The 57,671-nt window shown below is 67.1% G+C and carries 46 protein-coding genes (1 of these 46 running past the window's edge); 15 read left to right on the forward strand and 31 right to left on the reverse strand.

Translation table 11 applies throughout. The features are described from left to right. On the forward strand, nucleotides 1-624 hold a 624-nt coding region (locus D5S08_RS11480; RefSeq protein ID WP_145963208.1), incomplete at its 5' end, for a UTP--glucose-1-phosphate uridylyltransferase. 39 nt (nucleotides 625-663) lie between these two features. Here D5S08_RS11480 and D5S08_RS11485 read toward each other — a convergent pair. From D5S08_RS11485 to D5S08_RS11495, 3 genes are read right to left on the reverse strand one after another with little or no spacing between them, the layout of a single operon-like run. Continuing rightward, nucleotides 664-1,185: a GNAT family N-acetyltransferase gene (locus D5S08_RS11485; protein WP_241557368.1), complete on the reverse strand. Its 522-nt coding sequence runs from the start codon at nucleotides 1,183-1,185 to the stop codon at nucleotides 664-666. Between the two features lie 9 nt (nucleotides 1,186-1,194). Continuing rightward, on the reverse strand, nucleotides 1,195-1,833 hold the full coding sequence (locus D5S08_RS11490; RefSeq protein WP_121118677.1) for a CoA transferase subunit B: 639 nt from the start codon (nucleotides 1,831-1,833) through the stop codon (nucleotides 1,195-1,197). Then, nucleotides 1,833-2,540 (reverse strand): CoA transferase subunit A, encoded by a 708-nt coding sequence (locus D5S08_RS11495; protein ID WP_121119004.1) that lies wholly within the window; start codon nucleotides 2,538-2,540, stop codon nucleotides 1,833-1,835. Before D5S08_RS11495 ends, D5S08_RS11490 begins: the two co-directional genes overlap by 1 nt. A 410-nt stretch (nucleotides 2,541-2,950) precedes the next feature. On the opposite strand from D5S08_RS11495, the gene D5S08_RS11500 reads away from it, so the two are divergent. Next, the gene (locus D5S08_RS11500; protein WP_121118679.1) at nucleotides 2,951-5,257 is read left to right on the forward strand and encodes a CDC48 family AAA ATPase; all 2,307 of its coding nucleotides are present in this window, start codon (nucleotides 2,951-2,953) and stop codon (nucleotides 5,255-5,257) included. Between the two features lie 9 nt (nucleotides 5,258-5,266). Here the strand turns inward: D5S08_RS11500 and D5S08_RS11505 are convergent, their stop codons facing one another. Genes D5S08_RS11505 through D5S08_RS16460 form a run of 4 tightly spaced genes read right to left on the reverse strand, consistent with a single transcriptional unit; the run spans nucleotide 5,267 to nucleotide 9,910 of the window. Continuing rightward, nucleotides 5,267-6,781: a tryptophan halogenase family protein gene (locus D5S08_RS11505; RefSeq protein ID WP_338322977.1), complete on the reverse strand. Its 1,515-nt coding sequence runs from the start codon at nucleotides 6,779-6,781 to the stop codon at nucleotides 5,267-5,269. Then, nucleotides 6,778-8,028 (reverse strand): tryptophan 7-halogenase, encoded by a 1,251-nt coding sequence (locus D5S08_RS11510; protein WP_121118681.1) that lies wholly within the window; start codon nucleotides 8,026-8,028, stop codon nucleotides 6,778-6,780. The genes D5S08_RS11505 and D5S08_RS11510 overlap by 4 nt, the downstream gene beginning before the upstream one ends. Beyond that, nucleotides 8,018-9,532 carry a tryptophan halogenase family protein gene (locus tag D5S08_RS11515; RefSeq protein WP_121118683.1) on the reverse strand — a complete coding sequence of 505 codons (1,515 nt, stop codon included), beginning with the start codon at nucleotides 9,530-9,532 and terminating at the stop codon, nucleotides 8,018-8,020. Before D5S08_RS11515 ends, D5S08_RS11510 begins: the two co-directional genes overlap by 11 nt. Before the next feature lie 39 nt (nucleotides 9,533-9,571). Then, the gene (locus D5S08_RS16460) at nucleotides 9,572-9,910 is read right to left on the reverse strand and encodes a hypothetical protein (RefSeq protein ID WP_126665545.1); all 339 of its coding nucleotides are present in this window, start codon (nucleotides 9,908-9,910) and stop codon (nucleotides 9,572-9,574) included. On the opposite strand from D5S08_RS16460, the gene D5S08_RS11520 reads away from it, so the two are divergent. Further along, the gene (locus tag D5S08_RS11520; protein WP_121118685.1) at nucleotides 9,910-10,851 is read left to right on the forward strand and encodes a GDSL-type esterase/lipase family protein; all 942 of its coding nucleotides are present in this window, start codon (nucleotides 9,910-9,912) and stop codon (nucleotides 10,849-10,851) included. The genes D5S08_RS16460 and D5S08_RS11520 overlap by 1 nt on opposite strands. A gap of 21 nt (nucleotides 10,852-10,872) precedes the next feature. Further along, on the forward strand, nucleotides 10,873-12,216 hold the full coding sequence (locus D5S08_RS11525) for a glycoside hydrolase 5 family protein (protein ID WP_121118687.1): 1,344 nt from the start codon (nucleotides 10,873-10,875) through the stop codon (nucleotides 12,214-12,216). Nucleotides 12,217-12,219: 3 nt separating this feature from the next. On the opposite strand, the gene D5S08_RS17355 is transcribed toward D5S08_RS11525, so the two are convergent. From D5S08_RS17355 to polA, 6 genes are all read right to left on the reverse strand, one after another. Next, nucleotides 12,220-12,354 (reverse strand): hypothetical protein, encoded by a 135-nt coding sequence (locus tag D5S08_RS17355; RefSeq protein ID WP_277750416.1) that lies wholly within the window; start codon nucleotides 12,352-12,354, stop codon nucleotides 12,220-12,222. A 52-nt stretch (nucleotides 12,355-12,406) separates the two neighbouring features. Further along, nucleotides 12,407-13,360, reverse strand: a complete 954-nt coding sequence (locus tag D5S08_RS11530; RefSeq protein WP_121118689.1) for an ROK family protein — start codon at nucleotides 13,358-13,360, stop codon at nucleotides 12,407-12,409. A gap of 77 nt (nucleotides 13,361-13,437) precedes the next feature. After that, nucleotides 13,438-14,688, reverse strand: coding sequence for an ROK family transcriptional regulator (locus D5S08_RS11535; protein WP_241557369.1), 1,251 nt, complete (start codon nucleotides 14,686-14,688; stop codon nucleotides 13,438-13,440). A 20-nt stretch (nucleotides 14,689-14,708) separates the two neighbouring features. Next, a complete protein-coding gene (locus D5S08_RS11540; RefSeq protein WP_241557370.1) occupies nucleotides 14,709-15,395 on the reverse strand; it encodes a GDSL-type esterase/lipase family protein in 687 nt (228 codons plus the stop codon). Nucleotides 15,396-15,688: 293 nt separating this feature from the next. Beyond that, nucleotides 15,689-16,051, reverse strand: a complete 363-nt coding sequence (locus D5S08_RS11545; protein WP_121118695.1) for a TFIIB-type zinc ribbon-containing protein — start codon at nucleotides 16,049-16,051, stop codon at nucleotides 15,689-15,691. Between the two features lie 66 nt (nucleotides 16,052-16,117). After that, nucleotides 16,118-18,979 carry a DNA polymerase I gene (polA, locus tag D5S08_RS11550; protein ID WP_121118697.1) on the reverse strand — a complete coding sequence of 954 codons (2,862 nt, stop codon included), beginning with the start codon at nucleotides 18,977-18,979 and terminating at the stop codon, nucleotides 16,118-16,120. A 205-nt stretch (nucleotides 18,980-19,184) separates the two neighbouring features. On the opposite strand from polA, the gene D5S08_RS11555 reads away from it, so the two are divergent. Further along, nucleotides 19,185-19,469: a hypothetical protein gene (locus D5S08_RS11555; RefSeq protein WP_121119008.1), complete on the forward strand. Its 285-nt coding sequence runs from the start codon at nucleotides 19,185-19,187 to the stop codon at nucleotides 19,467-19,469. Nucleotides 19,470-19,544: 75 nt separating this feature from the next. Here D5S08_RS11555 and D5S08_RS11560 read toward each other — a convergent pair whose 3' ends face one another. From D5S08_RS11560 to D5S08_RS11620, 13 genes are all read right to left on the reverse strand, one after another. After that, entirely contained in the window at nucleotides 19,545-20,582 is a 1,038-nt protein-coding gene (locus D5S08_RS11560) for a serine hydrolase (RefSeq protein ID WP_121118699.1), read from the reverse strand. A gap of 129 nt (nucleotides 20,583-20,711) precedes the next feature. Continuing rightward, nucleotides 20,712-21,119 carry a baeRF12 domain-containing protein gene (locus tag D5S08_RS11565; RefSeq protein WP_121118701.1) on the reverse strand — a complete coding sequence of 136 codons (408 nt, stop codon included), beginning with the start codon at nucleotides 21,117-21,119 and terminating at the stop codon, nucleotides 20,712-20,714. Between the two features lie 73 nt (nucleotides 21,120-21,192). Further along, nucleotides 21,193-21,642: a YetF domain-containing protein gene (locus D5S08_RS11570; RefSeq protein WP_121118703.1), complete on the reverse strand. Its 450-nt coding sequence runs from the start codon at nucleotides 21,640-21,642 to the stop codon at nucleotides 21,193-21,195. A 10-nt stretch (nucleotides 21,643-21,652) separates the two neighbouring features. Further along, nucleotides 21,653-22,168, reverse strand: a complete 516-nt coding sequence (locus D5S08_RS11575; protein ID WP_162301968.1) for a hypothetical protein — start codon at nucleotides 22,166-22,168, stop codon at nucleotides 21,653-21,655. Between the two features lie 109 nt (nucleotides 22,169-22,277). After that, nucleotides 22,278-22,787, reverse strand: coding sequence for an outer membrane protein (locus D5S08_RS11580; RefSeq protein WP_121118707.1), 510 nt, complete (start codon nucleotides 22,785-22,787; stop codon nucleotides 22,278-22,280). Nucleotides 22,788-23,128: 341 nt separating this feature from the next. Continuing rightward, nucleotides 23,129-24,769: a chaperonin GroEL gene (gene groL, locus D5S08_RS11585; protein ID WP_121118709.1), complete on the reverse strand. Its 1,641-nt coding sequence runs from the start codon at nucleotides 24,767-24,769 to the stop codon at nucleotides 23,129-23,131. A 56-nt stretch (nucleotides 24,770-24,825) separates the two neighbouring features. After that, nucleotides 24,826-25,113, reverse strand: coding sequence for a co-chaperone GroES (gene groES / locus D5S08_RS11590; protein WP_039097319.1), 288 nt, complete (start codon nucleotides 25,111-25,113; stop codon nucleotides 24,826-24,828). Between the two features lie 140 nt (nucleotides 25,114-25,253). Then, complete coding sequence (locus D5S08_RS11595; protein ID WP_121118711.1) at nucleotides 25,254-26,624, reverse strand: MATE family efflux transporter; 1,371 nt, start codon at nucleotides 26,622-26,624, stop codon at nucleotides 25,254-25,256. A gap of 177 nt (nucleotides 26,625-26,801) precedes the next feature. Then, nucleotides 26,802-27,173 carry a 50S ribosomal protein L7/L12 gene (gene rplL, locus D5S08_RS11600; protein ID WP_121118713.1) on the reverse strand — a complete coding sequence of 124 codons (372 nt, stop codon included), beginning with the start codon at nucleotides 27,171-27,173 and terminating at the stop codon, nucleotides 26,802-26,804. 80 nt (nucleotides 27,174-27,253) lie between these two features. Beyond that, complete coding sequence (rplJ, locus tag D5S08_RS11605; protein ID WP_121118715.1) at nucleotides 27,254-27,769, reverse strand: 50S ribosomal protein L10; 516 nt, start codon at nucleotides 27,767-27,769, stop codon at nucleotides 27,254-27,256. A gap of 328 nt (nucleotides 27,770-28,097) precedes the next feature. Continuing rightward, nucleotides 28,098-28,394 (reverse strand): hypothetical protein, encoded by a 297-nt coding sequence (locus tag D5S08_RS11610; RefSeq protein WP_121118717.1) that lies wholly within the window; start codon nucleotides 28,392-28,394, stop codon nucleotides 28,098-28,100. 58 nt (nucleotides 28,395-28,452) lie between these two features. After that, entirely contained in the window at nucleotides 28,453-28,689 is a 237-nt protein-coding gene (locus D5S08_RS11615; protein WP_121118719.1) for a helix-turn-helix domain-containing protein, read from the reverse strand. Next, nucleotides 28,689-29,228 carry a DUF2975 domain-containing protein gene (locus D5S08_RS11620; protein ID WP_121118721.1) on the reverse strand — a complete coding sequence of 180 codons (540 nt, stop codon included), beginning with the start codon at nucleotides 29,226-29,228 and terminating at the stop codon, nucleotides 28,689-28,691. Before D5S08_RS11620 ends, D5S08_RS11615 begins: the two co-directional genes overlap by 1 nt. A gap of 496 nt (nucleotides 29,229-29,724) precedes the next feature. Between D5S08_RS11620 and rpoB the strand changes: the two genes are divergently transcribed. The 3 genes from rpoB (at nucleotide 29,725) to D5S08_RS11635 (ending at nucleotide 39,583) form a co-directional block, all read left to right on the forward strand. Continuing rightward, on the forward strand, nucleotides 29,725-33,906 hold the full coding sequence (gene rpoB, locus D5S08_RS11625) for a DNA-directed RNA polymerase subunit beta (protein ID WP_121118722.1): 4,182 nt from the start codon (nucleotides 29,725-29,727) through the stop codon (nucleotides 33,904-33,906). Between the two features lie 78 nt (nucleotides 33,907-33,984). Beyond that, on the forward strand, nucleotides 33,985-38,331 hold the full coding sequence (gene rpoC / locus D5S08_RS11630; protein WP_121118724.1) for a DNA-directed RNA polymerase subunit beta': 4,347 nt from the start codon (nucleotides 33,985-33,987) through the stop codon (nucleotides 38,329-38,331). Nucleotides 38,332-38,470: 139 nt separating this feature from the next. Further along, on the forward strand, nucleotides 38,471-39,583 hold the full coding sequence (locus D5S08_RS11635) for an NADH:flavin oxidoreductase (protein ID WP_121118726.1): 1,113 nt from the start codon (nucleotides 38,471-38,473) through the stop codon (nucleotides 39,581-39,583). Between the two features lie 27 nt (nucleotides 39,584-39,610). On the opposite strand, the gene D5S08_RS16710 is transcribed toward D5S08_RS11635, so the two are convergent. Further along, nucleotides 39,611-39,757, reverse strand: a complete 147-nt coding sequence (locus D5S08_RS16710; RefSeq protein ID WP_155522973.1) for a hypothetical protein — start codon at nucleotides 39,755-39,757, stop codon at nucleotides 39,611-39,613. An 84-nt stretch (nucleotides 39,758-39,841) separates the two neighbouring features. Here D5S08_RS16710 and D5S08_RS11640 point away from each other — a divergent pair, with 84 nt between their 5' ends. The 3 genes from D5S08_RS11640 to D5S08_RS11650 all read left to right on the forward strand — a co-directional run bounded on the left by D5S08_RS11640 (nucleotide 39,842) and on the right by D5S08_RS11650 (nucleotide 43,873). Further along, a complete protein-coding gene (locus D5S08_RS11640; RefSeq protein WP_126665547.1) occupies nucleotides 39,842-40,255 on the forward strand; it encodes an META domain-containing protein in 414 nt (137 codons plus the stop codon). Between the two features lie 57 nt (nucleotides 40,256-40,312). Then, complete coding sequence (locus tag D5S08_RS11645) at nucleotides 40,313-41,644, forward strand: glutamate--tRNA ligase (protein ID WP_121118730.1); 1,332 nt, start codon at nucleotides 40,313-40,315, stop codon at nucleotides 41,642-41,644. 69 nt (nucleotides 41,645-41,713) lie between these two features. After that, nucleotides 41,714-43,873 (forward strand): TonB-dependent receptor, encoded by a 2,160-nt coding sequence (locus D5S08_RS11650; protein ID WP_121118732.1) that lies wholly within the window; start codon nucleotides 41,714-41,716, stop codon nucleotides 43,871-43,873. 55 nt (nucleotides 43,874-43,928) lie between these two features. Here D5S08_RS11650 and D5S08_RS11655 read toward each other — a convergent pair whose 3' ends face one another. The 4 genes from D5S08_RS11655 to trxB form a co-directional block, all read right to left on the reverse strand. Beyond that, on the reverse strand, nucleotides 43,929-44,519 hold the full coding sequence (locus D5S08_RS11655; RefSeq protein ID WP_121118734.1) for a DoxX family protein: 591 nt from the start codon (nucleotides 44,517-44,519) through the stop codon (nucleotides 43,929-43,931). Between the two features lie 64 nt (nucleotides 44,520-44,583). Further along, nucleotides 44,584-45,138 (reverse strand): dCTP deaminase, encoded by a 555-nt coding sequence (gene dcd, locus D5S08_RS11660; protein WP_121118736.1) that lies wholly within the window; start codon nucleotides 45,136-45,138, stop codon nucleotides 44,584-44,586. A gap of 62 nt (nucleotides 45,139-45,200) precedes the next feature. Next, a complete protein-coding gene (gene putA / locus D5S08_RS11665) occupies nucleotides 45,201-48,323 on the reverse strand; it encodes a bifunctional proline dehydrogenase/L-glutamate gamma-semialdehyde dehydrogenase PutA (RefSeq protein ID WP_121118738.1) in 3,123 nt (1,040 codons plus the stop codon). A gap of 166 nt (nucleotides 48,324-48,489) precedes the next feature. Next, complete coding sequence (trxB, locus tag D5S08_RS11670) at nucleotides 48,490-49,488, reverse strand: thioredoxin-disulfide reductase (RefSeq protein WP_121118740.1); 999 nt, start codon at nucleotides 49,486-49,488, stop codon at nucleotides 48,490-48,492. Between the two features lie 208 nt (nucleotides 49,489-49,696). On the opposite strand from trxB, the gene D5S08_RS11675 reads away from it, so the two are divergent. The 4 genes from D5S08_RS11675 to glgB all read left to right on the forward strand — a co-directional run. Further along, a complete protein-coding gene (locus D5S08_RS11675; RefSeq protein WP_162301969.1) occupies nucleotides 49,697-50,218 on the forward strand; it encodes a MarR family winged helix-turn-helix transcriptional regulator in 522 nt (173 codons plus the stop codon). Nucleotides 50,219-50,325: 107 nt separating this feature from the next. After that, on the forward strand, nucleotides 50,326-53,337 hold the full coding sequence (locus D5S08_RS16990) for a maltotransferase domain-containing protein (protein WP_206610329.1): 3,012 nt from the start codon (nucleotides 50,326-50,328) through the stop codon (nucleotides 53,335-53,337). Further along, nucleotides 53,334-56,588, forward strand: coding sequence for a maltose alpha-D-glucosyltransferase (treS, locus tag D5S08_RS11685; protein WP_206610330.1), 3,255 nt, complete (start codon nucleotides 53,334-53,336; stop codon nucleotides 56,586-56,588). The genes D5S08_RS16990 and treS overlap by 4 nt, the downstream gene beginning before the upstream one ends. Before the next feature lie 5 nt (nucleotides 56,589-56,593). Then, nucleotides 56,594-57,671: the start of a 1,4-alpha-glucan branching protein GlgB gene (gene glgB / locus D5S08_RS11690; RefSeq protein ID WP_206610335.1), read on the forward strand. Its footprint extends 1,088 nt past the window's final position; 1,078 of the gene's 2,166 nt are visible here — the first part of the coding sequence; it begins with the start codon at nucleotides 56,594-56,596; the stop codon falls past the right edge of the window.

Raw genomic sequence — 57,671 nt, forward strand, 5'->3', positions numbered from 1 at the left:
GGCAAGGACCTGTCCGTGCTGGAGCCGACGCGGTTCACCCCCGGCAACCTCATCACCGTGCGCCAGCAGGAGCCGATGGGCCTGGGTCATGCCATCTGGTGCGCCCGCGCGATCGTGGGGGACGAACCCTTCGCCATCCTGCTGCCGGACGAACTGATGGTGGGCGAGCCCGGCTGCATCAAGCAGATGGTCGAAGCCTATAACGAGGTCGGCGGCAATCTCGTCTCCGTGCTGGAAGTCCCGCAGGAGGAAGTCTCCTCCTACGGCGTTATCGCGCCCGGCGCGGTGAACGGCGCGCTGACCGAGGTGAAGGGCCTGGTCGAGAAGCCCAAGGTGGCCGATGCGCCGTCCAACAAGATCGTCTCGGGCCGCTACATCCTGCAGCCCGAAGTGATGCGTATCCTGGAAACGCAGGGCAAGGGCGCCGGCGGCGAGATCCAGCTGACCGATGCCATGGCGCAGATGATCGGCCAGCAGCCGTTCCACGCTGTCACTTTCGCCGGCCGTCGCTTCGATTGCGGCAGCAAGACCGGCTTCGTGGAAGCGACGCTGGCCCTGGCGCTGGAACGCCCCGACATGGGTGCCGAAGTGCGCCAGATTGCGGAGCGCCTGTTGGGGCAGTGATGCGACACTGCCCGCGCCCGTCCAGGGTGCGGGCAGGCGTCAGCCTTGGGGCGGTATCGGGGCTGTCATGAAGCGGGCCTGCGAGCCGTAGGTCATGATCCTGGCTTTCAGATCGTCCGCAACGGCCCGTTCTGCAAAGCCGAGCCTGCGCCAGTAATCCGCCGCTCCCTCCACCGCGATCAGTTCGGCGCTGCGCAGGCCATCCTGCGCCGCCATGGCAAAGGCGCGGGTGACGAGCTGTCGGCCGATCCGCAGATCCCGGCCGGCGGCCGCGACCGCCAGGTCATGGAGGTACAGCACCTCGCCCGGCGTGCCATCCTTCAGAACTGCTCCCACGGCCGGCGGTGACTGGCGCTTCCAGCCATGAGCCAGCAGATAGCCGAGCATCTCCCCACCTCGCCACGCGGCCAGGCAGTATGATGCGGCCAAAGTGATGCGGCTGAGGAAGGCCGGTGCATCCTCAACCATGAAGGCCGGGTAGGCCCCGGCCTGGATCTCGAGCGCGGCAGGCAGGTCCTGCGGGCCGAGCGCCTTCAGCCGGATGGCAGGGTCGCTCGGCACCAAGAAAGCTCAATCCGCCAGATAATGCGCGGTCGTCTTTGCCGCGATTTCCTCCGCACTGACGCCGGGGGCCAGCTCCACCAGCCGGAAGGGGCTGGCGTGATCGGGCCGGGCGAACACCGCCAGGTCGGTCACGATCATGTCGACCACGTCGCGGCCGGTCAGCGGCAGGGTGCATCGGGGGATGAACTTGGGCGTGCCGTCCTTGGCCGCATGGTCCATCACCACGATGATCTTCTTGACCCCGGCCACCAGGTCCATGGCGCCGCCCATGCCCTTGATCATCTTGCCCGGAATCATCCAGTTCGCGATGTCGCCTGCCTCGCTCACCTCCATCGCGCCCAACACCGCCACGTCGACATGGCCCCCGCGGATCATGGCGAAGCTGGTCGCACTGTCGAAATAGGCGGAGTGCGGCAGCTGGCTGATCGTCTGCTTGCCGGCATTGATCAGGTCGGCATCGACCTCGTCAGGGTAAGGGAACGGGCCGATGCCCAGCATCCCGTTTTCCGATTGCAGCGTCACCTCCACGCCCGCCGGGATGTGATTGGCCACCAGCGTGGGAATGCCGATGCCGAGATTGACGTAGAAGCCGTCCTCCAGCTCCTGCGCGGCGCGGGCGGCCATCTGGTCGCGCGTCCAGGCCATCAGACACTCTCCCTTTCACGTGTCGTCGTGAACTCGATCTTCTTGTCATAAGGCGCACCCAGGATCAGGCGCTGCACATAGATGCCGGGCAGATGGATCTGGTCGGGGTCGAGCGTGCCGACCGGCACCAGTTCCTCGACCTCCACCACGCACACCTTGCCGCAGGTAGCGGCCGGGGCGTTGAAGTTGCGGGCGGTCTTGCGGAACACGCAATTGCCGGCCTCGTCCGCGCGCCACGCCTTCACGATCGCCAGGTCGGCGAAGATGCCGCGTTCCAGGATGTAATCCTGCCCGTCGAAGCTCTTCACCTCCTTGCCCTCGGCCACCTGCGTGCCGACGCCCGTTTTGGTATAGAAGCCGGGAATGCCCGCGCCGCCAGCGCGCATCCGTTCGGCCAGCGTGCCTTGCGGGCAGAACTCCACCTCCAGCTCGCCGGACAGGAATTGCCGCTCGAACTCCTTGTTCTCGCCGACATAGCTGGCGATCATCTTGCGCACCTGCTTGGTGCGCAGCAGCTTGCCGATTCCTTCATTGTCGATCCCGGCATTGTTGCTGGCGAAGGTCAGCCCGGTGACGCCGCTGTCGAGAATCGCATCCAGCAGCCGTTCGGGCAGGCCGCACAGGCCGAAGCCGCCGGACGCAATCAGCATCCCGTCCCGCAGCACGCCGTCCAGCGCAGCGCCCGCATCTGGATAGAGTTTGCGCATCGTCATGCCCCTTCGTGCCAGTGCAATTTATAGGCAGGTGCTACGCAATCGGGCAGCACCTGTCACGCGGTGTCGTGCGGTGCCGCTTTCCTTGCTGCGCCGCACAACAATAAAGCGCCAATCAGTGAATTTATTGCGCAAGCGCCTTACCGCCGGTGTTTGTATTTCAACAACTTACGCCTCCTCTGTTGCGATATATGCAAGCTTCCATGCAGCTTTCGCACTTGCGAGCACCGGGTCCGGCGAGCATAAGGAACGGGCCTTTCAGGCATCCTCTCCCAAACTTTCAAGCCCGGCTGGCAACGGCCGGGCTTTTCTTTTTGGTACGTCTCCCACACGCCCCGGCCCCTTTCCATCGCCTCGCGCGCTTCCTAGCTGAACTGCAGGATTTGAGCTGGAGGACAGGACGGATGGCGGACGGGGAAGCGACAAGCGTGGCGGATCAGATTGTGCGCCTGCAAGTGGCAGCGGCCCGGCAGGAAGAAAGCGGCCGCGGCATCGCCCGCATGCCCCGCTCTGCGTTCCAGGCGCTCGGCATTACCGAAGGCGACGCGATCGAGATCGAGGGCAAGCGGGTCACCGCCGCGCTGGCTTTTCCGGCATATGACGAGGACCAGTCGCTTTCCGTCGTGCGGCTGGACGGGTTGCAGCGCGCCAATGCGGAAACTGCGGGCGGTGAACATGTGCAGGTCCGCCGTGCCGAGACTCGCGTGGCCAGCCGGGTGGTGTTCGCCCCCGCGCAACGGCAGATGCGGCTGCAGGGCCCTCCGGAGGCGCTGAAGCGCGTCTTTGCGGGCAAGCCGCTGGTGCAGGGCGACCTGGTGGCGACGCACGGCCAGCAGCCGGTGCAGAACGTGCCGGCCGAAGTACGCCGCATGTTCAACACGCCGGCCTATGCGTTGACGCAGATCCGCCTGCAGGTGATCTCCACCGTGCCCCGCGGCATTGTCACCATCGGTCCGGAAACCGAAGTGGAGCTGCGCGCCGAATTCGCCGAACCGCGCGACGGGCGCGGCACCGTCAATTATGACGATGTCGGCGGGATGGGCGAGACCATCAAGCAGCTGCGCGAGATGGTGGAGCTGCCGCTGCGTTATCCTGAACTGTTCACCCGGCTGGGGGTCGACCCGCCCAAGGGCGTGCTGCTGCACGGGCCGCCAGGCACCGGCAAGACCCGGCTGGCGCAGGCGGTGGCGAACGAGAGCGAGGCCGAGTTCTTCATCATCAACGGCCCGGAGATCATGGGCAGCGCCTATGGCGAGTCGGAAAAGCGCCTCCGCGAAGTGTTCGAGCAGGCGGAGCGGGCGCAGCCGTCCATCGTCTTCATCGACGAGATCGATTCCATCGCCCCCAAGCGCCAGAACGTGCAGGGCGAGGCGGAGAAGCGGCTGGTCGCCCAGCTGCTGACCCTGATGGACGGCTTGCAGTCGCGCGCCAACCTCGTGGTGATCGCCGCCACCAATCGCCCCGACGCGATCGACGAGGCGCTGCGCCGTCCCGGCCGGTTCGACCGGGAGATCATCGTCGGCGTACCGGACGAGCAGGGCCGGCGCGAGATCCTGGGCATCCACACCCGCGGCATGCCGCTGGGCGAGGGCGTGGACCTGCGCGAACTCAGCCGCTCGACCCACGGCTTCGTGGGCGCCGATCTTGCCGCACTGGCGCGGGAGGCCGCGATCGAGGCGGTGCGCCGGATCATGCCCAAGCTCGACCTGGATGCGCGCACCGTACCGCCGGAGGTGCTGGAGACCCTGCAGGTCGAGAAGAACGACTTCCGCGAGGCGTTGAAGCGCGTGCAGCCGAGCGCCATGCGCGAGGTGATGGTGCAGGCGCCGACTGTCGGCTGGTCCGACATCGGCGGCCTCGGCACCGCGCAGGAGAAGCTGCGCGAAGGCGTGGAGCTGCCGCTGCGCAACCCGCAGGCGTTCGACCGACTGGGCATCCGCCCGGCCAAGGGCTTCTTGCTCTATGGTCCTCCGGGCACCGGCAAGACGTTGCTGGCGAAGGCCGTGGCAAAAGAGGCGGAGGCGAACTTCATCTCCATGAAGTCGTCTGACCTTCTCTCCAAATGGTATGGCGAGAGCGAGCAGCAGATCAGCAAGCTGTTCGCCCGCGCCCGCCAGGTGGCGCCCTGCGTGGTGTTCATCGACGAGATCGACAGCCTGGTGCCCGCACGTGGCAGCGGGGCGGGCGAGCCGCAGGTGACCGCGCGCGTGGTCAACACCATTCTGGCCGAAATGGACGGGATGGAGGAGCTGAACTCCATCGTGGTGATCGGCGCGACCAACCGGCCCACGCTGGTCGATCCGGCGCTGCTGCGGCCCGGCCGGTTCGATGAACTGGTCTATGTCGGCACGCCGGACGAGGCGGGACGCGCGCATATCCTGTCGATCCACACCCGCAACATGCCGTTGGCGGATGATGTGGACCTCGGCCCCGTCGCCGCGCAAACCGACCGCTATACCGGCGCCGATCTGGAGGACGTGGTGCGCCGTGCCGGCCTGCTCGCCATCCGCCGCGATGGAGAGAATGCCAGCGTGGTGACCGCGGCCGATTTCAGCGCCGCGCTGGAGGAAAGCCGGGCCTCCGTCAGCGAGGCGATGGAGCGCGAATACGAGGCGATGCAGGGCGAGCTGAAGCGCCGGGCCATGGAAGTGCGGCCGATCGGCTTCCTGACCGACGACATGGTGGAAAGCACCCGCTCCTCCAAGCACTAGGCTTGGAGGCTACGCGCCGGGCGCCTGTCCGATCATCCGCTGCAGATAGGCGGCATGGTCGGGCAGGCCCGCCGCCCGCTGCGCGTAGGCCTGCCGGTACTGCGCCAGCATGGCCAGCAGCCGCTCCTCGTCCATTCCATCTGCTAGTGCGGCCCAGCCTTGTGGCATCACGCCCTGGCCGATCAGCACCGCGGTCCAGTTGGGGATGCCGAACAGGTCATCGTCATAGCGGAACAGCTGGCCCTTGTTGCGAAACAGCGCCAGCTTTGCGGTCAGCGTGTCCGGAATGGCCATGTGGCGCAGGTCGTCCCAGAAGGGTTCGCCGACACGATTGTTCAGGTGGTAATGCGCGATGATGAAGTCGCGGATCGCTTCGATCTGCGCGCCCATCAGCCGGTTATATTCCGCCCGTTCGATCGTGGCGAAGCCCCGGTCGGGGAACAGCGCGAACAGCAGCTGGATGCCATGCTGGATCAGGTGGATGCTGGTCGATTCCAGCGGCTCCAGGAATCCGCCCGCCAGCCCCAGCGCGACCACATTGCCGCGCCACAGCTCCGCCCGCCGGCCGGCGGTGAAACGCAGCTGGCGCGGCTCGCCCGCCCGCTGTGCGTCAAGGCCCGCCTGCAGCAGCTCCAACGCGGCCTGATCACTCATGTGGGCGGAGGAATAGACATGCCCGTTGCCGGTGCGGTGGCGCAGCGGGATGCGCCATTGCCAGCCAGCCACCTGCGCGGTGGCGCGGGTATAGGGCAGCAGCGGATCGACCCGCCCGCACGGCACGGCCCAGGCACGGTCGCAGGGCAGCCAGTGCGACCAGTCGGTGAACGGCACCGCCAGTGCCTCGCCCAGCAGCAGGCTGCGGAAACCCGAGCAGTCGATGAACAGGTCGCCCGCGACCTGGCGCCCGTCCTGCAGCTGCACGGCCGTGACCAGCCCATCCGCCTGCAGCACTGTGGCGATCTGCCCTTCGATCCGCGTGACCCCATGCGCCTCGGCATAGCGGCGCAGGAAGCGGGCATAGAGGCCGGCATCGAAGTGGTAGGCATAGGCAAGCTGCGACAGCGGATCGCGGGCGTCGGCCACAGGATGGGCGAAGCGCGCGCCAGCGGCGGCAGCGGCCGCCATGGCGTAGTCGCCATACGGGCCTACATCGGGCCGGCCCTGCAGCTTGCGCCAGATCTGGTGGAACGCCACGCCATGCAGGTCGCGGCCATAGGTGCCGAAGGGATGCAGGTACCGCTCGCCCGGCGCTCCCCAGCCAACGAACTCGATGCCCAGCTTGAAGCTGCCCTGCGTGGCGGCCAGGAACTCCGCCTCGTCGATGCCGAGCATGGCGTTGAAGTTCAGGATTGGGGGAATGGTCGCCTCGCCCACGCCGACCGTGCCGATCGCATCGGATTCGACCAGCGTGATGCGGCGCTGCCCGTCATTCAGGAAGCGCGCGGCGGCGGCGGCCATCATCCAGCCGGCGGTGCCGCCGCCCACGATGACAAGGTTGCGGACCGGGCCGGGATTGCCGCTCACCGGCCCGCCCCCATGACGCGCTGCGCATCGTTGCGGGCCAGCGCGTCGGGGCGAGCGGGATGGTGCCCCATCGCGGCCAGCAGCACCCGCCACTGGCCATGCGGGATCGCGCTGTCCTCCCTCGTCGGCAGGCGGCCACGGCGGTCTAGCTGATCGCGCAGATTCTCCAGTTCGGCAGAGCGGGGCAAGCTGGTCGCGCGCGTCCAGAACGGGCCGGGGCGGGCGATCTGCGCCAGGCACAGGGCGTAGTCGCGCGCGGAATCCTGTTCCAGCAGCACATGCCGGGCAAGCTCGGCCTGCTCTGCCGGCAGCACGCGGCGGCCGGGCAGGTTAGCGGCGAGGCGCAGCAGCGCGCTGTGCACCAGCAACAGGTCCATGCGGGTCAGTGGGTCAGGCGTGAAGGAGGCACTTCCCAGCGCCAGCACATTGCCGGTCCACGGATCGCGCCGGCGGATGGGAAGGGTCAGGCATTGCAAAAATGCATCCGATGCGGCCAGTCCACGCAGCTGCGGCGACGATGCATCCCCCAGGGTCAGCGTCCAGCTTTCGGGCGTCGCCTGCCAATGATCGACCGGTCCCGAACCAGCCGCGCCGAATCCACCTGACGCCAGCGCTACTGTCGGCTGTTCGATCGCACGCTCTGTTGCGCCAATGGCAGTGGCGATCAGCGCGGCGGGGCCGGTCGCATCCACGATCCAGTCGCTGACGAGCCGTTCGCCTGCGCACAGCAGCGCCGCCACGGTGCCGTCCGCCGCCCGCTCCACCCCGATCGTCTCGGCCGACAGACGCCGCACGGGAAGGCTGGCGACCAGCCGGGCGAGCAGCGCGCGGTAGCCGACCGGGTCGATCCGCAGCGCTGCCGATCCGTGCGGCGCGCGTGCCTGCAGCCATTCCGCCACCGGCACCTCCGGTGTGCGCAGCCAGGCCTGCAGCGCCGCATGCCCGGCCCACTCGGCATCAGCTGGCAGCAGCCACGGTCGCGGCGCCGGCCATCCCCCGAAGCTTTCGGCTGCGAGGAGGGTGGCACCGGCATGGCGCTGCAGCAGTGCTTCCGTCAGGCCGATCCGGCCATGCAGGGCCTGTGCATCGGGCCACAGCCGCGTGCAATGTTCTGCTGCGTCGGGCGCAGGCGGTGTCTCGACCAGCGTCACATGGCCCGCCGGCAGCAGCCGCCCAAGCAGCGCGGCGGCCAGCAGCGCGGCGGTGCCGCCGCCGCACACGATGATTCGAGGCCAGTCAGGCTGCATCGGCCAGCTCCTTCGCCAGCGCGGTGCGGTGATCCGGCATTGCTGCTACTCGCGCGCTGATGTCACGGTCCAGCGCAGCCATGGCGCCGGTGATCCGCTCCGCCGGGATGGCCGCCGCGCGCGGGTCGCAGCGGCGCGGCAGGATGTTCTGCCCCAGGTAGACCGCGATCCAGCTGGGTTCGCGGAACAGGCCATGTTCGTATTGCGCCACCCGCCCGGCACCACGCCAGAGTTCCAGCTTCTCGGCCAGGCTGTCCGGCACCTCCATGGTGCGCAGGTGGTTCCAGAACGGCGAGTCGTCCCGCTGCGTGGCGTGATAATGCAGGATCAGGAAATCGCGCACCCGATCATATTCCCCGTCCACCAGCCGGTTGAATTCGGCGATGTCGCGCGGATCGGGGCGACCATGGGGGAACAGCTCCACCAGATTGGTGATCGCCATCTGCGCCAGGTGGATGCTGGTCGATTCCAGCGGCTCCAGGAACCCGCTGGCGAGGCCGACGGACACCACATTGCCGACCCAGCTCTGCCGCCGCCGGCCGGCCCGGAAGCGGAGGATTCGCGGATCGGCCAGAGCCTCGCCCTCGAACGCGGTCAGCAGCGCATCCGCCGCCGCATCATCCGTGATCGCCGCGCTGCTATAGACATAGCCATTGCCGATCCGGTGCTGCAGCGGAATGCGCCAGCGCCAGCCTGCCGGCATCGCCTGGGCCTGCGTGAAGGGTTCGATCGGACCATCCGGAGCGGTGCAGGGCATGGCCACCGCCCGGTCGCAGGGCAGCCAGCGGGACCAGTCTTCCCACCCGGCGCCCTCCATCTCGCCGATCAGCAGGGCGCGAAAGCCGGAGCAGTCGATGAACAGGTCGCCTTCCACCTCCCGCCCGTCCGCCAGCCTCAACGCGCGCACATCGCCGGTTTCAGGGTGGCGCAGCACCTCCGTCACGCGCCCCTCGATCCGCCGCGCGCCATCCGCCACCGCCCGGCGGCGCAGCATGGGGGCGAAGCGCGTGGCATCGAACTGGTAGGCATAGCCGTAGCCGGCATGCTCCGCGTCCAGCTGGTCCGCCGCCGGCGGATGGGCAAAGCGCTGCGCACGGGCGGCGCGGCAGGGCAGGCTGTAGCGTTCGATCGGCCCCGTGCTGCCTGCCTCCTGCGCGCTGAGCCAATAATGGTGGAACCCGACATCGCCGATGGGGGCGCCGAAGGCGCCGAATGGGTGGATGTAGCTGTCGCCGATGCGGCCGAAATCGCGAAACTCGATCCCCAGCTTGTAGGTGGCGGAGGTCTCCTGCAGGAAATCCGCCTCGGCGATGCCCAGCCGTTCGATGAACGCCCGCAAATGCGGCAGGGTCGCTTCGCCCACTCCGACGATCCCGATATCCTCGGACTCGATCAGCGTGACGCTTGTATCCCCCGGCAGCAGGCGCGCCAGGGCGGCCGCGCACATCCAGCCGGCGGTGCCGCCACCCAGCACGATCGTTCTTGTCCTTGGCCTTGCCGCCATTGTCCTGTCTCCCGCGCCAACATTCCCGCAAGCGGACGATTAATCAATTTCCCTTCTGCGGTTGCGACCTTGACTGGCCTGCTTGATACTGGCGTCCGGCTTGTTGGACGGCGCGGCGCCGCTGGCAAGTGATCGATCAGGAAAACGGTGGAACGACCGTCGATGTTGGGAGGCATCATGATCACGCTGTGCCCGGGCCGCGACGCGGTGACCGCCACCATCATGGCAGGACTGATCGGGTGCGCCCTCGCCGGCATCGCGCCCACCGTTGCGCAGACCGTCGCTCCGGTCAGCGACGCCGGCCCGGCGCAGCCGATCCCGGCCGTCACCATAGGCCGGGTCGTGGCCGACGAAGCCGGCGGCACGATGCTGCGGCAATGGCCCGGCACCTATTGGGAGACCCGCTTCGATGGCCCGGCCTGCTGTTCCGGCTGGGTCCCGGGCAGACTGCCGCGCGGGTGTCGGTGGATGGCCAACCCACTGTCCGGCTCGACGATCCCGCAGCCGGCTTGTGGCGGGTCGACGGGCTGGCACCGGGAACGCACCATCTGCGCGTGCAGGTCGTGGGCGAGACGCAGGCCGCGCCCACCGGGTTCGGCGGCTTCCTGGCGCCTGCCGGTACCCGGCCCCTGCCTGTGAGCCGGCGCATGCGGCAGATCGAGCTGATCGGCGACTCGCACACGGTCGGCTATGCGAACCTGTCCACCACGCGGGACTGCACGGAGGCGGAGGTAGCCGCCACCACCGACACCTTTGCCGGGATCGCCGGCAACATTGCCGCCCGTTTCGGCGCGGATGTGGCGGTGAACGCGATCTCCGGTCGCGGCGTGGTGCGCAACTATGACGGCTTCGCCGCCCCGACCTTGCCGCAGGCCTGGCCATTCGCGCTGTTCGACGGGGAGGTGCCGGCGACGGACGCCGGGTGGCACCCGCAGCTGATCGCGATATCGCTGGGTACGAATGATTTCTCCACGGCGCTGCACGACGGTGAGCCATGGGCGGATCGCACGGCGCTGCAGGCGGATTATCGCGCCACTTATGGCCGCTTCCTGCAGCAGCTGCGCGCCCGACATCCCGATGCCTATCTGCTGGTCTGGGCGACGGACATCGCCGGCGGGGAGGTGGCGCGGCAGGCGCAGGCGGCGGTGGCCGCGTTGCAGGCCGCCGGGGAGCAGCGGATCGGCTTCGTGCCGGTGACCGGGCTGGGCTTTGCGGCATGCCATCATCATCCCGATCTGACCGACGATCAGGCGATCGCCGCCGCCATCGCCGCCCATGTCGAGCGGCAACCGGCCATCTGGCCCGATCGAGATCGGTGACACCATGAAGGAAGCGCATCCATGACGCAGACCATCCACCGACGCGCCTTCCTGGCCGGCAGCGCCCTGCTGGCCGGCTGCACCGCCGCGACGCCGCGGCTGGCCGCCGGCGGCTCCGGCCCGGCAGAGTTCGTGCGGCGCGACGGCATGCGGCTGATGATCGGGGCGGAGCCGTACCGCTTCGTGGGCGCCAATGTCTGGTATGCCGCATGGCTGGGCGCCGATGCGTCCTATGGCGACCGGGCGCGGTTGCGGCGGGAGCTGGACACGTTGCAGGCGATGGGCGTCACCAATCTGCGCATCATGGCCTCGGGCGAGGAAGGCCCGCTCAACAATTCGATCAAGCCCGGCTTCCGCGACGCGGGCAGCGCCTACAACAAGGCGCTGCTGGGCGGGCTGGACTTCGCACTGGCGGAGATGGCGCAGCGCGGCATGCGCGGCGTGTTGGCGCTGACCAATTTCTGGGAATGGTCGGGCGGGATGATGACCTATCTCAGCTATGTGAATGGCGGGCGCTATCTCGACATGAACGATCCGGCGCATCCCTGGCCTTCCTTCGCCAACATGAACGCGCAGTTCTATGCCAGTGCGGAGGCGCAGGCGCTGTATCGCGACTGGATCCGCACAGTGGTGACGCGCACCAACAGCGTGACGGGCGTACGCTATGCCGAGGATCCCACCATCATGAGCTGGCAGCTGGCCAACGAGCCGCGCCCTTCGGGTGACATGGCCCATGCCGACCTGCCGCAATTCCAGGACTGGGTGGAGGGCACGGCGCGCTTCATCAAGTCGCTCGACGCCAATCACCTGGTCTCCACCGGCAGCGAAGGGCTGAAAGGCTCGCTGGAGCAGCCCGACATCGCCTTGGCGACGCACCAACCCGATGCGATCGACTATCTGACGGTGCATATCTGGCCCAACAACTGGACCTGGGTGGACCAGAACGACCTGCCCGGCACCTATGCCCGCGGAGAAGCGCAGGTGGCGGAATACATCACCCAGCACGTTGCTTTGGCGCGGCAGCTGGACAAGCCGATGGTGATCGAAGAATTCGGCTATCCCCGCGACGGCGGCAGCAACGATCCCGCGGCCCCGACCAGCTACAAGGACCGCTTCTACCGCCAGATCTACGCCGCCACGCTGCAGAGCATGGACCAGGGCGGCCCGATCGTCGGCACCAATTTCTGGGCCTGGAACGGGGAGGTGCGCGCCGCCCATCCCGACCATCGCTTCCGCGAGGGCGACCGGCAATATATGGGCGATCCCCCGCACGAGCCGCAGGGCTGGTACGGCATCTTCACCGGCGACAGCACCATCCGCCTGATCGCCGACCACGCCGCCGCGATCAGGCGCGTGCCGGCCTGATCGCTACGGCGCGGCGTCGTTCAGCCAGCGGTCGATCGCCAGTCCGCGGGCGCGGGTAGTCTGGACGTTCGGCAGCGTGCTCTGCACCGTGAAATCCGCCGGCGCCGTGTTGCGGACATCGCCGGGCGTGTAGTCCATCGGCCCCGGCACATCCCCACAAAGGCATCGCCTCTCCCTTGCCCCGCGTTCCTCAACCTGCCGCGTGCTGCTCCGCCTGCGCGGCGCCCGCCCACAACCGCGCGGCGCCGCGCACGCCGGAGGCATCACCCCAGCGCGCCGGCACGATGCGCCCGTCCCACAGATCGGAAAAGGCATGGCGACGCACGATCTCGGGCAAGGCGGGGTACAGCTCGGCCACGTTGGACATGCCGCCGCCCAGGACCATCACCTCAGGGTCCAGCAGGTTGGCTATCAGCGCCAGCACCCGGCCCAGCCGGTCGATGTAGTCCGTCAGCGCCTGCACCGCCGCCGGCTCACCCTCACGCGCGGCGGCCACGATCTGCGGGGCACTCAGCGCCCGCCCATTCGCCGCCTCGTAGGCGCGGGCGAAACCCGTGCCGGAAATCCATGTCTCGCAGCAGCCGGCGAGGCCGCACCAGCATTGCGGTGCATTGATCTCCGCCCCGCGCGGCCATGGCACCGGCAGGTGGCCGATCTCGCCGGCGATGCCGTGCGCGCCGTCCAGCACCGCGCCATCCAGCACCACGCCGCTGCCGACCCCGGTGCCGATGATCAGCCCGAAGGTGGAACTCGCCCCTGCTGCCGCGCCGTCGAACGCTTCTGACAGGGCAAGGCAATTGGCATCGTTCGCCAGGCGGATCGGGCGGCCCAGCGCCTCTTGCAGATCACGGCCGAAAGGCTTGCCGTTCAGGTAAAGTGAATTGGAGTTGCGCATGAGACCGGTGCGGGGCGAAGGCGATCCCGGCGTGCCGATGCCGATGGTGCATCGCGTGCCCAGCGCCTGCTCCGCCGCCCCGACCAGATCGACGATGCTTGCGATCGCAAGGTGGTACTCGCCCGGATTGGGCACGCGGTTCCGCCACAGCACACTGCCTGCGGTGTCGAGCACATTCGCCTCGATCTTGGTGCCGCCAAAATCGATACCAAGCGCGAGCGGCGCTGCACGGGTCGTCGTTTGATGCAAAGTGTTCTCCCCCGCGCATTCACGATGCGCGAGGGCACCTTAGCCATGTTCGCCAATAAACGAAAAGAGTTGTTTTATTACCGGGGCCGTCCGGCCTGCATCAGGATCGCGTCGGATGGCAGCAGGTGATCCAGGAAGGGCAGCATGGCCGCGCCGATCGCCGGCGCATCCTCCGCCATGGAGGCGGTCAGCACCGGGGTGCGGGCGGGCAGGGGGATGTTTGCCAGCACGTTGTCCAGCGCCTCCGCCAGGCGGCGCATCAGCGGCATGGGCAATCGCCCGCCCAGCAGTACGGCGTCCGGATCGATCAGGCACTGCACCGCCACCAGCGGCGCCGTCAGCGAGCGGGCGGCATCGGCGATCCACTGGTCCACCACTGTAGCGATCGCGGGATCGGTGCCGTTCATCTCCGATCGTGGCAGATCGGGGAAGCCGGCCTCTGCCAGCCGCTGGTTGAGCGCGGACAAGGACACGGTATCCTGGACCAGCGCACCGGGCCGCCCGGCGGTGGGGTCGGGCATCAGGCCCAGCTCTCCGCTGCGGGCATTGGCCCCACGATGATAGGTGCGGTCGATCACCGGCCCGCCACCCAGGCCCGCGGCGATCAGCAGGTAGAAGAAGGTCGGTGTGTCGAAAGCGGTGCCGTTCTGCGCCTCTCCCAGCGCCGCAGCAGCCGCGTCATTGTCCACATGGATGTCCCACGGCAGCTCCGCCGCCAGCAGGGCAGGCAGGTCGACATCGCTCCACACGGCATAGCCGGCGGGCTGGCCGGGCAAGGCGATGCGGCCCAGATCATCCGGCATGGCGACGCCCACGCCCAACACGGCCGCCGGACCGAAGCCGGCTTCCGACTGCAGCTCCGCCATGTTCTCGCGCACAAAGGCCACCACGTCGGCCGGCATGGGGTAGGCGACGTCACGCATGCGGCGGGCCCGCACCTCGCCTGTCAGGTCCAGCACCACCAGCGTCAGGTGATCCCGATCGATGTTCAGCCCAATGCCGAATGCGCCATCGGGGTCGACCTGCAGGCGTAGCGGCGGCTGCCCGCGCCCGCCCTGCACCCGGCCCGTGGTGCGCACCAGGCCGATATCGATCAGCCGGTTGGTGATGTTGGCGATGGTGGCCGGGGTCAGCCCGGTTTCCGCCGCCAGCGCGACCCGGGTGGTTTCGGTCTTCAGCCGGATGGCCTGCAACACGGTGCGCTGGTTATAGTCGCCCGCCCGCACCAGATTGGTGCCGGACAGGCCGCGTGCCAGCCGGGCGCCGCGAACCGGTGCCTCGCGCGTGTCCTCCGCCATGCCCTGTGCGGAAGAGGCGGGGCCGGTCATGTGCGGATCCATGCCCCGCCTCACGCGCCGGCCCCGGCCGCGGCCCGCGCCAGCGCCTCGGCAATGGCGGGCTCCGCCACGGCGGCCATGGCGGCGTAGCCGGCCTCTGTCGGGTGCACATGATCGTAGGACAGGCCGTCGCGCATTCCCAGTCCGCCATCCTGACGCATGGCGTTCCAGTAATCGGCATAGGTAATGCCGCTCTGGCGCGCATAGGCTTCCAGCCACACATTCAGGTCGCGGATGCTGGCCCCGGTGTCGAGACCGGGGCGCCAGGGATACTGGTCCGCCGGCGGGATCGCGCCCAGGATCACGGCGATGCCGTTCGCCCGCGCCAGTTCCACCATGCTCCGGATCATGGCCTGCGTGTCGGCGGCACTCATCGGCCCCGTATTGCCGGCGATGTCGTTCGTGCCGGCCAGGATGTGGACGGCCGCCGGCCGCAGCGCGATTACATCATGCCGGAAGCGCACCAGCATCTGCGGCGTGGTCTGACCGCTGATGCCGCGGCCGATCCGGTCGCCGCCCGCGAAGAAGCCGGGCAGCTTGTCCACCCAGCCTTCGGTGATGGAATCGCCCATGAACACCACCCGCGGCACCGCCTCGTCCGGCGCGGGCAGCTGGGCATTGGCCTGTGCGTAACGGGCGATCCACGCCCAGTCGGTGTGCAGCCGTTCATCCGCCGGATCACGCGCAGGTGCGGGCATCTCCGCTGGTGCCGGTCGAGGCGCAGGTGGCGGAGTCGTCGCCTGGGCTGCCAGCGGCAGAAGCAGGAGCGTGGAGGAGAAGGCCATGCGCGTTCAAGTATCCCGATCGGTGCGGTACGAAGCGCGACCATGGGACGACGCGCGCGCCCCGGCAATGGCAGGTCCGGCGCGCAGCCGCTTCTTTGCACAGACCGGCTCGCCATGGTGCGACATCGAGTTCCGCACCCGATAGCGCCAACCCCCGCCCCGTCAGCTCCGACGTTTCGCCTGCTCCACCGATCCGGGCTGAGCCGTCAGTCGAACAGTTCCTCGAAGAAGCTCTTCTTGCGCTTCGGCTTGCCATGACGCTGGTCATGGCCGTGCTGGTAATGCCCGCCGCGGTCGTCGCGATAGGGCTCGCGCTGCTGGCCCTGACCCCAGGGGCTGGCGCCCTGCTGCGGGTAGGAGGATGGGGTCGGTTGCGGCGCCGGCTGCGCTGCCGGCGGCGCTTCGGCGGGCATGCTGCGCTCGATGATCTTGTCGAGCTCGCCCCGGTCCAGCCACACGCCGCGGCATTGCGGGCAATAGTCGATCTCGATGCCCTGCCGGTCGGACATGGCCAAGCCGACGTGGCAGACCGGGCATTGCATACCGGCAACGGCTTCGGGGGTACGCATGATGATCTCCTGTGGTGTCGCGCGTCCGATCTGGGGACGCCGGCCTGCGTCCGCTAGGGCCGGGCGTCAGTGCGCGGCATCCCAGCTGAGGCCGTGACCGATGTCGATCGCGAGCGGCACGCTGAGCTCCACCGCCGGCATCGCCGCCTCCGCCATCACCCGCTCGATCACCGGACGGGCAGCATCGACGTCGCCCTCCGGCATCTCGAACACCAATTCGTCATGCACCTGCAGCAGCATGCGTGCGTGCGGCAGGCCGGCTTCGGCCAGCGCCGGTCGCATGCGGACCATGGCCCGCTTGATGATGTCGGCGCTGGTGCCTTGGATCGGCGCGTTGATCGCGGCGCGTTCGCTGCCCTGGCGTTCGTTGATCGCCTTGGAATTGATGCGCGGGAACCAGGTCTTGCGGCCGAACAGCGTTTCGGAATAGCCGCGCTCCCGCACCTGTTCCAGCGTCTGCACGATGTAGCGCTGAATGCCGGGGAAGCGTTCGAAATAGCGGTCGATCATGGCCTGCGCCTCGTCCGCCTCGATTTCCAGCCGGCCCGCCAGGCCCCAGCGGCTGATGCCGTACAGGATGGCGAAGTTGATCGTCTTGGCTCGCGCACGCGTGTCGCGATCCACCGTGCCGAACATCTCCTCCGCCGTGCGGCTGTGAATGTCCTGCCCGGCGGCAAAGGCCTCCTTCAGCGGGGGCACGTCGGCCATGTGGGCGGCCAGCCGCAGCTCGATCTGCGAATAGTCGGCCGCGACCAACACATTGCCCGGCTCCGCCACGAAAGCCTCGCGGATCTGCCGGCCGATGGCGGTGCGAATGGGAATGTTCTGCAGGTTGGGATCGGTGGAGGACAACCGCCCGGTCTGCGCCCCCACCAGGCTGTAGCTGGTGTGGACGCGGCCGGTATGGGGATCGATCGCGGCCTGTAGCGCATCGGTGTAGGTGGTCTTCAACTTGGACAGGTGGCGCCATTCCAGGATCATGCGCGGCAGGGTGGCACCATCGGCGGCGAGCTTTTCCAGCACGGCCTGATCGGTGGAATACTGCCCGCTCTTGCCCTTGCGTCCGCCCTTGTATCCCAGCTTGTCGAACAGGATGTCGCCCAGCTGCTTGGGGCTGCCGATGGTGAAGCTTTGCCCGGCATTCTCGAAGATCTCGCCCTCGATCCGGGCGATCTCGCCGGCGAACTTCTCGGACAGGCCGGCCAGCGCCTGCCGGTCCACGCGGATCCCGTGTCGTTCCATGGCGGCGACCACCGGGATCAGCGGCCGGTCCACCCGCTCATAGACGCGCGTCCCGCCCTCAGTTGCCAGGCGCGGCTTCAGGTGCCGGTGCAGGCGCCAGGTAACGTCCGCATCCTCCGCCGCATATTCGGTCGCGCGGTCCAGCGGCACCTGACCGAAGGGGATCGCCTTCTTGCCGGTGCCGCAGATGTCCTTGAAGGTCAGCGTGGCGTGAGTCAGGTGCCGCTGCGCCAGCTCATCCATCCCATGGCCGCCGCCGATCCCGTCCAGCGAGCGGCCGGCATCCAGCGCGAAGCTGATGATCATCGTGTCATCGACCGGCGCCAGAGCGATGTTGGCGCAGCGCGACAGGATGTTGATGTCGTATTTGATGTTCTGCCCGACCTTCAGCACGGCATCGCTTTCCAGCAACGGGCGCAGCAGATCATAGGCGACATGCCGGTCGACCTGCTCCGGCCGTTCGGAGAACATGTCAGTGCCGCCATGGCCCAGCGGGATGTAGCAGGCATCATTGGCGCCGAGCGCCATGGAGATGCCCGACAGCTCCGCCTGCATGGCGTCGAGCGCGCTGGTCTCCGTATCGATCGCCACCAGCCGCGCGGCAAAGGCGCGTTCCACCCAGTGCTGCAGCCGTTCGGCCGTCTGCACGCATTCATAGGCGCTGCGATCCACCGGCGGCAGGTCGGGCAGCGGCTGGCTGTTGCCCTGTGACGGCGCGGCGGCGGGGGCAGTTGCCTGCAGCTTGGCTGGGTTGAGGTTGGTGGCGCGGTCGGGCGATCCGCGCCCGCCATCCAGCCGCTTCAGCAAGCTGGTGAAGCCATGTTCGGACAGGAAGGCGGCCAGCGGTTCGGGCGGAACACCGTCCAGCCTGAACTCGTCCAGCGGCATGGGCAGATCGCAATCCTCCTTCAGCTGCACCAGCACGCGGCTGAGTTCCGCCATTTCGCGGCCTTCGATCAGCCGCTCGCGCAGCTTGCCCGCCTTCATCTGCGGCGCCGCATCCAGCGCCGCCGTCAGCGATCCGTGATCCTGGATCAGCTTGCTGGCGGTCTTGGGCCCAATGCCGAAGATGCCGGGCACATTGTCCACCGAATCGCCCATCAGCGCCAGCACGTCGCCCACCAGTTCGGGAACCACACCGAACTTCTCGACCACCTCGGGCACGTCGATCCGCTGGTTCTTCATCGTGTCCAGCATATCGATGCAGCCGCCTTCGCAGCCATCATCGGGCTGGGCGCACTGGCCGACCAGCTGCATCAGATCCTTGTCGCTCGACACGATGGTCACGTCCCAGCCCCGGCGGGTCGCGGCTCTGGCGTAGGACGCGATCAGGTCGTCCGCCTCCAATCCGGCTTCCTCGATGCAGGGCAGGGAGAAGGCACGGGTCGCATCGCGGATCAGCGGGAATTGCGGGCGCAGATCCTCCGGCGGTTCAGGCCGGTTGGCCTTGTATTCGGCATACAGGTCGTTGCGGAAGGAATGACTGGCCTTGTCCAGGATCACCGCCAGGTGCGTGGGACCGTCCGCCTTGTTCAAATCTTCCGCCAGCTTCCACAGCATGGTGGTGTAGCCATAAACCGCGCCCACCGGGGTGCCGGCCGGGTTGGTCAGCGGCGGCAGCCGGTGATAGGCCCGGAAGATATAGGCCGATCCGTCGACCAGATAGAGATGCTGCTTGTCCGCCATGGCCGCCTGTTAGCAAGGCCGGAGCAAGGGGTCAGCCGGTTTGTGGCGGGGAATGGGGCAGGGTGCCGCCACCTTTTTGCCACAATTCAGTTGTGCCGCTGCCATAGGCTGCTTATTGTTACTCCCGAAGTTCGCCGCCGGATGGCGGATTTCGTGTGCCGCGCGTTGGCGGCATATTGTTATTCGCAGATCAAGGATGCCCAACATGCGCAAGATCATTCTCGCCGCCGCCATTGCCGGTTCCGCCCTGTCGCTCGCCGCCTGCTCGGAAAGCACCGAAGATGCTGCCGGCGCTGCCGTTGAAGGCGCTGCCAACGACGTCGAAGCCAATGCCGAAGCCGCCGGTGAATCCGTCAGCGGCGCGGTGAACGAGGCCGGTGCCGAGATCAGCGGCGCGGTCGATGCGGCTGGCGAAGCCACGGACGAGGCCGGCAACCGCGTCGAAGCCGACGTGCAGGACGAGTCGGTCGAAGAAGCCGCTCGCGACTGATTTTTCGCATCGCGGAAATGAGAAGGGGCGCCGGGCATCAGCCGGGCGCCCCTTTTTCGTGGAAACGGTTCGCGATCAGTACTGGGCGTTGACCAGCTGGCGCGATGCCAGCGTGCCCTGCTGCGAATAACCGTCATAGATCGCCCGCGCCAGATTGGCGATCTTGGCATCGCGCGCCGGCCGCCCGCCCTGACCGGTGACGTAGATGGCCACCGCGATCGTGCGACCGTCAGGCGCCTTGATGAAGCCGATATCGCTGGCGGTATTGTTCAGCGTGCCGGTCTTGTGCGCTACGGTTACGCCGGTCGGCAGCAATGCCCGCATGCGGCGGGTGCCAGTGCGGCAGCGCTCCATCGCCCCCAGGATCACCTGCCGGCTGGAGTCCGACAGCCAGCGGCCCTGATGCAACCCGGCGAGCAGTTCCACCATCGCGCGCGGGGTGGCGCTGTCCCGCGTGTCGATGCTGGCGGCGGGATCGATCTCGCCATCGTCGCGCACCAAGGTGGCGATATCGCGAGACAGGTTGAATTCGCGGATGCCGGCGCGGTGCACCCAGTCATTCACCGCCGCCGGGCCGCCGACAGCCTTCAGCAGCGCATCGGTGGCCGGGTTGGAGCTGCGGGTGATCATCAGCTCGATCAGTTGCCGGGCGCTCAGATGCTCGCCCGCGCGCACCGGGGCGACAGCGCTGGAGAATGGCCGGCTGGCGACGGGCAGCATCAGCGGGAACTCGCTCGACAGGCTCCACCGGCCCCGTTCCACCCCTTCCATGAAGGTGGCGGCGATGGCGATCTTGCTGGTGGAGGCCATCGGGAACCGCTGGTCGCCCAGCACGGCAATCTCCTCGCCGGAGGCGAGATCGACGGCGAACAGGCCAATCCGGCCCCGGCCGCCATCGGCCATGTTGGCGATCTGCTGCTGCAGCAGGCCTTCATAGCTGGCGGAGTAATCGCGCGGTGCGCGGATTTCGGTGCCGAAGGCGGTGTCGAATGCTGCTTCCAGCTGGACGGCGCCTTCCGGTGCCGCGTCGCGCGCCGCAGCCCCGCTGCCCGCCAGCCCGGCCAGGGCCAGAGCGGCAGCGAGGGTGGTGCGTGCAAGAGTCCCGATCTGCATGGATCCCCCAATAAAGCCTGCCAGATTGCTGAAAGCCTAACCATATCATCCGATTCTTGCAAATCAGGGCGCGTTGGTCGGGTTTGCAGCTGCGGCAGGCGGGGGAACCAAGCAGCCAAACGGCACCGGTCAGGCGGCGGCGAGCACCTTCTCGATCGTGGGGATCGGCTCACCTGTAAGCGCCTTGGCCAGTTCGCCGGCCAGACGGTCCTTCAGTTCCACATGATAGTGCCGGCGCATCTCGCCCAGTGTCTTGGGATCGGCCACCACCACGAGCTGCTCGATCTCGCCCGCCTTGGCCTTGCCGTTCAGCCATTCGGCGGCGGCCGCGCCATGGGCCAGTTCGTTCAGGTTGGTGGACGCGTTGCCTGGCGCAGAGGGTTCCTGGTTGCGGATGCCGGCGCTGAAATTGGTCACCTCCAGATCCGGTTCGGCCACCAGCTCCAGGCTTGGCTCGAACATCTGGCCCTTGTTGCGCAGCACCAGGAAGCGGTTGCCGTCGACCAGCGCGACGTGGGCGTTGTGCGGGATCTTCATAAGGCGTTGTCTCCTTTTCTGTAATCAGTGACATCAACGGCCGACCGGGCTGGCGGTGCCGACAGTCAGACGATCAGCGGTGATCGCGCGGAATGATCGTCACGCCTGCATTCGCCTCCAGCACTGCGTGCTTGATGTCCGCCAGCCGTTCCAGCCCGTGCTGCTCGCGCGCGGCCACCATCAGGTCGCCTTCGTCCATGCGGGCCTTGTGCATCGCATGGCGATCAATCCTGCCATCGTGGACCAGCAGCGTCGGCTTGCCATCGATTGCAACTGCCAGCCGCGGAAACCAACGCTTCATGTAGGACAGGGCGATATCCAGCGCGAACAACGTGACGATCAGCACAACGGCATTCGTGATGGAAAAATCGTCTCCCAACAGCGCCTGCTGCGTGGTTTCCGCGACGATCAATAACAGCACGAAATCGAACGGCGTCGCCTGGGCCAAGGTCCGGCGGCCGGATACGCGCACGATTACCAGCAGGATAACGTAGATGGCCGCGCCGCGTATCACCGAATCCACCGTGCGTCTCCTATGGCAGAATCACGAAATGGACTGTTGCTGGCGGAGCCTCTCCAACACGCACAGTGTCCCGGTCGGGCAAAGCGGGCTGGCTGGGGCGGAGCGACAGGCTGGCGGTCCTGACGCCTGACCCGCCGCCCAGTTCGAAGGTAAATCGAAGCCCCTCGGCAGTGCTGGCGGTTGTGGCGGGTTGGGGTTGCACCCCCTCCACATCGAAGGCCTCTGCGAAGCGGGCGGACAGGAGGACGTCAACCCGTCCGGTTGCGCCAGGCGCGAACCGGATGGTCGCTTCCTCCGCGGATTGCCAGCGGGCGATACGGGGATAGTCGATCACCGCGCCGCCCGCCCGCACTTGCCCTCGGGACAGCGGGCCGCCCGCACCGGTCAAACCGCATAGAGCGGCGATCAACAGCGCCCCCATCAGCAGCCAGGCGGCGCGTTCCACCTGCCACCATCGCTTCTGGAAAGAAGGGTCGGTGTCGATCTCCAGCGAAGCGGTGCCGCAAGGTTGAGCATCTGACGCCATCAACACGCCTAACGTGCAGGGCATGAAAAAGGGGCCAGGGCATGGCCCCGACCCCGATCTCTCGCGCTGGAGGCAGCCCAGGGACTGCTTCCTTGCCTGATCCGGTGGATCAGAAGCGAACGCCGAAGCCAACGACGCCGGCGTCACGACCGCCGAACCCGGCTTCGTATTCGGTGCGCTGGTATTCGGCCGAAACATAGGTGTTCGGCGTCACCGAGAATTCCAGGCCGCCGCCATAGCGGACGCCTTCCAGCGTGGCATCCGCACCGGCGTTTTCGAAGCGGGTGGAAGCATAGCCGACCTTGCCGAAGGCCAGGACGCGAGGGGTCACGACATAGCCGAGACGGGCCGAAGCGGCGAGATCACGGCTGGCGTCGAAGTTCCCGCCATCAGCGGTGGAGTCACCGAAGGAGACTTCCGGCCCGAAGGTCACGCGATCAGCAAGGGCGAGGTCGTAGCCCGCAGTCACGCCGTAGCTGAAGCCTTCTTCGCCCTGGACCTTGTCAAAACCTGCGGTGACGCCAGCACGCGGGCCGGTGAACGGCGCGGCATCCTGGGCAAAAGCGGGGGTGGACAGAGCGGCGGCAGCAGCAATCGCTGCGAAAATCACAGTCTTCATACAATCATCCATTTTTATTATGGCGCTTCGGCTCAGTAGTCGCCGTGCGTTCGTGTTTGATGCCAGGAACCATGTAGTTTCGACATACTTCCTCCTGCTTGATCGCAACCATGGAGTGGTTGGAACTCGCCCTTCGCATCACAGAGCGTGAGGTTCATTTAGGATCGCAGGGTCCGATGTCAAAGATAGTGAGCGCCCGCTCACAAAGTTCACCGGGCGTGTTGCATTTTTATGACAGTATGATCACGCGGCGGGCACTCGCATGCCCGATGCACACGAAAAAGGGGCCGGAGGATCGCTCCCCCGGCCCCTGTTCGATCGCTGACGCGAGTGGCGCGGACTTAGAAGTCCATGCCGCCCATGCCGCCGCCGCCCGGCATCGCCGGCATGGCAGGCTTGTCTTCCGGCAGCTCGCTGATCGCGGCTTCCGTCGTGATCAGCAGGCCAGCCACCGAGGAGGCATCCTGCAGGGCGGTGCGCACGACCTTGGTCGGGTCGATCACGCCGGCCTGGACCAGGTTCTCGTACGTGTCGGTCGCGGCGTTGAAGCCCTGGGTCTCGTCGCCTTCGCGCAGCAGGTTGCCTGAAACGACCGCGCCGTCATGGCCGGCATTCTCCGCGATCTGACGCACCGGGGCGAAGATCGCCTTGCGGATGATGTCGATGCCGCGGGTCTGGTCGTCATTGGCGCCGGTCAGGCCTTCCAGGGCCTTCGTGGCATACAGCAGGGCCGTGCCGCCGCCGGGGACGATGCCTTCTTCGACAGCAGCGCGGGTGGCGTGCAGCGCATCGTCCACGCGATCCTTGCGTTCCTTCACCTCGACCTCGGTCGCACCGCCGACCTTGATCACGGCAACGCCGCCGGCCAGCTTGGCCAGCCGCTCCTGCAGCTTCTCGCGGTCGTAGTCGGACGTGGTCGTCTCGATCTGCGCGCGGATCTGCTCGACCCGGCCCTTGATCTGCTCGGCCTCACCCGCACCGTCGACGATGGTGGTGTTGTCCTTGTCGATGGTGACGCGCTTGGCCTGGCCCAGCATGCCCAGCGTGACGGTTTCCAGCTTGATGCCGAGATCCTCGGAAATCATTTCGCCGGCGGTCAGGATGGAGATGTCCTGCAGCATCGCCTTGCGACGGTCGCCGAAGCCCGGCGCCTTCACGGCAGCGATCTTCAGGCCGCCACGCAGCTTGTTGACCACCAGGGTGGCCAGCGCCTCGCCCTCGATATCCTCGGCGATGATCAGCAGCGGACGGCCGCTCTGCACCACGGCTTCCAGGATCGGCAGCATGGCCTGCAGGCTGGACAGCTTCTTCTCGTGGATCAGGATATACGGGTTATCCAGCTCCACCACCATCTTCTCGGCATTGGTGACGAAGTAGGGCGACAGGTAGCCGCGGTCGAACTGCATGCCTTCCACGACATCCAGCTCGAATTCGAGGCCCTTGGCCTCTTCCACGGTGATCACGCCTTCCTTGCCGACCTTTTCCATGGCTTCGGCGATCTTCTCGCCGACTTCACGGTCGCCATTGGCGGAGATGATGCCGACCTGGGCGATCTCGGACGAACCGGTCACGGCCTTGGACCGCGCCTGCAGGTTCTCGACCACCTTGGTCACGGCGATGTCGATGCCGCGCTTCAGGTCCATCGGGTTCATGCCGGCGGCAACCGACTTCATGCCTTCGCGCACGATGGCCTGGGCCAGCACGGTCGCGGTGGTGGTGCCGTCACCGGCCTTGTCGTTCGCCTTGCTGGCGACCTCGCGCAGCATCTGCGCGCCCATGTTCTCGTACTTGTCCTTGAGCTCGATCTCCTTGGCGACGGTGACGCCGTCCTTGGTGATGCGCGGTGCGCCGAAGCTCTTGTCGATCACGACGTTGCGGCCCTTGGGACCCAGCGTGACCTTGACGGCATTGGCGAGCGTGTCGACGCCCTTCAGGATGCGCTCACGCGCATCGCGGCCGAACTTTACGTCCTTGGCAGCCATTGTGGTATTCCTTCTATCTCAGGGGGATCGGAAAAGCAGTCAAAGGCGGTGGCTGTTCAGCCGACCACGCCCATGATGTCGCTTTCCTTCATGATCAGCAGGTCTTCGCCATCGAGCTTGACCTCGGTGCCGCCCCACTTGCCGAACAGCACGCGGTCACCGACCTGGACGTCCAGGGGCGTGACGGTGCCATTCTCGGCGCGGGTGCCGGTGCCGACGGCGACGATCTCGCCTTCGCTCGGCTTTTCCTTGGCGCTGTCGGGGATGATGATGCCGCCGGCCGTCTTTTCCTCGGCCTCGATACGGCGGACCAGAACACGGTCGTGCAGCGGACGGAATGCCATGATTATGACCTCTTCCTCTTGGATGATAATTGCTATTGGCACTCTCCGGTCGAGAGTGCCAGCGCCCCGCATATGTGCAGAGCGGTGGCCGGCGTCAACCGGCATGTGCCCGGAAATTCTTGCACGGCGATGACGCGTGCTCAGGCGGCGATCAGGCCCAGCCGCCCTCTGCGCCGCCACCGCACCAGCAGCAGCACGGCCACGATCAGCAAGCCGATGGCCAGCCCCAGCCATACACCGGTGCCCCGTAGCGGCGTATAGAAACCAAGCCCGATCGCCAGGCCGAAACCGACCAGCCAGTAGCCTGCAATGGCATAGGCCATCGGGGTGCGCGTGTCCTGCAGGCCACGCAGCGCGCCCAGCAGCACCGCCTGTAATCCGTCGGCCAGTTGGAAGGCCGCGGCGACCACCAGATAGGCGACCGCCAGTTGCACCAGCTGCGCGTTGCCCGGCGTATCCGTGTCGATCCACGGCGTCAGCACCCAGAGCGGCGCCTCCACCATCAGGGCGGCGCTGGCCAGCGCGAAGACCTGGCTCAGTGCCATGCCGACCAGTCCCGCCCGGCCCACGCCCGCCGCGTCGCCGGCACCGAAATGGTAGCCGACGCGGATCGTTGCCGCCTGGCCGATGCCGAACGGGATCTGGAATGCCAGCGAGGCGATGGACAGGGCCAACGTATGTGCCGCCAGCTCCAGCGCGCCGATCCGACCCATCAGGAAGGCCGCGGCGCCGAACAGGCCCGCTTCCGCCACAATGGTGATGGACACGGGAATGCCCACCACCAGCAGCCGATGGATCTGCGGCCAGTCGGGTCGCCAGAAATTGCCGAACAGGTAATAGCGCCGCAAGCGCCGGTCGCGCTGGATGGCAGCCACATACATGATCACGCCAATCACCGCGGTCAGCACGCTGGCGATCGCCGCGCCGCGCAACCCCAGTGCGGGCGCACCCCATGCCCCGAACACCAGCAGGTAATTGCCCAGCCCGTTCAGCGGCAATGACAGCAGCGCCACCACCGTGGCGAAGACGGGTCGGCCCAGTGTGGAGACAAAGGCGCGCAGCACGTTGCTCAGCAGCAGCGGAATGGCCGACCATAGCATGATGTCGAGGTAATCGCCGCTCATCGCCGCGATCCTTGCGTCCTGCCCGGTCAGCAGCATCAGCCGCTCGCCCCCGGCGCAGATCGCCATCGCCAGCAACCCGCTCGCCACCGCCAGCCACAGACCCATGCGGGTGATCCGACGAACCTCGCGCACCGCCGGGCCGCGCGCGCCGATCGCCGCCGCGGCAAGGGCGCCGACCTGTCCCGACAATCCGCTGAGCGCCCAGATAGTGACGCTGAACAGCGCAACCGCCAGGCTCGCGGCCGCCAGCGGCTCGGGGCCGAGCCTGGCTATGAAGGCGATGTCCGTGGCACCCAGCGCCATCTGCAGCAGGCCGGCCACCACCAGCGGCCCGGCCAGGTGCATCGTGGCACCCAGTTCGGTGCGAAGGGCAGAGGACAGGCGCATCGCCGGCGCGGTAGGGGGCCGCAGCCTTGCTGGGAAGCCCGGATCGACAGGACAGGGCGCTTTGGCCCGCCCATCCGGAAAAACGCTCGCGAACGCGAAAAGGGCGGCTGCCCGCAATGCGGGAGCCGCCCTTTCCTGTGCAGCGCCGGCGCCCGCGAAGGGGCCGGCAGCAGCCGATTACTTCAGCTCGATCGTGCCGCCAGCAGCTTCGATCTTGCCCTTGATGTCCTCGGCCTCGGCCTTGTTCACGCCTTCCTTGATCGCCTTGGGAGCACCCTCGACCAGAGCCTTGGCTTCGGTCAGGCCCAGGCCGGTGATGGCGCGGACTTCCTTGATGACCTGGATCTTCTTCCCGCCGTCGCCGGTCAGGATGACGTCGAATTCGGTCTTCTCTTCTTCAGCCGGAGCAGCAGCGGCAGCCGGGCCGGCGACGGCAACGGCGGCAGCGGCGGACACGCCCCATGCTTCTTCCAGAGCCTTGGCGAGCTCGGCAGCTTCCAGCACGGTCAGCTGCGACAGGTCTTCGACGATCTTGGCGATATCGGCCATGATTATTCACTCCGTTCGATAAGGTTGCCCGTTGGCGGCATCAGTGCCGGACCAGCGGGTATTCACATTCACTGCGCAGCTTACGCGGCTTCCTTGTCGCCATAGGCGGCAAAGACGCGGGCAAGCTTGGCGGCGGGCGCGGTGGTCAGCTGGGCGATCTTGGTCGCCGGAGCCTGCACCAGGCCGATGATCGTGCCACGCAGCTCGTCCAGCGACGGCATCGAGGCGAGCGCCTTGACCCCATCGGCGTCGAGCACCTGCGCGCCCATGGAACCGCCCACGATCTCGATCTTGTCGGTGCCCTTGGCGAAGTCGACGACGGCCTTGGCCGCGGCGACAGGGTCAACCGAGTAGGAGAGCGCGGTCGGACCGGACAGGTAGCTGTCCAGACCCGAATAGTCGGTATCCTTGATGGCGAGCTTGGCGAGGCGGTTCTTCGCCACCTGGTAAGTCGCGCCTGCGTCACGCATCTTCGAGCGCAGTACAGTCGACTGCGCGACCGTCAGGCCGAGGTTGCGGGTGACAACCACCACGCCGGCCTCGCCGAAGACTTCGCTGAGCTGGGCGACCGCGTCGGCTTTCTGCGAACGATCCATGCCTTACTCCTTCACTTGTGGCCGTGCACGAGGCGTAAGCCTCGCACGCGACCGGCTGCGTTGTCCTGCACCGCGCGGGGCGGGCAGGGCGGGTCCGTTGCGACAAGGGAAGGAGATGCACCCCGGCAGGCCGGCGGCGCGAACGGGTACGAAGACCCGGTGAAACTCTGTCCCCGCCTAGGCTGGAAATTAAGGGGGGAGCCCCCACCGGCTGTCTCGGACGGATGATTCGGCAGACACGAAAAGGCCCGCCGGATCGGGGCGGGCCTTTAACGTGCCGGCGACAAAGGTCAAGCTGCCATCCGCGGTGCGGGCGGCAGCGATCCCCTTACATCTTGTCCGCGCGATCCTCCAGCACCTCTGCCGTGCTTTCCACTTCGGCGGCGCGGGTCGGGTCGGTGTCTTCCAGCTGGTCGGCGCGGTTTTCCATCTGGTCGGCCGCCTCGTCGATCGCGTCACCCTGCGCCTCGCGCATGGAATCGATACGCTCGCCCTCGGCTTCGGCCTGGCCGTTCACATTGTTGATGTTGTCGATCTCCTCGCCTGCCTGCTCGGCCGGACCGTCACAGGCGGCAAGGCCCAGGCCAAGGGCGAAAGGCAGGGCGGCGAGTGCGAGCTTGTTCATGCGGTAGGTCCCCGTTGATTGTCAGCCTGCCCAACCGGCGGACCCGCAGCATGGTTCCTCAATCCTTCCCGTAGCCCAGCAGGTCGCCCGGCTGGCACTCCAGCTCCCGGCAGATCGCCTCCAGCGTGGAGAAGCGGATCGCCTTGGCCTTGCCGGTCTTCAGAATGGACAGATTGGCAAGGGTCAGGCCGATCCGTTCGGACAGCTCCGTCAGGGTCATTCGCCGCTGATGCAGCAGCTCGTCCAGCTTTACCACGATGCGGGTGCCTTCCTCGGGTTCGATGGCGGGGGGCATCAGACCGTGCCTTCCAGATCGTCGCGCATCGCGGCACCCTGGCGGAACACGCGTGCCAGGATGAACAGGGTAATCACCAGGATGATGCCGCTGAAGTCCACGTCCATGCTCTCGGCCGTCAGCGTCTCGTCGGCGATCAGGCTGCCGATCCGGTAGCCGAGCGGGGCGATGGCAAAGGTCAGGGCCTGCGCCGCCAGCATCACCCAGGCCATCCGCGTCAGCCGCTCCGCATTGGCCGGCACGAACGGATCGCCATCGCCGACGGTGTTGACGATCTGCCGCAGGTTGCGGAAAAACAGGTACATCAGCGTGGCGATTGCCAGGCAGATAAACAGCGCGGCCAGCACCAGCGGCACCGGCAGGGAAATGGCGGGGTTGCCGGTCTCCAGCCGCATTTCAGCGGTGATCCGGTCGGCAAGGATGACCACCAGCGGCATTCCGATCAGCAGGGTGATGCCGGCGATCGCCATCACCCACTGGCAGAGGATGACAATGGCCTTGCCGGTGACGAGCAGGGGGTCGAGAGTGCGTGCGGACATGATGCTGATCCTTTCTTCAGGTCAGGCGAGGAAAGGAGCGTCGCGATACGGTGTCGCCGGGCTGACCGGCGCCAGAACCGCACAGGCGATGAGAAAGACGGAGAGTGCGGCAGCGGTGTGACGGAACGGCAGGGTCATATCGATCTCCGGTATCGGCATTGTTGATTATCGATAAATCCGCTCTCACATATCGTCAATCAATAATATTGAATAACGTTGCGACTCCGTGCTTCGAGCGGGCTGGTTGACCCGCCGGGGGACATCTCCTATATCCCCGCTCTGCCAGATAGATTCGAGAAAGCCGGGCCTGCGCGGGGGTCTGTGCGATGGATGAGCATCCGGCACGTTCCGCAAGATATGCCAATGCTGCCACGACCGCTTTGCTTGCAGGGCGAGTCGCCGGGCGGCGTTCCGCGCGTCTTGCGAACAGCTCCCCGCCAGCGAAATTTACTCGCCGGCGCCAAGGTGCCGGCCTTTCTGAAGAGGCACCTCCTTCATGGCCACTGACTTCTCCGAAGTGACCGGCACCTCCACCGGCGCCAAGATCGGCAGCAAGAAGAAGCGCATCCGCAAGATCTTCGGCGATATCCACGAAGTGGTGCAGATGCCGAATCTGATCGAGGTGCAGCGCGAAAGCTACGAGCAGTTCCTGCGTTCCGACGCTTCGATCGGCTATGTCTCCGGCCTTGAGAAGACGCTGCGCTCGGTGTTCCCGATCCGCGATTTCGCCGGCACGGCGGAACTGGACTTCGTTCATTACGAACTGGAAGATCCCAAGTACGACACGACCGAATGCCGCCAGCGCGGCATCACCTATGCGGCGCCGATGAAGGTGACGCTGCGCCTGATCGTGTTCGAGGTGGACGCCGAGACCGAGACCCGCTCCGTGCTCGATATCAAGGAGCAGGACGTCTACATGGGCGACATGCCGCTGATGACGGAGAACGGCACGTTCATCGTCAACGGCACGGAGCGCGTGATCGTCAGCCAGATGCACCGGTCGCCGGGCGTGCTGTTCGACCATGACCGCGGCAAGACCCACAGCAGCGGCAAGTTCCTGTTCGCCGCGCGCGTGATCCCCTATCGCGGTTCCTGGCTGGACTTCGAGTTCGACGCCAAGGACATCGTCAACGTCCGTATCGACCGCAAGCGCAAGCTGCCGGTGAGCTCCCTGCTCTACTCGCTGGGGATGGATGCGGAACAGATCCTCAACCACTTCTACCAGACCGTCACCTGGAAGCGCAGTGGCGCCGGCTGGGAAATCCCCTTCACGCCGGAGGCATGGCGCGGCCAGAAGCCGACCTTCCCGCTGATGGACGCGAAGACGGGCGAGGAAGTGTTCCCCGCCAACCAGAAGGTCAGCCCCCGCGCCGCCAACAAGGCGGCCAAGGACGGCCTGGAATCGCTGCTGATCCCGACCGAGGAGATCTTCGGCCGCTATTCCGCGCTCGACCTGATCGACGAGAGCACCGGCCGCATCTACATCGAGGCGGGCGAGGAAGTTTCTCCTGAGAACCTGGAGAAGCTGGACAATGCCGGCATCGACCAGGTGGGCCTGCTGGACATCGACCATGTCAGCACCGGCGCCTGGATGCGCAACACCCTGCAGGCCGACAAGGCGGAGAATCGCGACGAGGGTCTGGAGGCGATCTACAAGGTCATGCGTCCCGGCGAGCCGCCGACCAAGGAGACCGCAGAAGCCCTGTTCGAAGGCCTGTTCTTCGATGCCGAACGGTATGACCTGTCGGCCGTCGGCCGCGTGAAGCTGAACATGCGCCTGGGCCTGGATGCGGAAGACACCGTGACCACCCTGCGCAAGGAAGACATCCTGGCCGTGGTCAAGGAACTGGTCGACCTGAAGGACGGCAAGGGCGAAGTCGACGACATCGACAATCTCGGCAACCGCCGCGTGCGCTCCGTCGGTGAGCTGCTGGAGAACCAGTACCGCGTCGGCCTGCTGCGCATGGAGCGCGCCGTGAAGGAGCGCATGAGCTCCGTCGACGTCAGCACCGTGATGCCGAACGACCTGATCAACGCCAAGCCGGCGGTCGCTGCGGTGCGCGAGTTCTTCGGTTCCAGCCAGCTGTCGCAGTTCATGGACCAGACCAACCCGCTGTCCGAAGTGACGCACAAGCGTCGCGTCTCGGCTCTCGGGCCCGGCGGCCTGACGCGTGAGCGTGCGGGCTTCGAAGTGCGCGACGTTCACCCGACGCACTATGGCCGCATCTGCCCGATCGAGACGCCGGAAGGCCCGAACATCGGTTTGATCAACTCGCTGTCGACCTTTGCTCGCGTGAACAAGTACGGCTTCATCGAGACGCCGTACCGCCTGGTCGAAGGCAACCGCGTCACCGGCGAGGTCAAGTACCTGTCCGCGATGGAGGAGCAGAAGCACACCGTCGCGCAGGCCTCGGCCGAGTTGAACAGCGATGGCGGCTTTGCGGAGGACCTGGTGTCCACCCGCCAGAACGGCGAATTCGCGATGAGCCCGCGCGAGCAGGTCACGCTGATGGACGTCAGCCCCAAGCAGCTGGTGTCGGTCGCGGCATCGCTGATCCCGTTCCTGGAGAACGATGACGCCAACCGCGCGCTGATGGGCTCCAACATGCAGCGCCAGGCCGTGCCGCTGGTGAAGGCGGAAGCGCCCTTCGTCGGCACCGGCATGGAAGAGACCGTGGCCCGCGATTCCGGCGCCGCCATCTCCGCCACCCGGTCCGGCGTGGTCGACCAGGTGGACGCGACCCGCATCGTGATCCGCGCATCGGGCGAGGTCGACACGACCAATCCCGGCGTGGACATCTACTCGCTGCAGAAGTTCCAGCGTTCGAACCAGAACACCTGCATCAACCAGCGTCCGCTGGTGAAGGTGGGTGACGTGGTGGAGCAGGGCGACATCATCGCCGATGGCCCCTCGACCGATCTGGGCGAGCTGGCGCTGGGCCGCAACAGCCTGGTCGCCTTCATGCCCTGGAACGGCTACAATTACGAGGACAGCATCCTGATCTCCGAGCGGATCGTGAAGGATGACGTCTTCACCTCGATCCATATCGAGGAGTTCGAGGTGATGGCCCGCGACACCAAGCTGGGGCCGGAGGACATCACCCGCGACATCCCCAACGTGGGCGAGGAGGCACTGCGCAACCTCGACGAGGCGGGCATCGTCTATATCGGCGCGGAAGTTCATCCAGGCGACATCCTGGTGGGCAAGATCACGCCCAAGGGCGAAAGCCCGATGACCCCGGAAGAAAAGCTGCTGCGGGCGATCTTCGGCGAAAAGGCCAGCGATGTGCGCGACACCTCGCTCCGCCTGCCGCCGGGCGTGTCCGGCACGATCGTCGAGGTCCGGGTGTTCAACCGCCACGGCATCGAGATCGACGACCGTACCCGCGCGATCCAGAACGAGGAAATCGAACGTCTCAAGAAGGATAGCGAGGACGAGCGCGCGATCCTGAACCGCGCCACCTGGAACCGTCTGCGCGAGATGCTGGACGGCCAGACCGCCTCTTCGGCGCCCAAGGGCATCAAGAAGGGCACGGCGATCGACGGCGCGCTGCTGGACAGCGTCGACCGGCACGACTGGTTCAAGTTCGCGGTGGCCGATGACGGCGTGCAGGCGCAGCTCGAGGCGGTGAAGGGCCAGTATGACGAGGCCCAGAAGCGCATCAAGGACAAGTTCGAGGACCGCAAGGAGAAGCTGGAGCGCGGCGACGAGCTGGCACCGGGCGTGCTGAAGATGGTCAAGGTGTTCGTCGCGGTGAAGCGCAAGCTGCAGCCGGGCGACAAGATGGCCGGCCGTCACGGCAACAAGGGCGTCATCAGCCGCATCCTGCCGGTCGAGGACATGCCGTTCCTGGAGGACGGCACGCATGTCGACCTGGTGCTGAACCCGCTGGGTGTGCCTTCGCGCATGAATGTCGGCCAGATCTTCGAGACCCATCTGGGCTTCGCGGCCCGCGGCCTGGGCATGCAGATCGCGGCGCAGCTGGACGAATGGCGCGAAGCCAATCCCGATCCGCAGGCGGCACCCCCGCCGGCGGCCATCGTGGACCGGCTGAAGGACATCTATGGCGAGCAGTACCACGAGGATCTCGACAGCCGCACCACGGCCGAGGTGATCGAGCTGGCGGGCAATCTGCGCACGGGCGTTCCCATGGGCACCCCGGTGTTCGATGGCGCGCGTGAGCAGGACGTGACCGACATGCTGCTGAAGGCGGGCTATGCCTCCTCCGGCCAGTCCACGCTGTACGATGGCCGTACGGGCGAGCCGTTCGACCGGCCGGTGACCGTCGGCATCATCTACATGCTGAAGCTGCATCACCTTGTGGACGACAAGATTCACGCCCGGTCCATCGGCCCCTACTCCCTCGTCACCCAGCAGCCGCTGGGCGGCAAGGCGCAGTTCGGCGGCCAGCGCTTCGGCGAGATGGAGGTCTGGGCGCTCCAGGCCTACGGCGCGGCCTACACGCTGCAGGAAATGCTGACGGTGAAGTCCGACGACGTGGTCGGCCGCACCAAGGTCTACGAGGCGATCGTCAAGGGCGACGACACGTTCGAGGCCGGCATTCCCGAAAGCTTCAACGTGCTGGTCAAGGAAATGCGCAGCCTCGGCCTCAACGTCGAACTCGCCTCCATGGACGAGGACGAGGATGGCGACGGCCTGCAGATCGCGGCTGAATGACGGACGGAACGGGCGGCGCCCTGTGAGGGCCGCCGCCTGCATCCGCCTCGAAAGATTTCCCCTCATGGGATGTGAAAAATGAACGAACTGACCAAATTCACGAACCAGATCGCCAAGCCGGAGACGTTCGACCAGATCCAGATCGGCATCGCCTCGCCGGAAAAGATCCGGTCGTGGTCGTTTGGCGAGATCAAGAAGCCGGAAACCATCAACTACCGGACGTTCAAGCCGGAACGTGACGGCCTGTTCTGCGCCCGCATCTTCGGTCCGGTGAAGGATTACGAGTGCCTGTGCGGCAAGTACAAGCGCATGAAGTACAAGGGCGTCGTCTGCGAGAAGTGCGGTGTCGAGGTGACCGTCACCAAGGTCCGTCGCGAGCGGATGGGCCATATCGAGCTGGCAGCGCCGGTTGCGCATATCTGGTTCCTGAAGAGCCTGCCTTCGCGCATCGGCCTGCTGCTCGACATGCAGCTGAAGCAGCTTGAGCGCGTCCTGTATTTCGAGAGCTACATCGTCACCGAACCCGGCATGACGCCGCTGGAGAAGTTCCAGCTGCTGACGGAAGACGAGCTGCTCGACGCACAGGACGAGTATGGCGAGGACGCGTTCGTGGCCGATATCGGCGCCGCGGCGGTCAAGACCATGCTGATGGACCTGGACCTGGAGCAGGAGCGCAAGGACCTGCTGGAGGAGCTGGAGACCACCAAGTCCACGCTGAAGCCCAAGAAGATCATCAAGCGGCTGAAGGTCGTGGAAAGCTTCATCGATTCCGGCAACCGCCCGGAATGGATGATCCTGGAAGTCGTGCCGGTCATCCCGCCCGAGCTGCGCCCGCTGGTGCCGCTGGATGGTGGCCGCTTCGCGACGTCCGACCTGAACGACCTGTATCGACGGGTCATCAACCGCAACAACCGCCTGAAGCGCCTGATGGAGCTGCGCGCGCCTGACATCATCGTGCGCAACGAGAAGCGCATGCTGCAGGAAGCGGTTGACGCCCTGTTCGACAATGGCCGCCGCGGCCGCGTCATCACCGGCGCCAACAAGCGCCCGCTGAAGTCGCTGTCCGACATGCTGAAGGGCAAGCAGGGCCGCTTCCGCCAGAACCTGCTGGGCAAGCGCGTCGACTATTCGGGCCGTTCGGTCATCGTGACCGGGCCGGAACTGAAGCTGCACCAGTGCGGCCTGCCCAAGAAGATGGCGCTCGAGCTGTTCAAGCCGTTCATCTACGCCCGTCTGGATGCCAAGGGTCTGTCCATGACCCTGAAGCAGGCCAAGAAGTGGGTCGAGAAGGAGCGCAAGGAGGTCTGGGACATCCTGGACGAGGTGATCCGCGAGCATCCGGTGCTGCTGAACCGCGCGCCCACGCTTCACCGCCTGGGCATCCAGGCGTTCGAGCCCGTGCTGATCGAAGGTAAGGCGATCCAGCTGCACCCGCTGGTCTGCTCCGCCTTCAACGCCGATTTCGACGGTGACCAGATGGCCGTGCACGTCCCGCTGAGCCTCGAGGCGCAGCTGGAAGCGCGCGTGCTGATGATGTCGACCAACAACATCCTGTCGCCTGCCAACGGCAAGCCGATCATCGTGCCGTCGCAGGACATGGTGCTGGGCCTGTACTACCTGTCCATGGACCGCGAAGGCGAGCCGGGCGAGGGCAGCATCCTGGCCGATCTGGCCGAGGTGCATCAGGCGCTGCATGTGGGTGCGGTCACGCTGCACTCGAAGATCACCAGCCGCGTCCCGCAGACGGACGAGAAGGGCAAGCAGTACATGGCGCGCGTGGAAACCACGCCGGGCCGCATGCTGATCGGCGAGTGCCTGCCGAAGAGCCACACGGTGCCCTACAGCGTCATCAATCGCCTTCTGACCAAGAAGGAGATCGGCGACGTGATCGATCAGGTCTATCGTCACACCGGCCAGAAGGACACGGTGCTGTTCGCCGACGCCATCATGGCGCTGGGCTTCCGCAACGCGTTCAAGGCAGGCATCAGCTTCGGCAAGGATGACATGATCATCCCCGACAGCAAGGTGCAGCTGGTGGACGAGACCAAGGCGCTGGTGGCCGATTACGAGCAGCAGTACCAGGACGGCTTCATCACGCAGCAGGAGAAGTACAACAAGGTGATCGATGCCTGGAGCCGTTGCGGCGACCAGGTGGCGAACGCCATGATGGACGAGATCCGCGCCGCGCCGCTGGACGAGAATGGCCGCCAGAAGCAGATCAACTCGATCTACATGATGAGCCATTCCGGTGCCCGTGGTTCCCCGGCCCAGATGAAGCAGCTGGCGGGCATGCGCGGCCTGATGGCCAAGCCTTCGGGCGAGATCATCGAGACGCCGATCATCTCGAACTTCAAGGAAGGCCTGACCGTCCTCGAATACTTCAACTCCACCCACGGCGCCCGCAAGGGGCTGGCGGACACGGCGTTGAAGACCGCGAACTCCGGTTACCTGACGCGCCGCCTGGTCGACGTGTCGCAGGACTGCGTGATCGTGGAGGACGACTGCAAGACCACCAACGCACTGGAGATGCGCGCCATCATCCAGGGCGGCAGCGTGATCGCGTCGCTGGGCGAGCGTATCCTGGGCCGCACGGTCGCCGAGGATATCGTGAACGTGGCGACGGGCGAGGTCCTGGCGAAGGCCGGCACCCTGCTGGACGAGCCGATGATTGCGAAGATCGAGGAGGCCGAGGTGCAGGTGGCGAAGATCCGTTCGCCGCTGGTCTGCACCGCGGCGAGCGGCGTGTGCGGCACCTGCTACGGGCGTGACCTCGCCCGTGGTACGCCGGTGAACATCGGCGAAGCTGTCGGCGTGATCGCCGCGCAGTCCATCGGTGAGCCCGGCACGCAGCTGACCATGCGTACGTTCCACATCGGTGGCGCGGCGCAGGTGAACGAGACCAGCCATCTGGAAGCGATCAGCAGCGGTCGCGTGGAATATCGCGACATCCCGACCATCACGGACAAGCGCGGCCGCCAGCTGTCGCTGGCCCGCAATGGCGAGATCGCCGTGATCGATGCCGAGGGTCGCGAGCGCGCCATCCACCGCGTGCCTTACGGTACCGTGCTGATGCACGAGAACGGCGGGAGCGTGAAGGAAGGCGATCGTCTGGCAGAGTGGGATCCGTTCACCCTGCCGATCATCACGGAAACCGCCGGTATCGTGCGCTACCAGGACCTGGTGGAAGGCAAGACGCTGGAAGAGCGGGTGGATGATGCCACCGGCATCGCCCAGCGCGTGGTGATCGAGTATCGCGCCGCCGGCCGCTCCAAGAAGGAAGACCTGCGTCCGCGCATGACCCTGCTTGGCGAGGAAAGCGTCGGCAAGGACGACACGGAAGCCGCGCGCTACATGCTGGCGCCCGGCACCACCCTGTCGGTCGAGGACGGTCAGCAGGTCGAAGCGGGCGACATCCTCGCCCGTGCCAGCCGCGAGGCTGCCAAGACCCGCGACATCACCGGCGGTCTGCCGCGGGTGGCGGAGCTGTTCGAGGCGCGCGTGCCGAAGGACAATGCGATCATCGCCAAGATCAGCGGCCGGATCGAATTCGTCCGCGACTACAAGGCGAAGCGCAAGATCGCGATCGTGCCGGAAGAGGGCGATCCGGTGGAGTACCTGGTCCCCAAGACCAAGGTGATCGACGTCCAGGAAGGCGACCACGTCAAGAAGGGCGACACGCTGATCTCGGGCAGCCCGAACCCGCATGACATCCTGGAAGTGATGGGGGTCGAGGCGCTGGCCGAGTACCTGTGCACCGAAATCCAGGAAGTCTACCGACTGCAGGGCGTGAAGATCAACGACAAGCACATCGAGGTGATCGTTCGCCAGATGCTGCAGAAGGTCGAGATCAGCGATGGTGGCGACACCACCCTGCTGCCGGGCGAGCAGCTGGATCTGGCGGAGATGAAGGAAGTCAACGCCCGCCTGCCCAAGGGCAAGGCGCATGCTGCCGGCTTCCCGATCCTGCTGGGCATCACCAAGGCATCGCTGCAGACGCGGTCCTTCATCTCGGCGGCTTCCTTCCAGGAAACCACCCGCGTGCTGACGCAGGCGGCGGTCGAGGGGAAGAGGGACATGCTGAACGGCCTGAAGGAGAACGTGATCGTCGGCCGGCTCATCCCCGCCGGTACGGGCGCGGGCATGAATCGTCTGCGGGTCACGGCCAACAGCCGCGACGCTGCGATCAAGGTGCAGTGGAAGCGGGCGCAGGATGCACTGATCGCCGCCAATACGGCGGAAGAGGAGCATGCGGCCGAACTGCTGCAGGGTGCCGAGGCAGCGATCGGTGACGATCCGCTGGCCCGGATGGAAGGCGAGACGCATGGCACCGATGCCGATGCGGGCGACTACCTGATCCAGAGCGACGAGACGCCGGAAAGCGAAGTGACCGAGAACGACACCGAAACGGAGCGCGGCGGCGAATAAGCGCCACGCCCTTTCGGACGGGATCGACCCCGCCGGGCCACATGGTCCGGCGGGGTTTTTCTTGTGCTCCGGCAAGCCTGCTTGAATGGCCATGCTGCAACGCCACATGCCGACCCTGATAAAAGGGAGTCGCATCCGCATGACCGACACGTCCATCCTGTTCCAGCCGTTCACCAGCCCCAAGCTGAACCTGCCCAACCGCATCGTGATGGCGCCGATGACGCGCAACATGGCGCCGGACGGCGTGCCGGGCGAACCGAACGCGGCCTATTACCGCCGACGGGCGGAAGCAGGTGTCGGCCTGATCCTTTCGGAAGGCACGGTGATCGATCGCCCTGCCTCCCGCAATCTGCCGCACATCCCGTTCTTCCATGGCGATGACGCCCTGGGCGGATGGCAGGAGGTGGTCGGCGCGGTACACTCGGCTGGTGGCCTGATGGGGCCGCAGATCTGGCACACCGGCGGCACCTCGGGCGGCGATGCCGGCTTCGAGCGGCCGCCGCTCGACAGCCCCTCCGGCCTGAACGCCCCGGGCGAGAGCGCCGGGGAGGCGATGAGCGAGGAGGCGATCGCCGACACGATCGCCGCCTTCGGCCGCGCCGCCGGGGATGCAAAGCGGCTGGGCTTCGACACGCTGGAGCTGCACGGCGCCCATGGCTACCTGATCGACCAGTTCTTCTGGGCCGGCACCAACCAGCGCACCGATCGCTTCGGCGGCGCCACGATCGGCGAACGGTCCCGCTTTGCGGCAGAGGTGGTGAAGGCCGCGCGTGATGCAGTCGGTCCGGAATTCCCGATCATCCTGCGCCTCAGCCAATGGAAGCAGCAGGACTACACCGTGAAGCTCGCGGCCGATCCGGCGGAGATGGAGCAGTGGCTGCAGCCGCTGGTCGATGCCGGGGTGGACATCCTGCATTGTTCGCAGCGTCGTTTCTGGGAGCCGGAGTTCCCGGAAGTTGATGGCGATGAAGGGCTGAACTTCGCCGGCTGGGCCAAGAAGATCACCGGCCTGCCCACCATCAGCGTCGGTTCGGTCGGCCTGTCGGGCGAGTTCCTCGGCTCCTTCGCGGGCGAGGGTTCGCAGAAGACGGACCTCGACAAGCTGGTCGGCCGCATGGAGCGGGACGAATTCGACCTGATCGCGGTTGGCCGCGCGCTGCTGGCCGACCCGCACTGGGTGGAGAAGGTGCGGGACAGCCGGGTGGACGAGCTGCAGGACTTCAACGCCACCTCGCTGGCGGAGCTCGTCTGAGCTCATCGCCGCGACAGGGCCGCGCCGTCACCCTGGGGGGGTGGCGCGGTCCTGCACGGCCAGCGAGGGTGCGACTGGTGCAAGACGGCCGTTGGCCGAAGGGGCGCCTGTCAGCGTCAGATGCGCCAGCTGCCCCGATGACGGGGTGCGGCTGCCGATATGCTGCAGGTTCATGGCCGAAATCCTGGCGTCGCTAATCGAATTGCCGGGGCCAGCCGGTGGCTTGGCGGCGAGGCGGGCAGGCGGTAGGATGCCGTCGTGCGTATCCTCCCCATGCTCGCCCTCCCGCTTCTTCTCGCCGCGTGTCAGCCGGCGGACGCGCCGGTCAGTGCGGGAGACGGTGCCGTCGCGGGGCCTGATCTGACGGGTGAGTACCGGGTGGCATCGGTCAATGGCGCGTCGATCGACCAGCCGGAAGGCGTCACCGCCACGGTGACCGCCAGCCGCATCGATGTGCGGTCCGGCTGCATCCGCTTCGCCTTCGATTACCGGATGGAGGGTGGGGCGCTGACCACGATGGACGCACCCGTCGCCAGCTGCCGCCGGGGGCTGACGCCGGCGGAGCAGTCGGTGCGGGAGGCCTTCGCCGCCGCGACGGGGGTGGCGCGCACGCCCGCGAACGGCGTACAGTTCACCGGCGGCGAGCGCAGCGTGACGCTGTTCACGCAGTAAGCGCCGGGCACTGGCTGCCCCTTCCTCTCGGCCCAAAGCCGGGCTAGCGCGGCGGTCATGGCTGTCACCACCCGTTTCGCGCCGTCGCCCACCGGGCACCTGCATGTCGGCAACATCCGCACCGCGCTGCATAACTGGCTGCTGGCCCGGCAGGCGGGCGGACGCTTCCTGCTGCGGATTGACGATACCGACGAGGCGCGCAGCGAGGAGCGCTTTGTCGAGGCGATCCGCGCCGACCTCGCCTGGCTGGGCCTGGTGCCCGACGGGGAGGAGCGGCAATCCGCGCGCCTGCCCATCTACGAACAGGCGTTCGAGACCCTGCGCGCGGCGGGCCGCATCTACCCGGCCTACGAGACGCAGCAGGAACTGGAGCTGAAGCGCAAGATCCTGCTCGGCCGCGGGCTGCCCCCGATCTACGACCGTGCGGCCCTGCAGCTGAGCGATGCCGAGCGCGCGGAGAAGGAGGCAGCGGGCACCGCCCCGCACTGGCGGTTCCTGCTCGACCATGCGCAGCCGATCACCTGGGATGACGGCATTCGCGGACTCCAGCATTTCGACCCTGCCGCGCTGTCCGACCCGGTCGTCCGGCGCGCGGACGGATCGTGGCTCTACATGCTGCCATCCGCCGTGGACGACATCGCCATGGGGGTGACGGATGTGCTGCGGGGCGAGGATCACGTCAGCAATACCGCGCTGCAGCTGCAGATGTTCGGCGCGCTCGGCGCTGCCCCGCCGCGACTGTCGCACGCGGCGCTGCTGGTGGGCAGCGAAGGCAAGCTGTCCAAGCGGCTGGGATCGCTGGGCTGCGATGCCTTGCGGGAAGAGGGGATCGAGCCGGAGGCGCTGTTGTCCCTGCTGGCGCGGCTGGGCACGTCGCAACCGGTGGAGCCGCAGGCTGACATCGCGGCGCTGGTCGACGGCTTCGATCTGTCCACCTTCGGCCGCGCACCGGCCCGCTTCGACGGGGAGGAACTGGCGCGCGTCAATGCGGCGGTCGTGCATCAATTGCCGTTTGCCCATGTCACGGCGCGCCTGCCCGATGGGATGGAGCCGGCGGCCTGGGAAGCGGTGCGGCCCAATTTGGCCCGGGTGAGCGATGCCGCCGACTGGTGGCAGGTGATCCGCGGCCCGGTGACGCCGCCGGTATGCGACGCGGAGACCAGGGGCTTCCTGCAGCTGGCCGCCGGGCTGAACCTGTGGGGGGACGACCCATGGGCCGTGCTGACGGCGGCTTTGAAGGAGCAGACCGGCCGCAAGGGCAAGGCCCTGTTCCTGCCGCTGCGGCAGGCACTGACCGGTCGCGATGCCGGGCCGGACATGCACCGGCTGCTGCCGCTGATCGGTCGCGAGGAGGTGCGGCGACGGCTGGAGGCTGCTGCACTGCAATAAAGTGTTTGGCAGAACGGCGGGTGGAGCTTAGGCGGGTTCGTGACAGAGTAACATTACACGGATCTGCCCATGCCCCGCGCCCGCCTGCTTGCCGCCACCTCCCTGATCGCCTCCCTGTCCGCACCCGCGCTGGCGCAGCAGGCCACCAGCCGCAGCACCGGCGATGATTTCCACGGCCCCATCGTCGTCACCGCCGCCGGGCTGGAGCGGCTGGACCTGCTGGCCGGCACCTCGGTCGTGACCGGGCTGGAACTGCAGCGCAACACGAACAGCCAGATCGGCGACGTGCTGGACAAGGTACCGGGTGTCGCCTCCACCAGCTTCGTGCCCGGCGCGGCGCGGCCGATCCTGCGCGGTCTGGGCGGGGATCGGGTGCGCGTGCTGGTGGATGGACTGGGCACGGCCGATGCCGGCAATGTGTCGGACGATCACGGCGTCGCGGTCGACCCGCTGATTGCCACCAGCGTGGAGGTTCTGCGCGGTCCGGCCGTCCTGCTGTATGGCAGCCAGGCGATCGGCGGTGCGGTCAACATCATCACCCGCCGCCTGCCCGAACGCCGGCTGGACGAGGCCGTGCATGTCGATGCGATGGTCGGGCTGGACGATGCCTATGACCGGCGGCAGGCGGGTGCCTCCGTCGATCTGCGGCTGACGCCGGACCTCGTCTTCCACGTCGACGGCGCCTGGCAGAAGACGAACGATCTGGAAGTGCCCGGCTATGTGCTGGCGGGTGACCTGCGAAACGACCTGCTGCACGATGCGGAACATCATGCGGAGGATGGCGAGACGGAGGAAGCCGCCGAGCTGACGGAGCTGGCCAACCAGCGCGGGACCGTGCGCAACACCGCCAGCGAGCAGACCAGCTTCGGCACCAGCCTGAACTGGTTCTCCGGCAACAGCAGCTTCGGCGCGGGCTTCAGCTATTTCGACAGCGATTACGGCGTGCCCACCCGCCCCGGGTTCGAACATGCCCACGGGCATGAGGAGGAAGGGGGCCACGAGGGGCACGACCACGAGGGGCATGACCATGAGGAAGAGGGCCACGAGCATGGCGACGTGTCCATCGGCCTGCGCCAGTATCGCGGCGACCTGAAGGGCATCGTGGACCTGGGCACCGGCTTCTTCCAGGAGGCGCGCACCCGGCTGGCCTATACCGATTACACCCACACCGAATTCGAAGGTGACGAGATCGGCACCGTGTTCGATATCGAAACTGTGGAGGGCCGGATGGAGCTGGTGCAGAACCGCCGCAACGGCTGGGGTGGTTCGCTGGGCGTGCAGTTCCAGCACATCAACTTCGCCGCCACGGGCGAAGAAGCCTTCGTCCCGCCGAACGAGACGGAAAGCATTGCGCTGTTCACCCTGGAGGAGGTGGATCTCGGCGCCGCCGAACTGGAGGCGGGTGCCCGATACGAACATACCAGCATCGACGTCAGCGCCCTTGCCGCGCATCGCGAGTTCGACGCCTATTCCGGCTCGCTCGGCCTGTCCGCCCCGCTGACCGGCGCGCTGCGCACCGGGGTGAACGGCAGCCATGCCGAACGGGCGCCGGTGGCGCTGGAGCTGTATGCCGACGGGCCGCATGTGGCGACGCAGCTGTACGAGGTCGGCAATGCCGATCTGGACAAGGAGCGCAGCTGGGGGCTGGAAGGCTATGTTCGCGGCAATCTGGGTCCGGCGCGACTGTCAGCCAGCGTCTATCGCAACTGGTTCGACAACTTCATCTACCTGACCCAGACGGACGGGGAGGAGGATGGCCTGCCGGTCGCATTCTTCGGGCAGCAGGGCATGGACCAGTGGGGCGTGGAGGCGGAGGCGCAGCTGCCGCTCATCAGCCAGGAGAACCAAGGTGGCTTCGGTCTGGTGGCCGATCTGCGGGCGGACTACACGCGCGCCACGCTGGACGATGGCAGCCCCGTGCCACGCATCCCGCCACTGGCGCTGCTTGGTGCGCTGGAAAGCACGTTCGGCCATTTCGACGCCCGTGCGGAAGTGCAGTGGTTCGACGAACAGGACCGCATCCAGGGCACGGAAACGCCCACGGACAGCTACACCTTCGTCAACCTGTCGCTTGCATGGCATCCGCTGGAAGGGGCGAACAATCTGACTGTGCTGTTGCAGGGCGACAATCTGTTCGACGTGCAAGGCCGCAACCATGCCAGCTTCACCAAGGATTACGTGCCGCTGGCCGGCCGCAATGTGCGCCTGACCGCACGTCTCAGCCTCTGACCCGGCGCCCTGGCGAGCCCGCCGCTGCGGACTCGCCAGGGCCGTGTCGAAGCGATCAGTAGCGCCACCAGGAACGCTTGCGGTCCGGCACGCCGTCGCCATCCGTGTCGACATAGGTGCCGGGCGTGGCCCGCGCGGTGACGGCATGGGGGGTGGTCGCCACATGCGCATCGCCGCGACCTTCGGCCAGGCCTTCGGCGCGCGCCTGGGCCACTTCCGCCTCCCGCGCACGCCTCTCGGCTTGCAGCGTCTCCGCCTCGCTCTTGCGCACGGCGCGAACGTGATCGTAATGCCAGCGCATCTGGCCATAGGCGAACACCATCAGCAGGCCACCGGCAATGGCGATGTTCTTCAACGCCTGCATGCCCTGCACCGGGTCGGTGATCTGCGGATGGAAGATCAGCACCGTCAGCAGGGTGAATCCCGCCAGCAGCACGGAAACCAGCCGGCTCATCAGCCCTAGCGCCAGCAGCGCGCCAGCGACCAGTTCGAAGACGCCCGTCGGTATCGCCAGGCTGGGCGACAGGACACTGTTGGCGGCAATGTAATCGGCAGTGGCGGCAGGCGCAGCGAGCTTCTGGATACCGGACAGCACGAACAGTGCCCCCAGCAATATACGCCCAATCGTGGCGGCAATGGCGGACATCGGCACAACTCCCCTGTTGTCTTTGATAGCGGGGGAACGCGCAGGCCGCAGGTAAGTGCCTGCCTTAAAGCTTGGGCAGCGTCACGCCCTGCTGGCCCATATACTTGCCTGCCCGGTCGGCATAGCTGACCTCGCACGGCTCGTTGCCCTGCAGGAACAGGAACTGGCAGGCGCCTTCATTGGCGTAGATCCTGGCGGGCAGCGGCGTGGTGTTGCTGAATTCCAGCGTCACATGCCCCTCCCATTCGGGTTCCAGCGGGGTCACGTTCACGATGATGCCACAGCGGGCATAGGTCGACTTGCCCAGGCAGATCACCAGCACGTCGCGCGGGATGCGGAAATATTCCACTGTCCGCGCCAGCACGAAGGAATTGGGCGGGATCACGCAGACATCGGTCTTGCGATCGACGAAGCTGTTCGCCGCGAAGTCCTTCGGGTCGACCACGGCACTGTCGACATTGGTGAAGATCTTGAACTCGTCCGCCACCCGCGCATCATAGCCGTAGGAGGACAGGCCGTAGGAGATGCACCCCTCCCGCTGCTGGCGTTCCACGAAGGGTTCGATCATGCCGGTGGCCTGCGCGGTTTCGCGGATCCAGCGGTCGGAGAGAATCGTCATGGATGCGGCATAGTCCGGGTGCCGGCAGAGGCAAGCGCCCCGCACCAGCACCCGGCAATCAGCTACAGATTGGCCAGCAGTGTCGCGTTGCCGCCCGCCGCAGTGGTGTCCACGGTGGTCACCCGCTCCGTGGCGAAGCGCGCCAGGTAATGCGGTCCGCCGGCCTTGGGGCCGGTGCCCGACAGCCCTTCGCCGCCGAAGGGCTGGCTGCCGACCACGGCGCCGATCTGGTTGCGGTTGACGTAGAAATTGCCCACCCGCGCGCGCCGCTCCACCAGCCGGCGATTGCCTTCGATCCGGCTGTGGAGGCCCAGGGTCAGGCCGTAACCGGTGGCGTTGATCTGTTCGACCACATCGGCCAGCTGCCCCGCGCGGAAGCGGGCGACGTGCAGCACGGGGCCGAAATTCTCCGCCTGCAGATCGCCGATTGCGTCGATCTCCACGATCGCGGGCGGGACATAGCTGCCGCGGGCGCAGGCGAGCGGCAGCTGCGCCTGCCACACCGTGCGGCCGGCAGCGCGCATTTCGGCCAGATGGTCGCTCAGCTGCCCCTGTGCCTGCCGGTCGATCACCGGGCCGACATCGGTGGCCAGCTGGGCCGGATCGCCGATCTCCAGCGCGTCGAAGGCGCCGCGGATCATCGCCAGCATGCTGTCGGCGATGTCCTCCTGCAGGTACAGCACGCGCAGCGCGCTGCAGCGCTGGCCCGCGCTCTGGAACGCGCTGCTCATCACATCGCGCGCGACCTGCTCGGGCAGGGCGGAGCTGTCCACGATCAGCGCATTCTGCCCGCCAGTTTCCGCAATGAACTGCCCGATCGGGCCTGGCCGCATGGCCAGCGCGCGGTTGATCAGATGGGCCGTGGCGGTGGAGCCGGTGAAGGCCACGCCAGCCACGCGCGGATCGCCGGTCAGCATCCCGCCCACGCGCCCGTCGCCGGGCGCCAGCTGCAGCACATCGTCCGGAATGCCGGCCGCATGGCACAGCTGCACCGCGAAGGCGGCGATCAGCGGGGTCTGCTCGGCCGGCTTGGCGATCACGGTATTGCCCGCTGCCAGCGCAGCGGCGGCCGGGCCGATGAAGATCGCCAGCGGGAAGTTCCACGGGCTGATGGTGACGAATAGGCCGCGCCCGTGCAGGCGCAGACGGTTTTCTTCACCCGTGGGCCCGGGCAGCAGCAGCCCTTCGCCGGTGAACTGGCGGCGTGCTTCCACGGCGTAGAAGCGCAGGAAGTCGACCGCTTCGCGCAGTTCCAGCACGGCATCGGGCAGGGTCTTGCCCGCTTCGCGCCGGCACAGCTCCAGGATCTCGTCCGTATGCTCCTCGAACAGGTCGGCGGCGCGTTCCAGCAGGCGGGCGCGATATTCGCCGCCGGCGCCGTCCCAGGCGACCTGCGCCGCCGTGCCGCGGGCCAGCATGGCGTCGACATCGGCGGCCTCCGCCTCCAGCACATGGCCGACCAGCGTGCCGTCATGCGGGCTCATCACCGGACGGGTGCGATCGGGCGCCCCGGTTCCGTCTGCCACGACAGTCGGCGCGGCGCCCCATTCGCGGCTGTCCAGCGCGGCCAGACGGTCCAGCAGCGGGCGGCGCACCAGCGGGTCGGCCAGGTCGATGCCCGCCGAGTTGCGGCGGCCGGGGAAGATGTCTGCGGGCAGCGGGATCGCCGGATTGCGCTGCGGCTTCAGCGCCGCCAGCTCCGCCACCGGATCGGTCGCCAGGTCAGCCGCCGGGATGCCGGCATCGGCCATGCGGTTGACAAAGGAGCTGTTGGCACCGTTTTCCAGCAGGCGCCGCACCAGATAGGCCAGCAGTTCCTTGTGCCCGCCGACCGGCGCGTAGATGCGCACCCGGCGACTGTGGCCCTCTGCGGCGAGGGCGGAGTAAACGTCCTCTCCCATGCCGTGCAGCCGCTGGAACTCGAAATCGGTCGTGCCCTGCTCCCGCGCCAAAGCCTCGATCGCGCCGATCGTGTAGGCGTTGTGCGTGGCGAAGGCGGGGTACAGCACGTCCGTCGCCGCCAGCAGCCGGCCGGCGCAGGCGAGATAGGAAACGTCCGTGGCGATCTTGCGGGTGAAGACCGGGTAATCGGCAAAGCCGCCCACCTGGCTCTGCTTCACTTCCGCATCCCAGTACGCGCCCTTGACCAGCCGCACCATCAGCCGCCGGCCATGCGCGCGCGCCAGGCTGGCAACCCAGCCGCACAGCGGCACGGCGCGCTTCTGATACGCCTGCAGCGCCAAGCCGAAGCCGTCCCACTGCCGCCCGTCCGGCCGTGCAAACAGTGTGTCGTCCGCCACCAGCTCCTCGATGATGTCGAGCGACAGTTCCAGCCGCTCGGCCTCCTCGGCGTCGATGGTGAAGTGGATGTCGGCGTCACGTGCCGCCATCGCCAGCTCGCGCACGATCGGCACAAGGGCGGTGCGCGCCGCCTCTGCATGCAGGTAGTCGTAGCGCGGGTAGAGCGCCGACAGCTTGACCGAGATGCCCGGGCTGTCCGCCACGCCGGCGCCGGATTCCTGCGCCAGCCGGCGGATCGCCGCCATGTAGCTGTCGCGATAGCGGGAGGCGTCGGCGAAGGTCATCGCCGCCTCGCCCAGCATGTCGAAGCTGTGCGTCAGGCCGCGACGACGCTCGGGATCGGCGCGCTTCAGCGCTTCTTCGATGTCGCGGCCGAACACGAACTGCCCGCCCAGGATGCGCATGGCCTGCAGGGTGGCCTGCCGGATCACCGGCTCCCCCAGCCGGCCCACCGCGCGGCGCAGGCTGCTGGCGAAGCCCGCATCCGCCCGGCTGCCGCCGCGCAGCACCTCGCCCGTCATCATCAGGCTGAAGGTGGCGGCGTTGACGAAGGTGGAGGAGGACTCGCCCAGATGCTCCGACCAGTCGATCCCGGCCAGCTTGTCGTGGATCAGCGCGTCGGCGGTGCCGGCATCGGGTACGCGCAGCAGCGCTTCCGCCAGGCACATCAGGGCGATCCCCTCCTGCGTGCCCAGGCCGTAGCTTTGCAGGAAGGCGTCCAGCCCGCTGGCCTTGCGTTCCCGCGCGCCTTCCACCAGCCGGATGGCCAATGCGCGGGCTTCACCATGCGCGCGTTGCGCCGGGGCGGCCTGTCGCAGGCGCTCGGCAATGCAGGCGGATTCGTCTTGCCGATAGGCGGTGCGGAGCGCGGAGCGGTCGATCATTTCGCGCCCTTGGACCCGTCAAATGACGGGCGCAAGCGGCGCGCGATGGACGCTATTCTGTTGCTGGACGGATCGGCAGAACTGCCTGCAAATTGCTGGCAGGGCGGGATAAACGCAACGGAGCGCGGGGCGGCGGAACGACTCCGCAACGCCCCTGCATTGGCTTTTACTCCGCCGCTTCGGCTTCGACCTTGTGATGGGCCGCCTGTTCGTTGCGGACATATTCCAGCGTCGCCAGGAACCGCTCGGCATCCAGCGCGGCCATGCAGCCGCTGCCGGCGGCCGTCACCGCCTGGCGATAGGTGTGGTCGGCCACGTCGCCGCAAGCGAACACGCCGGGTCGGTTGGTCTTGGGTGTGCCCGGTTCGACCACGATATAGCCATTGTCGTCCATCTCCACCTTGCCCTGGAACAGGCTGGTCGACGGGGCGTGGCCGATGGCGACAAAGGCGCCGTCGCAGGCGAAGTCGCTGAACTCGCCCGTCTCCATGTCGCCCAGCACCAGATGGGTCAGGCCGCCGGCCATCGGATCGCCTTCGAAGCTTTCGACGCGCTTGTTCCACAGCACCTTGATCTTGGGGTGGACGAACAGGCGGTCCTGCAGGATCTTTTCCGCGCGCAGTTCGCCGCGCCGGTGGATCAGGGTGACCTCCTCCGCATGGTGGGTCAGGTACAGCGCTTCCTCCACCGCGGTATTGCCGCCGCCGATCACCGCGACCTTCTTGCCGCGATAGAAGAACCCGTCACAGGTGGCGCAGGCGGACACGCCCTTGCCGCCCAGCGCCTGTTCGCCCGGCACGCCCAGCCACTTGGCCTGCGCGCCGGTGGCGATCACCAGCACGTCGCCGACATATTCGTCCCCGCTGTCACCCTTCGCGCGGAAGGGGGTGCCGCTGTCGATGTCCACATCCGTGATGGTGTCCCAGATCATGCGGGTGCCGACATGTTCGGCCTGCGCCTGCATCTCGGTCATCAGCCAGGGGCCCTGCACCACGTCGCGGAAGCCGGGGTAGTTTTCCACGTCGGTGGTGATGGTCAGCTGCCCACCGGGCTGCAGGCCCTGCACCACGATCGGTTCCATTCCCGCGCGCGCGCCATAGATGGCCGCCGTCAGCCCCGCCGGGCCACTGCCGATGATCAGCATCCGCGTGGTGTGCGTCGTCATGTCTCTGAAAGGTTCCCGTCCATCGATCCAGCGGCTCAGGTGGCGCCTGGGCGGCGGCGGATCAAGCCCGATCGCAACAGTGCTGGACTTGTTAGCGTCCTATGTCCAGAGGGCGCCACAAGACAGTGGAGTGGACCTTGGAAGCGTCGGTGTGGTTGGCCTGCACCGCGAGGAAGGCCATGAACGTGTCACTGAATCGAGAATGAGCATGGACAGTAGCAATAGCGACCAGCCCGGCGGTCGCGTCCCCACCAACTTCGACCTGTATCGGGAAGGTGGCACGACGCCGAGCATACGCCTGTCGATCAACCTGGTGCTGGTCGCCCGCCGCTGGCGCGCCCTGCTGGACGAAAAGCTGCGCCCGATCGGCCAGAGTTCCGCGCGGATGGAGGCGATGTCCGCCATCATGAACGCGCCCGATCCCAATGCACAGATCGACATTGCCAAGCGGCTGCGCATCGAAGGTCCGACCATGACGCGCATGGTGGACACGCTGAGCCGGGACGGCCTGGTCGCGCGCGAGCAGGCACCACATGACCGGCGCACCAACTATGTCAGCATCACCGCCAACGGCCTGGTTGCGCTGGAAGAGATATTCGAGGTGGTCGATCCGCTGCGGGACCGTCTGTTCGAAGGCCTGACGGAGGAGCAGATCGTTACGCTGAACGATCAGCTGGGGCTGCTGCTGCAACGGCTGGACGAAGGCCTGCCGGACGAACAGGGCGATTGAACCCGCAACCCGGCCGCAGCGGCTGGAACGATGGCGGCAGGCAGGGTTTAGAGTAGGCGAACCGAAATCATTGCCGATCCGGGAGATCGCCCTTGCCTGCTGCCCCCTTGCAGATTGTCCGCGCCTTTGACCGCATCCAGTCGGAGGCCGGTGTTGCGGGGCAAGCCGTCGGCAGCGGCGCCGATGGCTGGATCATCGACCTCCCCAGCCTGTCCTCCCCGGAAACCGACCGTGCGGTGCGCGACTGGGCGGCGGCGGCCAGCAAGGCCGGTGCGCGGCTGATCCTGCAGGCCGACCCGGGGCGCTTTGCCCATGACCACCCGCTGGTCGCCGCTAACCCCAACGCTTTCGCCCTTCGCAGCGATGGCGCGGGCAGTGGCGGCGTTGTCGACCCGCGCAAGCCCATGCCCCTGACGGGGGAGGCACGGGCGCGCTTCCGTGACCCGGCCCGCCAGGCGATCTTTGCGGACATGCTGGCGAAGCGCCTGGCGGAACTGGCTGCCGCCGGTCTGGCCGGCATGCGGCTTGCCGCCGGGTCGCTACCGCCTGCCCTGTTCGCCGCATTGCGCCAGCAGCTGGCACAGGCGGCGCCCGGCTTCCTGTTCATCGCCGGTCCTGCCGGCGGCGATCGCGCCGGATTGCTGGCGCTGGGTGAGACGGGCTGCGACTATCTCGTGACCTCGCTCGGCTGGTGGGATGGCGCCGCGCCCTGGCTGTTGGAGGAGCTGAACACCCTGTCACGTGCGGGACAGCTGCTGCACGAATTGCCCGCCGACACATCGGCCGACCAGCTGGCGCTGGCGCAGGCGCTGGGCGGCGGGGTGATCCTGCCGGCAGGCAGCGAGTGGGCAGTGCAGCCGGGCACTGACGCCCTGACCGGGCCGCTGCTGCGCCTGTCCTCCGGCGCCGATCCGGTGCTGGCCTTGCTGCGCACCGATGGCGCCGATCTGCGCATGGCCGAGCGGGCCGAGCTGATCCTGGTGAATGGCGGTGCCGGCGAGCAGGTGGTGACGCCCGCGCTGCTGTCCGCTGCCGGCGCGCGGTTCACCGCCGGCATGGCGCCCGTCACGCTGGCCGCGGCGGAGGTTCGGCGCGTGGCGCTGAGCGCCGCGGAGCCGATCGTGGCGCAGCCGCCGCGCACCGATCCCGCCGCACTGGCGGCCATGCCGCGGCTGGTGCTGGAAGCTATCGAGCCGGTGGTCGATGGCGGCGCCTTCGCGGCCAAGCGGGTGGCGGGGGAGGAGGTGACCGTCACCGCCACCCTGTTCGGCGACGGGCACGAACAGCTCGCGGCCGAACTGCTGTGGCGCACGAGCGATGCCGCTGAATGGCAGCGCGTGCCGATGGAGCAGCTGCCCAACGATCGCTGGCGCGCCCGCTTCCCGCTGACGCGCATGGGCCGGCACGTCTTTGCGGTGGAAGGCTGGCTGGACCGCTGGGGCGGGTTCCGGCGCGATTTTCGCAAGAAGGTCGATGCCGGCGTGGCGCAGCCGGTGGACCATGCCGAGGGCCGTGTGATCGTGGCCGAGGCGATCGCCCGCATGCAGGGCACGGTCCAGAAGCAGCTGGCCGGCCTGCTGCCCCGGCTGGAAAAGGCGAACGAAGCGGACAGCGTGACGCTGCTGCTGTCGGACGAGCTGGCACAGCTGATGGCGACGGCGGATGACCGGCCCTTCCGGATCACCAGCGCGCCGGCACTCGTCGATGCGGAGCGGGTGGAGGCGGGCTTCTCCAGCTGGTACGAGATCTTCCCGCGTTCCATCACCGATGACAAGGCGCGCCACGGCACGTTTGCCGATGTGATCGGCATCCTGCCGCATGTGCGCGACATGGGGTTCGACACGCTCTACTTCCCGCCGATCCACCCGATCGGCACGGCCAACCGCAAGGGGCCGAACAACACGCTGACGCCGGGGCCGGACGATGTCGGCAGCCCTTACGCCATCGGCAGCCCCGATGGTGGCCATGACGCGCTGCATCCGGAACTCGGCACTTTTGCCGACTTCCGCAAGCTGGTGGCGGCGGCGCATGATCATGGGCTGGAGATCGCACTGGACTTTGCCATCCAGTGCTCCCCCGACCATCCGTGGCTGAAGGAGCATCCCGGCTGGTTCGCGTGGCGGCCGGACGGCAGCATGAAATATGCGGAGAACCCGCCCAAGAAGTACCAGGACATCGTCAATGTCGATTTCTACGCGCCGGATGCGATCCCGGGCCTGTGGGTGGCACTGCGCGACGTGATCCTGCTGTGGGTGGCCGAAGGCGTGAAGACCTTCCGCGTGGACAACCCGCACACCAAGACGCTGCCCTTCTGGGAATGGATGATCGGCGAGGTGCGCAGCCTGCATCCCGAGGTGATCTTCCTGTCCGAAGCCTTCACCCGGCCGACCATGATGTACCGCCTGGCCAAGGTCGGCTTCAGCCAGAGCTACACCTATTTCACTTGGCGCGACCGCAAGGCGGAGCTGATCGAGTATATCGAGGAACTGACGACCACCGCGCCGAAGGAGTTCTACCGCCCGCATTTCTTCGTCAACACGCCGGACATCAACCCGCATTTCCTGCAGACCGGCGGCCGCCCAGCGCACCGCATCCGCGCGGTGCTGGCGGCGACCCTGTCAGGCCTGTGGGGCGTCTATTCCGGGTTCGAGCTGTGCGATGCAGCCCCGCTGGGGCCGGGCAAGGAGGAATATCTCGACAGCGAGAAGTACGAGATCCGCCCCTACCAGGCGCGCCGGCCGGGGGACATCGTGGACGACGTCACGCTGCTCAACCGGCTGCGCCGGGCGCATCCCGCATTGCAGACGCATCTGAACACCCGGTTCTACGCGGCGGATGACGAGCATATCATCTGGTACGGCAAGCCCGCGCCGAACAGCGGCGACCAGCTGACCGAGATGATCATGGTGATGGTCAACATGGACCCGCACAATGCCCATGGCTGCACCTACGAAGTGCCGTTGTGGCAATTCGGCCTGCCGGATCACGGCACCATTGCGGTCGAGGATCTGGCGCACGGCAACAGCTTCCACCTGCATGGCAAGAGCCAGACCATCACCCTGACCCCCGACGAACCCTATCGCATCTGGCGCTTCAGCCTGCCCAAGGACGCACTGTGACCGAAACCGCTCCCTCCGCCACCAGCACCAGCGCGACCTTCATCGACCCGGCGGACGATCCGCAGTGGTACAAGGATGCGGTCATCTACCAGCTGCACGTCAAGTCGTTCTTCGACGCGAACAATGACGGGATCGGCGATTTCGCCGGGCTGATGGAGAAGCTGGACTACGTCGCCGACCTTGGCGTCACGGCAATCTGGCTGCTGCCCTTCTATCCCAGCCCGCGCCGCGATGACGGCTACGACATCGCCGAATATCGCGACGTTTCGCCCGATTACGGCACGATCGAGGAACTGCGCGCGCTGATCGACGCGGCGCATGATCGCGGCATCCGCGTCATCACGGAACTGGTGATCAACCACACCAGCGACCAGCACCCCTGGTTCCAGGCCGCGCGCAAGGCGCCGCCGGGCAGCCCGGAGCGGGACTTCTATGTCTGGTCGGATGACGACAAGCTTTATTCCGGCACGCGCATCATCTTCCTGGACACGGAAAAGTCCAACTGGACCTGGGACGAGGAGGCCGGCGCCTATTTCTGGCACCGGTTCTATTCCCACCAGCCGGACCTGAACTTCGACAATCCGGCCGTGCTGCAGGAGGTGCTGGACGTCATGCACTTCTGGCTGGACGCCGGAATCGACGGATTGCGGCTGGACGCGATCCCCTACCTGATCGAGCGGGACGGCACCTCCAACGAGAACCTGTCGGAGACGCACGACGTCCTGAAGAAGATCCGCGCCGATCTGGACCAGCATTACCCAGGCCGCATGCTGCTGGCCGAAGCGAACATGTGGCCGGAAGACACGCAGCAATATTTCGGCGCCCGGACCGACGTGACAGAGGAATGCCATATGGCGTTCCACTTCCCGCTGATGCCGCGCATGTACATGGCGGTGGCGCAGGAGGACCGCTTCCCCATCACCGACATCATGCGCCAGACGCCCGACATTCCGGAAGATGCGCAATGGGCGATCTTCCTGCGCAACCATGACGAGCTGACGCTGGAAATGGTCACCGATGCGGAGCGGGACTACCTCTGGAACACCTACGCCGCCGACCGCCGCGCGCGTATCAATCTGGGCATTCGCCGCCGTCTCGCGCCCTTGATGGAGCGGGACCGGCGCCGGATCGAGCTGATGAACGCGCTGCTGCTGACCATGCCCGGCACCCCGGTGCTGTATTATGGCGACGAGATCGGCATGGGCGACAACATCTTCCTGGGCGACCGGGACGGTGTGCGCACGCCGATGCAATGGTCGCCCGACCGCAATGGCGGCTTCTCCAAGGCCGATCCCGCCACGCTGACGCTGCCGGCGATCCAGGATCCGCTCTATGGCTATGCCGCGGTGAATGTGGAGGCGCAGGAGCGGGACCGGCATTCGCTGCTCAACTGGGTCAAGCGGGCGCTGGCCGTGCGGCGCCGGTATCAGGCGTTCGGGCGCGGGCAGCAGACCTTCCTGCGGCCGGCCAACCGCCGTATCCTGGCCTATCTGCGCACGTTTGAAGGTGCGAACGGGACGGAGACGATCCTGTGCGTGGCGAACCTCAGCCGCAACGCGCAGGCGGTGGAGCTGGACCTGCACGATTATGAAGGCTTCACCCCGGTCGAGCTGACCGGCGGCGAGGCATTTCCGGGCATCGGCCAACTGCCTTACCTGCTGACGCTGCCGCCCTATGGCTTCCTGTGGTTCGAACTGGCGCGCGGCGATGCGCCCGCCTGGGCCAGCGCGGCGCCCTCGCTGGACAGCGAACGGCACACCTTCGTGCTGCGGCCGGAGCTGGCCGACGTTGCGCGGGGCACGAACCGTGCCGTGCTGGAAAACGACCTGCTGCCGGCCTATGTCGGGCAGCGGCGCTGGTTCGGCGGCAAGGATAGCGGCGTGGAGGCGGTGCGCCTGCTGCGCACCACGCCGCTGCCCGGCGCCGACGATCTGCTGCTGGGTGAGTTCGCGGTCACCAGCGGGGGTGAGGAGGCGGTCTATACGCTGCCGCTGGGCATTGCCTGGGAAGGCGAGCGGTCCGGTCCCTTCGCCAGCAACCTGGCGCTGGCGCGGGTGCGGCGCGGGCGCAATGTCGGCCTGCTGACCGATGGCTTCTCCACGATGGGCTTCCCGCAAAGCGTGCTGGCCGCCATGCGCGACGGCGTGACAGTACCCGCTGATGGCGGCGAACTGCGCTTTGCCGCGACGCCCGCCTTCGACCTGGAGCCGGAGGGCGAGCCCGAATGGCTCTCGGCCGAACAGTCCAACTCCACCGTGATCATCGGCCAGCAGGCGGTGCTGAAGCTGCTGCGCAAGCTGGCGCCGGGCGTGCATCCCGATGCGGAGATGGCCCGCTATCTGGGGGAGAACGGCTTCGCCAATGTGCCCGCAGTGCTGGGCACGGTGACCCGCGTGGATGAAGGCGGCGAGGAAACGCTGCTGATGATCGCGCAGGCCTTTGTCTACAATCAGGGCGATGGCTGGCAGTGGACGCTGCACGCGCTGGAGCGGCTGTCGACCGATACGGACTGGAGCTTCTCCAATTACGAGAACTTCGCCGCCAATCTGGGCCGTCGTCTGGCGGAGATGCACGCAGTGCTGGCGAAGCCGACCGATAATCCCGACTTCGCGCCCGAGCAGATGGGTGCCGACGATGCGCAGGAACTGGGCAAGCGGGTCGCGGCCGAGGTGGCGCAGGCGATCGGGCGGCTGGCGGATGCCGACCTGCCGGAGGATGTGGCAAAGGATGCCGGCTGGCTGGCCGACAATCAGGCCGCCATCACCAGCGCCATCGCCGATCTGGCGAAGCAGGCCGAAGGGCAGCAGCGCACCCGCATCCATGGCGACCTGCATCTGGGGCAGGTGCTGATGACCGGGCACGACGTGATGATCATCGACTTCGAAGGCGAGCCCGCCCGGCCGCTGCACGAACGCCGCGCCAAGGACCTGCCGGCGCGCGATGTCGCCGGGATGCTGCGGTCCTTCGACTATGCCGCCGCGGTCGCCGCCACCAACCGTCCGGCTGCGTCCGAAAGCCTGGAGGAACGCGCGGGTGAGGGGGCGGAAATGTTCCGCCGCCGTGCGATCGAGGCCTTCCTGGAAGGCTATCACGGCACGGAGGAGCGCGATCCCCTGATGCTGCTCTTCGTGCTGGAAAAGGCTGCCTACGAAATCGGCTACGAGGCGGCGAACCGCCCCGACTGGATCGGCGTGCCCGCCGGCGGACTGGCGCAGGCAGCGCGTGACTTGCTGCGGGAGAATGGTGAATGACCGATATGCTGCCCGCCGCTGCCGCCGCCATGCTGGAAGGCCGGCTGGACGATCCGTTCGCCTTCCTGGGCGCACACCGCGATGGTGAGCGCCTGACGGTGCGCACCTTCCAGCCCGGCGCGGTCAGCGTGGAGGCGGTGCAGGGCCGCAAGGCCTGCCCGCTGGAGGAGGCCGCGCCCGGCCTGTTCAGCGGCGCGTTGGCGAGTGACGGCGCCTACCTGCTGCGCATCACCTGGCCGGACGGCACGGTGCAGGAGACGGAAGACCCCTACGCCTTCGGCATGGTGCTGTCCGACTTCGACCTGCATCTGTTCGCCGAAGGGCGACACTTCGATCTGGCCCGCGTGTTCGGCGCGCAGCCGATGACCCTGGACGGTGTCAGTGGTGTCAACTTCGCCGTCTGGGCGCCGAACGCTCGCCGCGTCAGCGCGGTGGGCGACTGGAACAGCTGGGACGGCCGCCGCCACCCGATGCGCGCGCGCCATCCCACCGGCGTGTGGGAACTGTTCGTGCCGCGCCTTGCCCCCGGCGAACGCTACAAGTTCGAGATCGCGGGCGCGGATGGTTCGGTCGTGCAGAAGGCCGATCCGCTCGCCCGCGCCACCGAAGTGCCGCCGGGCACCGCCTCCATCGTGGCGGCAGTGCCCGATTTCCAGTGGACCGACAGCGACTGGATGGAAGAACGCGGCCGGCGGCAGGCGCCCGATGCGCCGGTCAGCGTGTACGAGGTCCATGCCGGATCGTGGATGCGCACCGAAGGGGAAAGCGGCGACACGCTGGATTGGGCTGGAATGGCCGAGCGGCTGGTCCCCTATGTGGCAGGCATGGGCTTCACCCATGTGGAGCTCCTGCCGATCATGGAGCATCCCTTCGGCGGATCCTGGGGCTATCAGCCGCTGGGCCAGTTCGCGCCGTCGGCCCGTTTCGGCACGCCGGAGGATTTCGCCCGCTTCGTGGATGCCTGCCACCGGGCGGGCGTGGGCGTGATCCTGGACTGGGTGCCGGCCCATTTCCCGACCGATGCGCACGGCCTGGCGATGTTCGATGGCACTCCGCTATATGAACATGCCGACCCGCGGGAGG

The sequence above is a fragment of the Croceibacterium ferulae genome (genome assembly GCF_003660445.1).
GTDB lineage: Bacteria > Pseudomonadota > Alphaproteobacteria > Sphingomonadales > Sphingomonadaceae > Croceibacterium > Croceibacterium ferulae.

Coding starts and splice junctions, on each gene's coding strand:
- rplL (WP_121118713.1), bottom strand. CDS start 27,173: ATGGCCGATATCGCCAAGATCGTCGAAGACCTGTCGCAGCTGACCGTG.
- D5S08_RS11535 (WP_241557369.1), bottom strand. CDS start 14,688: ATGACCGGCCCCGCCTCTTCCGCACAGGGCATGGCGGAGGACACGCGC.
- D5S08_RS11635 (WP_121118726.1), top strand. CDS start 38,471: ATGACCGACACGTCCATCCTGTTCCAGCCGTTCACCAGCCCCAAGCTG.
- putA (WP_121118738.1), bottom strand. CDS start 48,323: ATGATCGACCGCTCCGCGCTCCGCACCGCCTATCGGCAAGACGAATCC.
- D5S08_RS11545 (WP_121118695.1), bottom strand. CDS start 16,051: ATGCGTACCCCCGAAGCCGTTGCCGGTATGCAATGCCCGGTCTGCCAC.
- D5S08_RS11520 (WP_121118685.1), top strand. CDS start 9,910: ATGGCCCGGCACCTATTGGGAGACCCGCTTCGATGGCCCGGCCTGCTG.
- polA (WP_121118697.1), bottom strand. CDS start 18,979: ATGGCGGACAAGCAGCATCTCTATCTGGTCGACGGATCGGCCTATATC.
- D5S08_RS11560 (WP_121118699.1), bottom strand. CDS start 20,582: ATGCAGATCGGGACTCTTGCACGCACCACCCTCGCTGCCGCTCTGGCC.
- D5S08_RS11675 (WP_162301969.1), top strand. CDS start 49,697: ATGGACAGTAGCAATAGCGACCAGCCCGGCGGTCGCGTCCCCACCAAC.
- D5S08_RS11510 (WP_121118681.1), bottom strand. CDS start 8,028: ATGCAGCCTGACTGGCCTCGAATCATCGTGTGCGGCGGCGGCACCGCC.
- D5S08_RS11515 (WP_121118683.1), bottom strand. CDS start 9,532: ATGGCGGCAAGGCCAAGGACAAGAACGATCGTGCTGGGTGGCGGCACC.
- D5S08_RS11610 (WP_121118717.1), bottom strand. CDS start 28,394: ATGAACAAGCTCGCACTCGCCGCCCTGCCTTTCGCCCTTGGCCTGGGC.
- D5S08_RS11525 (WP_121118687.1), top strand. CDS start 10,873: ATGACGCAGACCATCCACCGACGCGCCTTCCTGGCCGGCAGCGCCCTG.
- D5S08_RS11555 (WP_121119008.1), top strand. CDS start 19,185: ATGCGCAAGATCATTCTCGCCGCCGCCATTGCCGGTTCCGCCCTGTCG.
- D5S08_RS11650 (WP_121118732.1), top strand. CDS start 41,714: ATGCCCCGCGCCCGCCTGCTTGCCGCCACCTCCCTGATCGCCTCCCTG.
- D5S08_RS11575 (WP_162301968.1), bottom strand. CDS start 22,168: ATGGCGTCAGATGCTCAACCTTGCGGCACCGCTTCGCTGGAGATCGAC.
- D5S08_RS11490 (WP_121118677.1), bottom strand. CDS start 1,833: ATGGCCTGGACGCGCGACCAGATGGCCGCCCGCGCCGCGCAGGAGCTG.
- D5S08_RS11495 (WP_121119004.1), bottom strand. CDS start 2,540: ATGCGCAAACTCTATCCAGATGCGGGCGCTGCGCTGGACGGCGTGCTG.
- D5S08_RS11540 (WP_241557370.1), bottom strand. CDS start 15,395: ATGCCCGCACCTGCGCGTGATCCGGCGGATGAACGGCTGCACACCGAC.
- rplJ (WP_121118715.1), bottom strand. CDS start 27,769: ATGGATCGTTCGCAGAAAGCCGACGCGGTCGCCCAGCTCAGCGAAGTC.
- rpoB (WP_121118722.1), top strand. CDS start 29,725: ATGGCCACTGACTTCTCCGAAGTGACCGGCACCTCCACCGGCGCCAAG.
- D5S08_RS17355 (WP_277750416.1), bottom strand. CDS start 12,354: ATGGACTACACGCCCGGCGATGTCCGCAACACGGCGCCGGCGGATTTC.
- D5S08_RS11645 (WP_121118730.1), top strand. CDS start 40,313: ATGGCTGTCACCACCCGTTTCGCGCCGTCGCCCACCGGGCACCTGCAT.
- trxB (WP_121118740.1), bottom strand. CDS start 49,488: ATGACGACGCACACCACGCGGATGCTGATCATCGGCAGTGGCCCGGCG.
- rpoC (WP_121118724.1), top strand. CDS start 33,985: ATGAACGAACTGACCAAATTCACGAACCAGATCGCCAAGCCGGAGACG.
- D5S08_RS11615 (WP_121118719.1), bottom strand. CDS start 28,689: ATGCCCCCCGCCATCGAACCCGAGGAAGGCACCCGCATCGTGGTAAAG.
- D5S08_RS11580 (WP_121118707.1), bottom strand. CDS start 22,787: ATGAAGACTGTGATTTTCGCAGCGATTGCTGCTGCCGCCGCTCTGTCC.
- groES (WP_039097319.1), bottom strand. CDS start 25,113: ATGGCATTCCGTCCGCTGCACGACCGTGTTCTGGTCCGCCGTATCGAG.
- groL (WP_121118709.1), bottom strand. CDS start 24,769: ATGGCTGCCAAGGACGTAAAGTTCGGCCGCGATGCGCGTGAGCGCATC.
- dcd (WP_121118736.1), bottom strand. CDS start 45,138: ATGACGATTCTCTCCGACCGCTGGATCCGCGAAACCGCGCAGGCCACC.
- D5S08_RS11595 (WP_121118711.1), bottom strand. CDS start 26,624: ATGCGCCTGTCCTCTGCCCTTCGCACCGAACTGGGTGCCACGATGCAC.
- D5S08_RS16710 (WP_155522973.1), bottom strand. CDS start 39,757: ATGAACCTGCAGCATATCGGCAGCCGCACCCCGTCATCGGGGCAGCTG.
- D5S08_RS11655 (WP_121118734.1), bottom strand. CDS start 44,519: ATGTCCGCCATTGCCGCCACGATTGGGCGTATATTGCTGGGGGCACTG.
- D5S08_RS11565 (WP_121118701.1), bottom strand. CDS start 21,119: ATGAAGATCCCGCACAACGCCCACGTCGCGCTGGTCGACGGCAACCGC.
- D5S08_RS11620 (WP_121118721.1), bottom strand. CDS start 29,228: ATGTCCGCACGCACTCTCGACCCCCTGCTCGTCACCGGCAAGGCCATT.
- D5S08_RS11500 (WP_121118679.1), top strand. CDS start 2,951: ATGGCGGACGGGGAAGCGACAAGCGTGGCGGATCAGATTGTGCGCCTG.